The organism is Campylobacter sp. DY7, assembly GCF_057802535.1.
Window position 1 is genome coordinate 57,033 of record NZ_JBYJAU010000006.1, and the last position, 57,238, is coordinate 114,270.

The 57,238-nt window shown below is 28.6% G+C and carries 63 protein-coding genes, 1 tRNA gene, 1 other RNA gene and 1 pseudogene (2 of these 66 only partly in view); 58 read left to right on the top strand and 8 right to left on the bottom strand.

The annotated features are described in order from the left end of the window. The 9 genes in view from AC1B00_RS05295 to AC1B00_RS05335 are tightly spaced (at most 20 nt apart) and all read left to right on the top strand, a layout consistent with a single transcriptional unit that may run on beyond the window. Positions 1-321: the 3' portion of a type IV pilus twitching motility protein PilT gene (locus AC1B00_RS05295; RefSeq protein WP_336611457.1), read on the top strand. It extends 726 nt beyond the left edge of the window; only the last 321 of its 1,047 coding nucleotides appear in the window; its start codon lies off the left edge, out of view; its stop codon occupies positions 319-321. After that, positions 318-866, top strand: a complete 549-nt coding sequence (locus AC1B00_RS05300; protein ID WP_239817623.1) for a CvpA family protein — start codon at positions 318-320, stop codon at positions 864-866. Before AC1B00_RS05295 ends, AC1B00_RS05300 begins: the two co-directional genes overlap by 4 nt. An 18-nt stretch (positions 867-884) precedes the next feature. Then, positions 885-1,337: a Fur family transcriptional regulator gene (locus AC1B00_RS05305; RefSeq protein WP_239817624.1), complete on the top strand. Its 453-nt coding sequence runs from the start codon at positions 885-887 to the stop codon at positions 1,335-1,337. Between the two features lie 20 nt (positions 1,338-1,357). Continuing rightward, on the top strand, positions 1,358-2,845 hold the full coding sequence (gene lysS / locus AC1B00_RS05310) for a lysine--tRNA ligase (protein ID WP_488848580.1): 1,488 nt from the start codon (positions 1,358-1,360) through the stop codon (positions 2,843-2,845). Between the two features lie 20 nt (positions 2,846-2,865). Beyond that, the gene (glyA, locus tag AC1B00_RS05315) at positions 2,866-4,101 is read left to right on the top strand and encodes a serine hydroxymethyltransferase (RefSeq protein ID WP_488848582.1); all 1,236 of its coding nucleotides are present in this window, start codon (positions 2,866-2,868) and stop codon (positions 4,099-4,101) included. After that, on the top strand, positions 4,095-4,640 hold the full coding sequence (locus AC1B00_RS05320; protein WP_239817627.1) for a DUF1882 domain-containing protein: 546 nt from the start codon (positions 4,095-4,097) through the stop codon (positions 4,638-4,640). The genes glyA and AC1B00_RS05320 overlap by 7 nt, the downstream gene beginning before the upstream one ends. Before the next feature lie 10 nt (positions 4,641-4,650). Beyond that, positions 4,651-5,439, top strand: a complete 789-nt coding sequence (locus tag AC1B00_RS05325) for an SPOR domain-containing protein (RefSeq protein ID WP_488848584.1) — start codon at positions 4,651-4,653, stop codon at positions 5,437-5,439. Continuing rightward, positions 5,429-6,190: a shikimate dehydrogenase gene (locus AC1B00_RS05330; protein ID WP_488848586.1), complete on the top strand. Its 762-nt coding sequence runs from the start codon at positions 5,429-5,431 to the stop codon at positions 6,188-6,190. Before AC1B00_RS05325 ends, AC1B00_RS05330 begins: the two co-directional genes overlap by 11 nt. Further along, a complete protein-coding gene (locus AC1B00_RS05335) occupies positions 6,168-6,536 on the top strand; it encodes a YraN family protein (protein ID WP_488848651.1) in 369 nt (122 codons plus the stop codon). The genes AC1B00_RS05330 and AC1B00_RS05335 overlap by 23 nt, the downstream gene beginning before the upstream one ends. Before the next feature lie 57 nt (positions 6,537-6,593). Here the strand turns inward: AC1B00_RS05335 and AC1B00_RS05340 are convergent. After that, positions 6,594-6,668, bottom strand: a tRNA-Asn gene (locus tag AC1B00_RS05340). Positions 6,669-6,836: 168 nt separating this feature from the next. Between AC1B00_RS05340 and AC1B00_RS05345 the strand changes: the two genes are divergently transcribed. The 6 genes from AC1B00_RS05345 to AC1B00_RS05370 all read left to right on the top strand — a co-directional run bounded on the left by AC1B00_RS05345 (position 6,837) and on the right by AC1B00_RS05370 (position 15,431). Next, positions 6,837-9,020 carry a molybdopterin-dependent oxidoreductase gene (locus AC1B00_RS05345; RefSeq protein WP_488848587.1) on the top strand — a complete coding sequence of 728 codons (2,184 nt, stop codon included), beginning with the start codon at positions 6,837-6,839 and terminating at the stop codon, positions 9,018-9,020. A gap of 106 nt (positions 9,021-9,126) precedes the next feature. Further along, a complete protein-coding gene (gene flgE / locus AC1B00_RS05350; RefSeq protein ID WP_488848589.1) occupies positions 9,127-11,625 on the top strand; it encodes a flagellar hook protein FlgE in 2,499 nt (832 codons plus the stop codon). Between the two features lie 165 nt (positions 11,626-11,790). Continuing rightward, complete coding sequence (locus AC1B00_RS05355; RefSeq protein WP_239817633.1) at positions 11,791-12,567, top strand: complement resistance protein TraT; 777 nt, start codon at positions 11,791-11,793, stop codon at positions 12,565-12,567. A 76-nt stretch (positions 12,568-12,643) separates the two neighbouring features. Next, complete coding sequence (locus AC1B00_RS05360) at positions 12,644-14,218, top strand: TolB family protein (protein WP_488848592.1); 1,575 nt, start codon at positions 12,644-12,646, stop codon at positions 14,216-14,218. Further along, on the top strand, positions 14,215-14,961 hold the full coding sequence (locus AC1B00_RS05365) for an FAD:protein FMN transferase (protein WP_488848594.1): 747 nt from the start codon (positions 14,215-14,217) through the stop codon (positions 14,959-14,961). The genes AC1B00_RS05360 and AC1B00_RS05365 overlap by 4 nt, the downstream gene beginning before the upstream one ends. A 146-nt stretch (positions 14,962-15,107) precedes the next feature. Next, on the top strand, positions 15,108-15,431 hold the full coding sequence (locus AC1B00_RS05370; RefSeq protein WP_488848596.1) for a hypothetical protein: 324 nt from the start codon (positions 15,108-15,110) through the stop codon (positions 15,429-15,431). Between the two features lie 102 nt (positions 15,432-15,533). Here the strand turns inward: AC1B00_RS05370 and AC1B00_RS05375 are convergent, their stop codons facing one another. Both AC1B00_RS05375 and ruvC read right to left on the bottom strand, forming a co-directional pair. Continuing rightward, positions 15,534-17,195 carry an OmpP1/FadL family transporter gene (locus AC1B00_RS05375; RefSeq protein WP_488848597.1) on the bottom strand — a complete coding sequence of 554 codons (1,662 nt, stop codon included), beginning with the start codon at positions 17,193-17,195 and terminating at the stop codon, positions 15,534-15,536. Positions 17,196-17,327: 132 nt separating this feature from the next. Then, complete coding sequence (gene ruvC / locus AC1B00_RS05380) at positions 17,328-17,801, bottom strand: crossover junction endodeoxyribonuclease RuvC (RefSeq protein ID WP_488848599.1); 474 nt, start codon at positions 17,799-17,801, stop codon at positions 17,328-17,330. 333 nt (positions 17,802-18,134) lie between these two features. On the opposite strand from ruvC, the gene dnaA reads away from it, so the two are divergent. The 6 genes and pseudogenes from dnaA to AC1B00_RS05410 form a co-directional block, all read left to right on the top strand. Next, positions 18,135-19,451 (top strand): chromosomal replication initiator protein DnaA, encoded by a 1,317-nt coding sequence (dnaA, locus tag AC1B00_RS05385; protein ID WP_488848601.1) that lies wholly within the window; start codon positions 18,135-18,137, stop codon positions 19,449-19,451. A gap of 27 nt (positions 19,452-19,478) precedes the next feature. Then, positions 19,479-20,561, top strand: a complete 1,083-nt coding sequence (gene dnaN, locus AC1B00_RS05390) for a DNA polymerase III subunit beta (RefSeq protein WP_488848603.1) — start codon at positions 19,479-19,481, stop codon at positions 20,559-20,561. A gap of 9 nt (positions 20,562-20,570) precedes the next feature. After that, positions 20,571-22,883 carry a DNA topoisomerase (ATP-hydrolyzing) subunit B gene (gene gyrB, locus AC1B00_RS05395; protein ID WP_239817639.1) on the top strand — a complete coding sequence of 771 codons (2,313 nt, stop codon included), beginning with the start codon at positions 20,571-20,573 and terminating at the stop codon, positions 22,881-22,883. A gap of 56 nt (positions 22,884-22,939) precedes the next feature. Then, on the top strand, positions 22,940-24,208 hold the full coding sequence (locus AC1B00_RS05400; protein WP_488848606.1) for an EAL domain-containing protein: 1,269 nt from the start codon (positions 22,940-22,942) through the stop codon (positions 24,206-24,208). After that, on the top strand, positions 24,205-24,627 hold the full coding sequence (queF, locus tag AC1B00_RS05405) for a preQ(1) synthase (protein ID WP_214119961.1): 423 nt from the start codon (positions 24,205-24,207) through the stop codon (positions 24,625-24,627). Before AC1B00_RS05400 ends, queF begins: the two co-directional genes overlap by 4 nt. Then, positions 24,627-25,811 (top strand): annotated as a pseudogene (locus tag AC1B00_RS05410) (HD domain-containing protein); the annotation flags it as partial. The gene queF and the pseudogene AC1B00_RS05410, both read left to right, overlap by 1 nt. Before the next feature lie 6 nt (positions 25,812-25,817). Here AC1B00_RS05410 and ffs read toward each other — a convergent pair. Beyond that, positions 25,818-25,915, bottom strand: an RNA gene (ffs, locus tag AC1B00_RS05415) — signal recognition particle sRNA small type. A 43-nt stretch (positions 25,916-25,958) separates the two neighbouring features. Between ffs and AC1B00_RS05420 the strand changes: the two genes are divergently transcribed. The 4 genes from AC1B00_RS05420 to AC1B00_RS05435 all read left to right on the top strand — a co-directional run bounded on the left by AC1B00_RS05420 (position 25,959) and on the right by AC1B00_RS05435 (position 32,991). Then, positions 25,959-26,390, top strand: coding sequence for a hypothetical protein (locus AC1B00_RS05420; protein WP_488848608.1), 432 nt, complete (start codon positions 25,959-25,961; stop codon positions 26,388-26,390). A gap of 39 nt (positions 26,391-26,429) precedes the next feature. Further along, positions 26,430-28,031, top strand: coding sequence for a CTP synthase (gene pyrG, locus AC1B00_RS05425; protein ID WP_488848610.1), 1,602 nt, complete (start codon positions 26,430-26,432; stop codon positions 28,029-28,031). Continuing rightward, the gene (recJ, locus tag AC1B00_RS05430) at positions 28,019-29,596 is read left to right on the top strand and encodes a single-stranded-DNA-specific exonuclease RecJ (RefSeq protein ID WP_488848611.1); all 1,578 of its coding nucleotides are present in this window, start codon (positions 28,019-28,021) and stop codon (positions 29,594-29,596) included. Before pyrG ends, recJ begins: the two co-directional genes overlap by 13 nt. Positions 29,597-29,670: 74 nt before the next feature. After that, positions 29,671-32,991 (top strand): autotransporter outer membrane beta-barrel domain-containing protein, encoded by a 3,321-nt coding sequence (locus tag AC1B00_RS05435; protein WP_488848612.1) that lies wholly within the window; start codon positions 29,671-29,673, stop codon positions 32,989-32,991. A 274-nt stretch (positions 32,992-33,265) separates the two neighbouring features. On the opposite strand, the gene AC1B00_RS05440 is transcribed toward AC1B00_RS05435, so the two are convergent. From AC1B00_RS05440 to AC1B00_RS05455, 4 genes are all read right to left on the bottom strand, one after another. Next, positions 33,266-34,291, bottom strand: a complete 1,026-nt coding sequence (locus tag AC1B00_RS05440) for a GGDEF domain-containing protein (RefSeq protein ID WP_488848613.1) — start codon at positions 34,289-34,291, stop codon at positions 33,266-33,268. Between the two features lie 83 nt (positions 34,292-34,374). Continuing rightward, positions 34,375-34,965: a hypothetical protein gene (locus AC1B00_RS05445; RefSeq protein ID WP_488848614.1), complete on the bottom strand. Its 591-nt coding sequence runs from the start codon at positions 34,963-34,965 to the stop codon at positions 34,375-34,377. Between the two features lie 88 nt (positions 34,966-35,053). Continuing rightward, positions 35,054-36,460 (bottom strand): hypothetical protein, encoded by a 1,407-nt coding sequence (locus tag AC1B00_RS05450; protein ID WP_488848615.1) that lies wholly within the window; start codon positions 36,458-36,460, stop codon positions 35,054-35,056. A gap of 190 nt (positions 36,461-36,650) precedes the next feature. After that, positions 36,651-37,532, bottom strand: coding sequence for an RluA family pseudouridine synthase (locus tag AC1B00_RS05455; RefSeq protein ID WP_488848652.1), 882 nt, complete (start codon positions 37,530-37,532; stop codon positions 36,651-36,653). A 137-nt stretch (positions 37,533-37,669) separates the two neighbouring features. Here AC1B00_RS05455 and AC1B00_RS05460 point away from each other — a divergent pair, with 137 nt between their 5' ends. The 33 genes from AC1B00_RS05460 to AC1B00_RS05620 form a co-directional block, all read left to right on the top strand. After that, positions 37,670-40,045 (top strand): ribonucleoside-diphosphate reductase subunit alpha, encoded by a 2,376-nt coding sequence (locus AC1B00_RS05460; protein ID WP_488848617.1) that lies wholly within the window; start codon positions 37,670-37,672, stop codon positions 40,043-40,045. Beyond that, positions 40,042-41,022 (top strand): glycosyltransferase family 2 protein, encoded by a 981-nt coding sequence (locus AC1B00_RS05465; protein WP_488848619.1) that lies wholly within the window; start codon positions 40,042-40,044, stop codon positions 41,020-41,022. Before AC1B00_RS05460 ends, AC1B00_RS05465 begins: the two co-directional genes overlap by 4 nt. A gap of 23 nt (positions 41,023-41,045) precedes the next feature. Then, positions 41,046-41,699 carry a hypothetical protein gene (locus tag AC1B00_RS05470; protein ID WP_488848621.1) on the top strand — a complete coding sequence of 218 codons (654 nt, stop codon included), beginning with the start codon at positions 41,046-41,048 and terminating at the stop codon, positions 41,697-41,699. Next, positions 41,684-42,319: a hypothetical protein gene (locus AC1B00_RS05475; RefSeq protein WP_488848622.1), complete on the top strand. Its 636-nt coding sequence runs from the start codon at positions 41,684-41,686 to the stop codon at positions 42,317-42,319. Before AC1B00_RS05470 ends, AC1B00_RS05475 begins: the two co-directional genes overlap by 16 nt. Then, entirely contained in the window at positions 42,304-43,170 is an 867-nt protein-coding gene (locus AC1B00_RS05480; RefSeq protein WP_488848623.1) for a hypothetical protein, read from the top strand. Before AC1B00_RS05475 ends, AC1B00_RS05480 begins: the two co-directional genes overlap by 16 nt. Positions 43,171-43,294: 124 nt before the next feature. After that, positions 43,295-44,071, top strand: coding sequence for an RsiV family protein (locus tag AC1B00_RS05485; RefSeq protein WP_488848625.1), 777 nt, complete (start codon positions 43,295-43,297; stop codon positions 44,069-44,071). Positions 44,072-44,573: 502 nt separating this feature from the next. Further along, positions 44,574-44,885: a 30S ribosomal protein S10 gene (gene rpsJ, locus AC1B00_RS05490; protein ID WP_214116107.1), complete on the top strand. Its 312-nt coding sequence runs from the start codon at positions 44,574-44,576 to the stop codon at positions 44,883-44,885. Positions 44,886-44,894: 9 nt separating this feature from the next. Next, positions 44,895-45,470, top strand: a complete 576-nt coding sequence (rplC, locus tag AC1B00_RS05495) for a 50S ribosomal protein L3 (RefSeq protein WP_488848627.1) — start codon at positions 44,895-44,897, stop codon at positions 45,468-45,470. After that, on the top strand, positions 45,467-46,078 hold the full coding sequence (gene rplD, locus AC1B00_RS05500; protein ID WP_239817667.1) for a 50S ribosomal protein L4: 612 nt from the start codon (positions 45,467-45,469) through the stop codon (positions 46,076-46,078). The genes rplC and rplD overlap by 4 nt, the downstream gene beginning before the upstream one ends. A gap of 1 nt (position 46,079) precedes the next feature. Then, on the top strand, positions 46,080-46,361 hold the full coding sequence (locus AC1B00_RS05505; protein ID WP_239817668.1) for a 50S ribosomal protein L23: 282 nt from the start codon (positions 46,080-46,082) through the stop codon (positions 46,359-46,361). A gap of 1 nt (position 46,362) precedes the next feature. Continuing rightward, on the top strand, positions 46,363-47,193 hold the full coding sequence (rplB, locus tag AC1B00_RS05510; protein ID WP_239817669.1) for a 50S ribosomal protein L2: 831 nt from the start codon (positions 46,363-46,365) through the stop codon (positions 47,191-47,193). A gap of 1 nt (position 47,194) precedes the next feature. Continuing rightward, positions 47,195-47,476 (top strand): 30S ribosomal protein S19, encoded by a 282-nt coding sequence (gene rpsS, locus AC1B00_RS05515; RefSeq protein WP_214116097.1) that lies wholly within the window; start codon positions 47,195-47,197, stop codon positions 47,474-47,476. 10 nt (positions 47,477-47,486) lie between these two features. Further along, positions 47,487-47,825, top strand: a complete 339-nt coding sequence (gene rplV, locus AC1B00_RS05520) for a 50S ribosomal protein L22 (protein ID WP_214116095.1) — start codon at positions 47,487-47,489, stop codon at positions 47,823-47,825. 1 nt (position 47,826) lies between these two features. Further along, a complete protein-coding gene (rpsC, locus tag AC1B00_RS05525; RefSeq protein WP_214116093.1) occupies positions 47,827-48,525 on the top strand; it encodes a 30S ribosomal protein S3 in 699 nt (232 codons plus the stop codon). Between the two features lie 2 nt (positions 48,526-48,527). Next, complete coding sequence (gene rplP / locus AC1B00_RS05530) at positions 48,528-48,953, top strand: 50S ribosomal protein L16 (RefSeq protein WP_214116091.1); 426 nt, start codon at positions 48,528-48,530, stop codon at positions 48,951-48,953. Continuing rightward, on the top strand, positions 48,940-49,125 hold the full coding sequence (gene rpmC / locus AC1B00_RS05535) for a 50S ribosomal protein L29 (protein WP_239817671.1): 186 nt from the start codon (positions 48,940-48,942) through the stop codon (positions 49,123-49,125). The genes rplP and rpmC overlap by 14 nt, the downstream gene beginning before the upstream one ends. A 10-nt stretch (positions 49,126-49,135) precedes the next feature. After that, the gene (rpsQ, locus tag AC1B00_RS05540; protein ID WP_488848629.1) at positions 49,136-49,387 is read left to right on the top strand and encodes a 30S ribosomal protein S17; all 252 of its coding nucleotides are present in this window, start codon (positions 49,136-49,138) and stop codon (positions 49,385-49,387) included. Continuing rightward, positions 49,387-49,755, top strand: a complete 369-nt coding sequence (gene rplN / locus AC1B00_RS05545) for a 50S ribosomal protein L14 (protein WP_214116086.1) — start codon at positions 49,387-49,389, stop codon at positions 49,753-49,755. Before rpsQ ends, rplN begins: the two co-directional genes overlap by 1 nt. Further along, entirely contained in the window at positions 49,755-49,988 is a 234-nt protein-coding gene (gene rplX, locus AC1B00_RS05550; RefSeq protein ID WP_214116077.1) for a 50S ribosomal protein L24, read from the top strand. Before rplN ends, rplX begins: the two co-directional genes overlap by 1 nt. Position 49,989: 1 nt before the next feature. Next, complete coding sequence (gene rplE / locus AC1B00_RS05555; RefSeq protein WP_239817673.1) at positions 49,990-50,535, top strand: 50S ribosomal protein L5; 546 nt, start codon at positions 49,990-49,992, stop codon at positions 50,533-50,535. Position 50,536: 1 nt separating this feature from the next. Beyond that, positions 50,537-50,722: a type Z 30S ribosomal protein S14 gene (locus AC1B00_RS05560; protein WP_172234194.1), complete on the top strand. Its 186-nt coding sequence runs from the start codon at positions 50,537-50,539 to the stop codon at positions 50,720-50,722. Positions 50,723-50,731: 9 nt separating this feature from the next. Beyond that, on the top strand, positions 50,732-51,127 hold the full coding sequence (gene rpsH, locus AC1B00_RS05565) for a 30S ribosomal protein S8 (RefSeq protein WP_239817674.1): 396 nt from the start codon (positions 50,732-50,734) through the stop codon (positions 51,125-51,127). A gap of 62 nt (positions 51,128-51,189) precedes the next feature. Continuing rightward, positions 51,190-51,726, top strand: coding sequence for a 50S ribosomal protein L6 (gene rplF / locus AC1B00_RS05570; RefSeq protein WP_239817675.1), 537 nt, complete (start codon positions 51,190-51,192; stop codon positions 51,724-51,726). 10 nt (positions 51,727-51,736) lie between these two features. Beyond that, complete coding sequence (rplR, locus tag AC1B00_RS05575; protein ID WP_239817676.1) at positions 51,737-52,093, top strand: 50S ribosomal protein L18; 357 nt, start codon at positions 51,737-51,739, stop codon at positions 52,091-52,093. Positions 52,094-52,102: 9 nt separating this feature from the next. After that, positions 52,103-52,546 carry a 30S ribosomal protein S5 gene (gene rpsE, locus AC1B00_RS05580; protein WP_214116067.1) on the top strand — a complete coding sequence of 148 codons (444 nt, stop codon included), beginning with the start codon at positions 52,103-52,105 and terminating at the stop codon, positions 52,544-52,546. A 3-nt stretch (positions 52,547-52,549) separates the two neighbouring features. Next, entirely contained in the window at positions 52,550-52,951 is a 402-nt protein-coding gene (gene rplO / locus AC1B00_RS05585; RefSeq protein WP_488848632.1) for a 50S ribosomal protein L15, read from the top strand. Continuing rightward, positions 52,951-54,213 carry a preprotein translocase subunit SecY gene (gene secY / locus AC1B00_RS05590; RefSeq protein ID WP_239817678.1) on the top strand — a complete coding sequence of 421 codons (1,263 nt, stop codon included), beginning with the start codon at positions 52,951-52,953 and terminating at the stop codon, positions 54,211-54,213. Before rplO ends, secY begins: the two co-directional genes overlap by 1 nt. After that, positions 54,210-54,812, top strand: a complete 603-nt coding sequence (locus tag AC1B00_RS05595) for a C40 family peptidase (protein ID WP_488848633.1) — start codon at positions 54,210-54,212, stop codon at positions 54,810-54,812. The genes secY and AC1B00_RS05595 overlap by 4 nt, the downstream gene beginning before the upstream one ends. Continuing rightward, a complete protein-coding gene (locus AC1B00_RS05600; RefSeq protein WP_488848634.1) occupies positions 54,802-55,521 on the top strand; it encodes a glutamate racemase in 720 nt (239 codons plus the stop codon). Before AC1B00_RS05595 ends, AC1B00_RS05600 begins: the two co-directional genes overlap by 11 nt. After that, entirely contained in the window at positions 55,514-56,116 is a 603-nt protein-coding gene (locus AC1B00_RS05605; RefSeq protein WP_488848635.1) for an MBL fold metallo-hydrolase, read from the top strand. The genes AC1B00_RS05600 and AC1B00_RS05605 overlap by 8 nt, the downstream gene beginning before the upstream one ends. Then, a complete protein-coding gene (locus AC1B00_RS05610) occupies positions 56,110-56,394 on the top strand; it encodes a hypothetical protein (RefSeq protein ID WP_239817682.1) in 285 nt (94 codons plus the stop codon). Before AC1B00_RS05605 ends, AC1B00_RS05610 begins: the two co-directional genes overlap by 7 nt. A 2-nt stretch (positions 56,395-56,396) precedes the next feature. Next, positions 56,397-57,158 carry a type I methionyl aminopeptidase gene (gene map / locus AC1B00_RS05615; RefSeq protein WP_239817683.1) on the top strand — a complete coding sequence of 254 codons (762 nt, stop codon included), beginning with the start codon at positions 56,397-56,399 and terminating at the stop codon, positions 57,156-57,158. Between the two features lie 3 nt (positions 57,159-57,161). Beyond that, positions 57,162-57,238, top strand: partial view of a hypothetical protein gene (locus tag AC1B00_RS05620; protein WP_239817684.1) — the beginning only. 304 nt of this gene lie beyond the right edge of the window; only the first 77 of its 381 coding nucleotides appear in the window; it begins with the start codon at positions 57,162-57,164; the stop codon falls past the right edge of the window.

Below are 57,238 nucleotides of genomic sequence, written 5' to 3' on the forward strand. Positions count from 1 at the left end.
TTTAGTGGCGGAGAGCAAGACCAAATAAGAAATATGCTGTCTTTTTCATTGCAAGCTGTTATTGCACAAAGCTTGATACCTAAAAAAGGTGGTGGTCGTTTAGCAATTCACGAAATTCTTATTAACAATATGGCTATTGCTAACTTAATTCGTGAAAATAAAAACCATCAAATTTATTCTCAAATGCAGTTAAACCAACAAGGAACGGGAATGAAAACTCAAACTCAAAGCCTTGTAGAAGCTGTTCGTGCAGGTTTAATTACAAGAGAATTAGCTTTAAGATATAGCACACAATACAACGAATTAGTGAATTTGATATGAATAGTGGCTTATTACTTGATTGTATAATAATCGGCGTTACTTTAATATTAGGCCTAGGTGGAATAATCTCAGGTCTTATTAAAGAAGGTTTTGGATTAGCAGGTATTTTAGTAGGTGTTTATGTTAGCACAAGCTATTCAGAAAAAGTTGGTAATTTAATTAAACAATATGTTTATAACACCGATAACGAAATGTTATTAAACCTATTTGGTTTTGTGTTGGCGTTAGTTGTTGTTTGGGGAATATTTATAATTTTAGGAAGAATAATATCAAAATTAGCTTCTTTAAGTGGTCTTGGTATTATTGATAGAATTATGGGTTTTGTATTTGGAGCTGGAAAAATATTTGTGATTTTTTCTATAATAGCAAGCTGTATAAATGAAGTTCCTATTTTAAACAACAAAATAGGACAATTTTTTGCAAATAGTATGGTATTTCCTGTATTAATAGAAACAGGTTCAATTATTGCAAATACTAAAGCAGTTCAAAACACAATAAATACTAAAAAAGAAGCAGTAGAAAAAGAATTAAAAAAAGAAGAATAATTTTAAAAGGAGATAAAAATGGAAAATAATATGGAATATGATGCTCTGTTAGAAGAGTTTAAAAAAATCTTAAAAACAAGTGGATTAAAATATACAAAGCAAAGAGAGTGCTTACTTAAATTACTTTACAACAATGAAGAACATAGCACTCCTGATGAATTATATGAAGCTTTAAAAGCAATGGATCCAAACCAAAATATAGGGATTGCTACAATTTATAGAACACTAAATTTATTAGAAGAATCAGGAATGGTTACTTCAATTTCTTTTGGCTCAGCTGGTAAAAAATTTGAATTAGCAAACAAACCACACCATGATCACATGATTTGCAAAACTTGTGGAAAAATTATTGAATTCCAAGATGATACAATAGAACAAAGACAATTAAAAATTGCAAAAGAACATGGATTTAAATTATCAAGCCACTTAATGCAATTATATGGAACTTGCAAAGATTGTCAAAAAAAATAAATTATATAGAAAGGTAAAATATGTTTGAAAACCCACTAGAACAACAAAAAATTAAGAAAGCCGAAGAGTTAAGGTCTTTAGGAGTTAATCCTTATTCTCATTTTGTAACAAAGCCGATGAGTATTAAGGAATTTAAAGATAAATATAATTTCATAAACGAACTTGAAGAAAAGAAATCAGAAGAAGTTTGTGATTTAGTAGGTAGAATTAAATTTATGCGTGATGGTGGGAAAGCCGTTTTTGCTAATATTGAAGACTTTAGTGATAGCATTCAAATCTATTTTAATAAAAGCACAATAGATGAAGTTTGGTTTGATAATATCAAAAAATTAATTGAAGTTGGAGATATTATTAAAGTTAGTGGTTATGCGTTTGTAACCAAAAAAGGCGAATTTAGTATTCATGTTAGCAAATTAGATTTAGTAACAAAAAGCATTTGTATTTTACCTGAAAAATTTCATGGATTAGTAGATATGGAAAGTCGCTACCGCCAAAGATATCTTGATATGATAATGAACGCAGAAGTAAGACAAGATTTTATAAATAGAAGTAAGATTGTTTCTTTTGTTAGAAGATATTTTGAAAATTTAGGGTTTTTAGAAGTTGAAACTCCTATGATGCACGAAATTGCAGGCGGAGCAAACGCAAGACCATTTATAACCCATCATAATACTTTAGGTGTTGATAGATTCTTAAGAATTGCACCTGAACTTCACTTAAAACGCTTAATTGTTGGTGGATTTGAAGCGGTATTTGAGCTAAATCGTTGTTTTAGAAATGAAGGAATGGATCTTACTCACAATCCTGAATTTAGCACTATTGAGTTTTATTGGGCTTATCATAATTACAAAGATTTAATGGCTTTAACAGAAGATTTATTAAGCAAGCTAATAGAACATTTAGGATATTCTTCAAATGTCATTACTTATGATGATAAGCAAATTGATTTTAGCACTCCATTTGCAAAAATTCCTTATAAAGAAGCCTTGGTAAAAATAGGTGGAATTGATGCGAACATAGTTGAAAATAAAGAAGAAATATTAAAAAAACTAAAGGCTGATGGTTTTGAAGCTAATGAAAAACTAGATTTAGGACATTTACAGGCTGAATTGTTTGATAATTATGTTGAAGACAAGCTAATCAATCCTACATTTATTACAGATTTTCCTGTATCAATTAGTCCATTAAGCAGAAGAAGTGATGAAAATCCTGATATTGCTGAAAGATTTGAGTTATTTATAGCAGGTAAAGAATTAGCTAATGGATTTAATGAATTAAACGATCCATTAGATCAATACGAAAGATTTTTAGCACAAGTTGAAGCTAAAAAAGCAGGTAATGATGAGGCTTGTGAAATGGATGAAGATTTTGTAAATGCACTAGGTTTTGGTATGGCTCCAACTGCGGGAGAAGGAATAGGAATTGATAGGCTTGTAATGATGCTAACAAATAAAAAATCAATTAAAGATGTAATATTATTCCCTGCAATGCGTCCTAAAAAGGATTAATAAATTTAAAAGGGGTTAAAATGATATTTGATACAGAAATAAATGACATAATAAAAGAAGAATTTAAAAGACAAGATGAAAATCTTGAAATGATTGCTAGTGAGAATTTTACATTCCCTGAAGTTATGCAAGTTAGTGGAAGTATTCTTACAAACAAATACGCAGAAGGCTACCCAGCTAAAAGATATTATGGTGGTTGTGAGATAGTTGATAAAGCTGAAGTTTTAGCAATTGAGCGTTGTAAAAAATTATTTAGTTGCAATTACGCAAATGTTCAACCGCACTCAGGCTCACAAGCAAACCAAGGAGCTTATGCTGCACTTATTAATCCTGGTGATGTTATTTTAGGAATGGATTTAAGTGCTGGCGGACATTTAACGCATGGTTCTAAAGTAAATGCGAGTGGTAAAGTATATACTAGTTATAGCTATGGAGTAGATGAGAATGGCTATTTAAATTATGATGAAATTGAGCGTATTGCGTTAGAAACAAAGCCAAAATTAATAGTTTGTGGAGCAAGTGCTTATGCAAGAATTATTGATTTTGAAAGATTTCGTAAAATTGCAGATAAAGTTGGGGCATATTTATTAGCAGATATTGCACATATTGCTGGACTTGTTGTAGCTGGTCTTCATCCAAGCCCATTTCCACATGCACATATTGTAACTTCAACAACTCATAAGACTTTAAGAGGTCCAAGGGGTGGAATTATTATGACAAATGATGAAGAATTAGCTAAGAAAATTAATTCAGCAATTTTTCCTAATCTTCAAGGTGGCCCGTTAATGCATATAATAGCAGCAAAAGCTGTAGGTTTTAAATACAATCTTGATGAGAGTTGGAAAAGCTATGCAAATCAAGTTATTAAAAACTGCAAAGTTTTAGCAGATGAACTGATAAAAGCAGGTTTTAAGCTTGTTAGTGGTGGGACTGATAATCATTTATTGTTAATGGATTTTAGCGAATGTGATTTTAGTGGTAAAGATGCTCAAATTGCATTAGAAAATGCAGGAATAACTGCTAATAAAAACTCAGTTCCAAACGAAAAACGCTCACCATTTATTACAAGCGGTTTAAGATTAGGAACAGCTGCACTTAGTGCTCGTGGAATGAAAGAAGAGCAAATGGTGCAAATAGCACAAATTATTAAAGAAGTTTTAAACAATATTAATAATGAAGAAATAATTAAAGCTTCTAAATTAAAAACTTTAGAAATATCTAAACAATTTCCATTATATAAGGATTTAAAATGCTAACAAGTAATGATATAGCTCTTATTAAAATGATTAATTCACATTATTTCATTAAAAGAGATAATATAGTAAGCAAAATAGAGCATAAAGGTAGAACTTTTTATAATAAATACGAAAGAATTAATGAATTTTTATCACCAAGCCTTATGAGAGAGCATGCAGAAGGTAAAATCATAATCGCACACAATCTAGTAAATGCTCAAGATAAAGTAGAAAATATTGTATTTGATTATAATGGCTTTAATACTGAAAAGTTTTGGCACAGAGCACAATTACTATTAAGAGAAGAAGGTTTTATTAATTTTACAGCTTATAAAAGCAAAACTCCAGGACATTTACATCTTTATATTCATAAAGGTCATACAGCTTTTACTGAAGGTTGTGGATTAGCTAATAAATTAAGTGCGATGTTAGCTCAAAAAATGCCTGTTGAATGGAGAGTATTCCCTACTCTTGATATGCCAAAAGAATATAATATATTAGCACTACCTTATGAAATTTATCAAAAAGAGCGTGGAGCGTCTTGGTCAAAACATATGTAAAGGATGAAAAATGCAAGAGCACAATAAATTTGAAGATTTGGTATTAGAAAACAACAATAAGAAAAATAAACAAAAGCAAGTTTTATTTAAAATCATTATGGTAATTATTGTATTTTTAATAATACTAATAATTTTTAAAATTGTAGGAAGTAGTGACAATTCAAAACCTGCTTTACCTCCGATAGAACCTAGTGCAAAATTTGAACAAAAAAGTCAAGATAATGAAGTATTTGAGAATTTAAAAAGCGAAAACGATGGCTTTAGCGATGATTTTTCTTCATTAGAAGAAAGACTTAAAAAAGAAAATAACATAGTTGAAGCAGAACCTAAAAAATCTCAAGAAGTTCAAAACGTTGTAAAAGAATTAGCAAAAGTAACTCCTATAAAAGAAGAAGTTAAACAAGCTACCCAAGAAACAACAAAAGCTCAAGAAAGCCCAAAAGAAGTAATTCAAGTAAAACAAGAAGTTAAAAAAGAAACTAAGCCTAAGCAAGAAAGCTCAGTTTTTGATACCTTGAATATATCAAAGCCAACTAATTTAGTAAAACAAGAAACTAAAGCTCCAAGTACAAGCAATCAAGGAAGCTTTATTCAAGTTTATGCTGGTAAAAACATTGACTTAAAATCTCACGAGATTAAAAAGCTTGATACTTTAGGCTTACAATATAAAGTTGTAACAGATAATAAAGGAATGAGTAGAGTTATCGTTGGTCCATATTCAAACAGCGATAAAGCAAATGCTTTAAAATACATAAGAGATAATGTGAAAAAAGACGCATTCTATTATCATGCAAAATAATAACTTTGGAGTGATAGGAAATCCTATCGCTCACTCTAAATCTCCAATAATTCATAATTTTTGGTATGAAAAATTAAATATAAAAGCAAATTACGAAAAGATTTTAGTAACAAATACAAAAGACTTAAAAGAAAATATATTAAATTATAAAGGCGTTAATATTACATTACCTTATAAAGAAGATGTGATTAATATTGTAAATGAGCTTAGCAAAGAGGTAAAAACAATAAAAGCTGCAAATACAATTATCAATGATAATGGCTTTTTGAAAGCTTATAATACTGATATTTTTGGCTTTTTTGAACCTATAAAAAACGAAAATATAAAAAATGCTCTAATAATAGGTGCAGGTGGGGCTGCTAGGGCTGTTTATTATGCTTTAAAAGAAAATAATATAAACATTAAAGTGATTAATAGAAGTAAAAAAGAAGATTTTTTATGCGAAGTTGATACTAATTTAAAAGAATTTGAATTTGACATTTTGATTAATACAACAAGCGCAAGTTTAAATAATCTTTTGCCACTTAATGAAGATATTTTAAAAACCTTAGCAAAAAATGCAAAAATAGCTTATGATTTAGCTTATAATCACGATATATTTTTAGATTTTTGTAAAACTCATAATAAAAACATCAAAATACAAGATGGACTTGATATGCTTGTTTATCAAGCAGCACTTGCTTTTAAATATTTTTGCGGAATTTATCCTAACGAAGATTTAATAAATGATGCAAAAAAACTCATTAGCTAAAAGTATTAAGGGTCTAAAATCATATATTTTTGGTAAAGAAAGCGAAAACAAAGCTCAAAATTATTTAACGAAAAATGGCTTTAAAATAATCACAACAAATTACAAATGTAAATTTGGCGAAATTGATATAATTGCAACCAAAAAGAACATTTTGCATTTTATAGAAGTAAAATCTAGCAAAAACTACGAAAGTGAATATTATTTAACAACAAAAAAACTAGAAAAAATCATAAAAACAATATATGTTTTTAAAGAGCATTTTCAAGATTATAATAATTTTGATTTTTGTATAGATTTGATAGCTATTAATAATGATAATATTAATTTCATTGAAAATATAAATTAAAAGAATTTGAAATAGGAATTATAAAAAACAAAACCTAAAAAATGGGAATAAAAAAAGTGGCTCCGGATGTAGGATTCGAACCTACGACCAAGCGGTTAACAGCCGCCTACTCTACCGCTGAGCTAATCCGGAATAAGTAGTTATCGTTAAGTAAAAGCGTAATAATAGCCAAGAAAATTTTATTTGTCAAGTATTTTTTTAAAAATTTTAATTTTTTTGATAAAAATTAGCTATTTTTAATAAAAATTAATGATTTTGATTTGAAAATATGTTATTTTAGCTAAAAATAAAGGAGATTTTATGAAAAAACTAATCGCTAGTAGGGTAGGGGCGTTTTATTATGAAAATGATAAAATCACGCCTTTTGAATATGACGAAGCACCAACTAAGCTTATACAAAATTATAAAAGCCGTATAAATCATAGCTCAAGGATAAAAAATCCTTGCGTTAGAAAAGGCTTTTTAAATGGTGATAAAAACCGCTTTGATGATGAATATATAGAGATTAGTTGGGATGAAGCCTTTGATTTAATAGCAAAAAATCTAAAGCATTATTATGAAAAATACGGCTCAAGCAGTATTTATGCAGAAAGCTATGAATGGGGCGGAGTAGGTAAGATTGGCTGGGGTAGAATGCTAATTCATAGGCTTATAAATACTCTTGGTGGCGGGGTGTTTGAATTAGGCGATTATTCTACAGGCTCAGCAATCGCAGCTATGCCTTATGTATTTGGCACACCTATCGTATATGAAAGAGCTACTGATTTTAAAGAGATTATAAAAAATGCTGAAGTAGTGGTATTTTGGGGTGCAAATCCTTTTGTAACTAGCAAAATCGCTCATGATATTCCTATGCACGAACACGAAAAATATCTAAAAGAAATCGCTAAAAGCAAGGAAGTGATTTTTATAGATGTTAGGGTAAATGAGAGTGCAAAGGCCATGAATGCTAAAACTCTAATTCCGAATTCAAATTCCGATATGGCAATGGCTATAGCAATGTGTAATTATCTTTATGTAAATAATCTTTATGATAAAGAATTTATCGCAAATCATACAACAGGATTTGATGAGTTTAGGGACTATTTTTTAGGCAAAGTTGATGGGATTAATAAAGACTTAGCTTGGGCTAGTGATATTTGTGGAATTAGCGAAGTTGAGCTTAAAAATCTAGCTTTAAAGCTTAAAAATAATCCTAGCAATATTTTATTAGGCAGGTCAATTCAAAGGCAATTAAACGGCGAATTTAACTATCTAGCAATAATTTGCTTAGCTTGTATGTGTGGGCATATTAGCAAAGATGGCTTAGGAATTGAGTTTAATTTAAGCAGTGGTTGCAAGGGCGAGAGTGCAAAAAATACCGAAAGTTTAAAGAATATTAATTCTCTTTTAGGCGAGATAAAAGGACAAAATCATTATATTCCAAGCTCTAGGCTAAATGAGTGCTTATTAAAGCCAAACTCTACTACAACCTATAAAGATGAGCTTATAAAATATCCTGATATAAAGCTTATGATAAATGCTTGTGGGGCGTATTTTACTCATCAACCAGATTCAAACGAGAGTTTAAAGGCTTTAAATAAGCTTGATTGTATCATTACTCTTGAGCCGTTTTGGACGTCTTTGGCTAAGTTTAGCGATATTGTTTTGCCTGTTGCAATTGAAGGCGAGCGATATGATATAGAGCAAAGCACAAATAAAGAGATTTTATTTGCTTTAAAACCTATAAAAGAGCCTTTTTATAATGCTTTAAGTGATTTTACAATTTGTAAAGAAATTGCAAAAAGATTTAATAAATCTTATGAATTTTGCAAAGATTTAGATGAATTAGATCTAGTTAAAATGGCTTATTTAGACATTGCTAAAAGATACGAAGCAAAAGGGATTTATTTAAGTTCATTTGATGAGTTTTTAGAGCGTGGATATGAGAAGGTGCAAGGATTAAGCGAACTTGAGCCTTATACAAGATTTAAAAATATTTCTAAAATTAGTCTAAATATAAAAGGCAAAATCGCAAAATACGAGATAAAAGATGAATTAGCTAGTAAATATCCATTGTTTTTAACCTCAGCACATAGTCCTTATAGACTTCATTCTCAGCTACACAATAGTGATATAAGAGATAGTGAGAATAATCTTGAGCCTGTTTATTTGCATACTAATTTAGCTAAGCAAAAAGGTATTAAAACAGGCGATATAATAAGGGTTTTTAATGATAGAGGAGAATTACTCGCGGGTGCAAGAGTAATTGATGATATTAATCCTAAAAGTATTTTGATTTTTCAAGGTGCTTGGTGGGATAAGTGTGATAATATGTGTATAAATGGAAATGTAAATGTGCTAACTAGTGCAAATCCTAGCTCAAGCGTATCAAATAGCAACACAGCTCATACTTGCAAAGTAGATTTAGAAAAATTTCAAGGGAATTTGAAACAGGAAATTAGAGTTTTCAAAGAGCCTAAAATAATAAAAAAACCACTATAAAAGCAGAGTTTTTACTCTGCTAAAAAAATATTTTATTTTGTATTTTTAAAATTGGAACACCTTTTGCTAAAACCTGCTTAGATATTTTATTATAAAGGATAGAAAAATGATGAGATCACTTTGGTCTGGAGTATCAGGTCTTCAGGCACACCAAATAGCAATGGATGTAGAAGGTAATAACATAGCAAACGTTAATACAACAGGCTTTAAGCACTCTCGTGCAAATTTCAGCGATTTAATGAATCAAACAAGCAAAGTTGCAACAGCTCCACAAGGAGAGCTTGGTGGTAAAAACCCTATGCAAGTTGGACTTGGAACTCAAATTAACTCAATTACTAAGATTTTTGCTCAAGGTAGTATCCAAACAACTAAGAAAAACACAGACTTAGCTATCCAAGGAGATGGATTTTTCGTAGTAAGCCCAGATGGTGGTAAAACTTATAAATATACAAGAAACGGAGACTTTGTTCGTGACGCTTATGGTAATTTCGTTGATAATAACGGCTATATAGCACAAGGTTGGTTAAGAGATGAAGTAACAGGCGAAGTTGATACTACATCTCCTATTAGAAATATTGTAATTAAACCAGGTCTTACAACTCCTGCAAACCCTACAACTTTAGTAAGTTTAAAAGCAAACCTAAACTCAGGTAATAGCATAGGTGATAAAAAGACTCCTATCTATCAATTAGATAGCAATCACGAATGGACTAATATAAATGGCGATGGCATTAAGGTTGATGCGGGCGTTCATAAAGAAAACGATGTTTCACAAAATAGCTTTATTACTACAAAAGACGGGCAATTACGCTTAAATGAGCGTGGCGTTGATATGGGAGTATTATTTAATGCTAGCGGTGAAAGCCTTGGACTTAGAAAAGGTCAAGGGATTTGGGTTAGTTATGCAGAAGCTAGAACTCAACAATTAGTTTTAGGAACTGCAACAAATGCAATAGATAATAATGGTGCTTTTGCAACTCCTGCTACTTTAAATATAGAAATTAATGGAACTCAAATAAGTGGTAGTGTATCAAGTGTAGCTGATATGGCTGCAGCAATTAATGGAGTAAGTGGTAAAACAGGTGTAAGAGCTGATATAGTAAATGGAAATAGATTAGTATTAGTAAATGATAATAAGCAAGGCACAACAGCTGCTATGAAAAATATCATAGTAAGAGCAGGAAATGGTGCTGCTGCAGATAATACAGGTTTAATTGGTAATGCGGGAAATGGTTTTACAGATAAAGGTGATGGAAATGGTGCTAGTATTAAAGTAATTACAGCTTATCAATATACTTATGATCCAAACCCAACAAATACTCCACACGCATTAAATGCAAATACAGCAAGAAGTTTTAATACGACAGAAGATTTAAGAGAAGCTATGCAAAAAGACGCAAGACTTTATGTAAATTACGATGGAAGACAAGTAACTGATGCTGATTGGGGAACAGCAGGAACTAAAAACGACGGAGTAGAAGTAATTGTAGATGCTAAAGGACAATTCGTTATAAAAAATCCAAAAGGCGATGCATTTAACGAAGATGATGGCGATATTACTGATATGAGTACAGAAGCAATCAATGAAAGAGCAAGAATTAAATACAATGCACAAAATCCAGCACCAGCTCAACAATGGGATCAATTAACACCTTTAGCTCAAGCACAATATATAGAGCAAAACGCTGATGTTAGAACTCCAAATAATGCTAACCAAACAGAAGATGACTTCAATATGTTCTTAAGCATTAGCAACCTAACAAACCCTGCAAATAATGTTAATGAAAACGATAAATTCATGAAAACTATGCAAGGTATGCAAGGAGCACTTACAAGTGGAGATGGTATTCGCCAAACTCAAGGATTATATATGAGCGCACATAGTTCAAGTATTGATATATTTGACTCACTTGGAACAAAACACTCAATTAAATATGACTTCACAAAAATAGGCTACACAGATGATGGTGGAACAGAGTGGGGAATAGTAATTCAAGTTCCAGAACCATGCGAAATCAACATTAGTGGCGAAGGTCCAAAAAACGTTCTAACAGGAACAATTAGATTTAATAGTGATGGTTCATTACAAGGATTTAGCCCAAGCTCAGTTAGCTTTACAGCAAACAATGGTTCAACTCCAAATCAAAACATAGATTTTTATTTCGGTAATCCAAATGATTTTGATGGAATTACTAGCTATGATAGAGAGAGTAATACAAGTGGTATTTCTCAAGATGGCTTTAGTGGTGGGGACTTAAACGGAATTAGAATTGATGAAAGCGGAACAATCATCGGAAGCTTTACAAATGGTAGAAGCTTTGGTCTAGCACAAATTGCTATGGCAACATTTACAAATAACGAAGGTTTAGAGGCTGAAGGTGGTAACGTATTTACTCAAACTTCAAACTCAGGTGAGCCAGTAATCGGAGCTGCTACAACAGGTGGTCGTGGTAAAATCCAAGCATCTAGCCTTGAGATGAGTAACGTTGATTTAAGTACTTCGCTAACAAACTTAATCGTAATTCAAAGAGGTTATCAAGCAAACTCTAAAACAATCACTACAAGTGATCAAATGCTTAACACACTTTTACAATTAAAACAATAATTCTTAGGATTTAAGACTCATCTTAAATCCTTTTTTTACTTTTTAAAACTCAAATTCCTATTTCAAATTCCAATTTTTTAAATAAAGAATATAAAAAATAAATAAAAATTATAAAAAAACTAAATTTTATAGTAAAATAAAAGTTATTTTGTTTAAGGAGTTTTTATGTACAAATCAAGCATTAAATTAGCTTTAAGTTCTTTAGTTGCTATGAGCTTACTTACAGGTTGTGTTACTACTACACTTGAAACTACTGCAACAATGACTCAATCAATCTTCATTGACCCAGTTGCAAAAGAAAAAAGAATAGTATTCTTAAATATTAAAAATACAAGCGGACAAAACATTAATTTAGAAAGTAAATTAAGAATGTTGCTTGAGCAAAAAGGATATATGATTACAGATAATCCTGACAAAGCTACATTTATTCTAAGCACAAATATTTTATATTGCGATAAAAAACAAGAAAATACAGCTGCAGCTGCAGCGGGCTTAGGTGCTAGTGTTGGTGCTGGTGTTGGCGCTTACAATCACGGAACTGCAGGTGCAACAATTGGAACAGGTCTAGGCGGAGCTTTACTTGGTGGAATTATAGGAAAACTTACAGAAGATACAATCTATCAAATGCAAGTTGATATAAACATTAAACAAAAAGCAAAAGGCAAAGTTTTAAGTAGCAAAGGAGCTACACAAGGTCAAGCAAGTGTTAGTGATGGAAGAAAAAGTGGCTTTATGAATAGCTTTTCAGGTCCTGTAAGAGGAAATAAAACAGGTAGATTAAACTCAAATATTTCAAGCTCAACAGCACAAACATACGAAAGCGATTATATTGAACAAGTTACTATGATGTTTGCAGAAGCTACTAAATTAAATCTAAAAATTGAAGAAGCAATTCCTGCTTTAGAAGATAAAATGGCAAATCAAATTGCTGGATTATTTTAATAAATAATTAAAAACTTAAACTTCCTTTAAATAATAATTCTTATAATTTTTATCAAATTATTATGAAAGGAAGTTTATGAAAAAAGTTTTTTTAAGTTCTACTCTTGCGTATTTTTTAGCAAGTTCTTTAAATGCAAGTTATGTTATAAACCCTAAAGAAATTATAGATATTTATGAAGATAGTTTAAATAAAACTAGCATAAATGCAAAATTTATAAAATCAATTAATCCTGATGAAAGCTTTAAAGCACATTATCAAAATTATTTTGAAGGCAAGTCAAAAACTGATTTATATTTGCGTGACATTGATATTAAAAATAATAAAGCCCTAGCAAGTGGGAGCTATCACTCATCTATTTTATTATATGATTTAGATAATGATAAGGTTATTTATAACGATTTTTATGCGATAAAAGATGCAGACCATAAAGAATTAGGTAAAAAATATCCAGAAGCAAAACAAGATGAAGAAGAAAAGAAAAACAAAAATGATGATGAATGGAGTGGGGCTAGTGAATTATTTGTAGAACAAGCTGAATTTATTGATGATAAAACTGCATTTGTTAATACTATGCCAAAGTATTTAGGAAGAGATAATAAAGAAGCAAGACCTTATTTACACCACGCAGGAATTCATAAAATTGAGTTTAGTAAAGATAATAAAATTAAAGAATTTGCTTTTACTAAAGGTGAATATTTTTTGTTTAGAAAATTTCAAGATGGTGTAATTACTCTTGATAATAATGAAACTTTTAATATTTTTAATAAGGATTTAAAGCTAAAAAAGTCTTTTAAAATCCCAAATGTTGTAAAAGCTGATGTAAGGCTTAATAGATTATTTGTATTATTAAAAGGCGATAAAAAAGGCATATATGAATACGATTTTAAAAGTTCAAATCTCATAAAAATTGCAGATTTTAAAGAGCAATATTTTGGTCGCCCTATAAAAGCAACCACAAGCCCCTTTTTAGTAAGCCCTGATGCTAAATATATTTATTATGCAAGCCCACATAATTATAATTCTAAGCTTTGCAAAGTTGCTATAAATAATGGCAATACAAATTGCTCTAATACAGGCTTTGCACTATTTGCAGGCTCTTATGCAATAAGTCCTAATGGTAAAACTCTAGCTTATACTTTTGGAGATAGATTAGGGCAAACTCATATTTTTAATATAGAAGATAAGCCATATTTAGCAGGAAGTATAAAAGGCGGAAATGTAAGCTATGCAGCGGCTTTTAAAGATGATGATACTTTAGTAGTTTCTAATAATCGTAGAATTTTAGATATTTATAAACTACAAAAAGGCGAAATTATTGATATTAATCAAAAATTTGAAAACCTAAAAGAAAATATCTTTTCTTTTATAGCTGCAGATATGGAAAATATCGTAATAAAAGTAAAAGAAAGTGGCGGTAAGAAAAAAATAAAATCAGATATTATTTTTCCACAGCACATAGATGGAATAAATATATCGTATTTATTGCCTGATGAATTTGAAGAATTTGTAGATAAAAATGGCAAAATTTTTGATATTCCTAAAAATGATTTAAGCGGAGAATTAAGTGTGATTTTAAAACTTAGTAAAGATGGAAAAATTATTCGTGAAGAAGCACTGAGTTCATATTTTAAAATAAAAGTTAAAAAATGAAAGAATACGCATTTGCTTGTTTTAGCACAAAATGTGTAATTAAGCTAGATGCTAAAGAAGAATTAGCATCTAGCTTAGCTAATAAATGCTTTGAAATTTGCAAAAATTTACACCTAAAATATAATTATTTTGATAAAAATTCTTTAGTTTCAAAAATAAATCAAAGAGATAAAAATCGCATAAAATTAGACAAAGAAAGCCAAAAAATATTAGAAATTACCATAAAATTAAGCAAAATTACTGATTATGCTTTTGATATAACTTTAATTAATAAAAAGCTTGAAAATAACGCTATTTATGGAAAAAATGCCTTTATTTTAGATAAAAGATTTATTGAATTTAGTGATTTAAAAACTCAAATTGATTTAGGCGGAGTGATTAAAGAATACGCCGTTGATGAGTGTGCTAAAATATGTGAAAATTATCCTTTCATAATCAATTTTGGCGGAGATTTAAAGACAAATAAAAATATTTTTGTAAATCTTAAAAACCCAAAAAATCCAAGCGAAGCAATTAAAAAAGTGAATATAAATAATCTTGCACTCACTACTTCAGGACTTTACGAAAGAGCAAATCATATAATAAATACTCAAGATTTTAAATATAATCAAGTTAGCGTAATAGGAGAAAGTGCTTTAAATTGCGGGGTATTTTCTACTGCCTTATGTTTTAAAGATTTTGAATTACCAAAAGAATATCAAGCAATTTTGATTGATTTTAATAATTTAATTTATGAAAAATAATAAAACTCTAATTCCTATTTTAAATTCCAAACAATATTAACTTTTAATCAATCTTAAAATATTTTTTAAAATTTTAAAAATATTTACAAAGCGTTGTTTTTTTTATATTTTTTACATTTTAAAAATTAAATTAAAAGGAGACAATTATGTCAAATAATGAAAAAACGATGGTATGTCCTTTTTGCGATGAGCAATTAAGATTTGGTGTAAAAGTATGCAGGGGTTGTCAAGCTGAGATTACTTATGATTATGGTAAAAGTGGAGATGGTTTAGCTTTTCTTATTGTTTTAGCATTAATTTATGTGATGTTTTTTACTAGTGTTTTAGGTGATAGTTTTTTTGATAGATTAACTAATTTTTGGTTTTTTGTGGGTCTTTTAACGAATGTTATATTGATTATAGGTTTGGTTAAATCAATGAACGAAAAAAAAGAACCTCAAGCAAAATTTGAAAGAAGGCAATTTAGATAATTAAAAAGGCTATAAAAAGCCTTTAATTTAGATATTTAAAATATTCGAAATTCCTGTTTTAAATTTCAGAATTTAAAATAGGAATTTCACGAAGTTTTTTGATTAAAAATTATAGCTTATCCCTAAGTTTATAATCTGATTTGATTGTTTTTTAAACTCGCCAACAGTTGGCAAAAAATTACTCGTAACATGATTTAGATTATTAGTTTTTACATCGGCGTATTTTTGATACATTCCTGAAAGATTAAAAATTAAATTTTTATTATATCTATATTCAGCTCCCAAAGAATACATATACATCCTACTATCCTTTGCTAAAAAGCTAATTTCCTCACGCCTAATAGGACTATCTTCGGTAGCAAAACCAGCCATAAAAGACCAGTTTTTATCATAATTATATCTATAACCAATGCTTAGAAGAGTCGTATTTTTCCAATTTTGTTCAAGAGAATCATCTAATAATGCAGCTAGCATATATTCTTGCATTTGTTCTTTATCAGTATCGCTAAAATCAATCATTTGCATAGCTTGTTTAATAATTTCTTGAAGCGTACCTGAATTAGCACAGCCATTTTCTAAACAAAGCTGAGCTGTTGCTTGTATTAACTGCACTGTTTTTTCAGGCATTTGTGGAGCATTTATATCTACTTTTAGTTTTTTAAATTTATCCCAAAAAGTCCTTCCTACATTTAGCATAAATTCGTGCTTTCCTAATTCATAAGCAATACCTAAATTTATACTAGCAGGATATAAAAATTCAGTCCTAAAATTTCCACTAAAATTAATCTTATCATCTTGCGAACTAAGAGAATTTAAAATACCACCATTTGAATCAAAATTATAAACATCAAGCAATACAGCAGCCACTGTAGTATTAAATCCAAAAAGATTATTAAAATATTCATCATAAAAAGCATAATCGCCGTATTCTTGCAAAATATTATCAATAAACATTGCAGCTTCATTACCGCCAATGCCACCTGATTTAAAATAAAAATCAGTCATTTCAAATTTTGATATTTTAAAATCTAAAGAACCATAAAATTTACTCAAATATTTAGAATTATAAACAGCAGAAAATCTTAATTTTTCATCAAAATATTTAGGTGCATAAGTTAAAGCTAATTTATATCCATAATTTATATCGCTTTTTGTATCGATTTTGCCACTATAAGCCCAATATGTATCATTTGTGGGATTAAAATAATTTATGCTTTTAGCATTGTCCTTTTCTAAATCAAACTCAAGCTTAGAAAAATTTGCACTAACACTTGCACCAAAGCTAAGTTCAGGGGTAATTTTGCTTGAAATTGATAAAGCCGCAGTTCCGCCACGAATATCCATATTTTTTGTTAAAGACTTTGCAAAATAATCATTCCAACCATAAAGCCCTGCAAAATCAGTATAAGCTGCAAAGCCTAAGCTAGTATCATCGCTAAGTTTATATAAATATGCAAAAGTAGGTAAAGCTACTGTGTAGCTTTTGCCTTTTGCATTATTTTTGGCATAAAAATCATAATTATTATTTTTATTTTGATTTGTAAATTCTGGTCCCTTTATATGGTAATAATTAGTGCTAAAATGTAATTGGGAATTATTAAAAAAGCTCATATTAGCAGGATTTATAAATACTGCATCAGCGTTAAAACTCTTTGCTAAATTAGCCCCTGCTAAAGCAACTCCATGCGAACTTAATGGCACTAATTTATAATTAGAAGCTAATAAATTACTAGCAAAGAAAAACAATATCCCAAACTTTTTCATAATAATCCTTAAAGCGCTTTAGATTGATTTTAATTAATTTGATTTAAAAATCAAAATATTTAATTTTGAAATTCCTGTTTTAAATTCCTTGAAATTATTTGGAATTTGAAATAGGAATTTGGCTTAATAATTTTAAATACTTTTAGTATAAAAGCTATGAGTGAGTGCAACTGCCATTGCGTCGGTTATATCAAGTGGTTTTATTTCTTTATTTATTTTTAAAAGTTTTTTCACCATGAAGGCTACTTGTTCTTTTTCTGCTTTGGCTTTACCTGTGATTGTCTTTTTTACTTGAAGGGCTGTGTATTCACTAAAATTTCCATAAGTTTGCAAGATTTTAAGCAACATCGCCCCACGAAACTGCGCTAATTTTAAAACACTTTGAGGATTGTATGCAAAAAAGATGTTTTCAACTGCTACGCTTGCACTAGGAACTTTCTTAAAAATCATTTCAAACGCTTCATTTAATTCTAAAATATTGTCAATTAATTCCTTGCTTTTAAACTTGATAAGCCCTGCTTCTAAAAGAATATTTGAACTTCCGTTTTTTTCAAGCAAACAATAACCGCAATATTTTGTCCCTGGGTCAAATCCTAAAATTTTCATATGTGAAATCCTTGTGAAATTTTAAATTATATTTTTCTAAAAAGCCTATTTTTACGATAAATTTCTTAATGAAATATAATTTCACATAATAAGTTTTTCATAAAAAATCTTATGAAATTTCACAAAATTTTCATTTTTAAAAATTTAAAGCCTTAAAAATTTCACTAATTACTATAAATTTAAAAGGCAAAATGTGAAATTTATTAAGAAAAATTGTAAATTGTTTGTATATTTTTGGTATATTTTTTTCAAGTTAAAAGTATTGTTATATAGGTGTTTTAAATAAAAAAAATTAATAAAAAATGAATTTCACATCATCAAAGGTAAAAATAAATGTTAAATAAAATTCTAGAATCATTAAAAACAGAAATAGGAGAAAATCAATACAAAAATTATTTTGACATTTTACAAATAAACGAAAATAAAAATAACGAAATTACCTTAAATGCACCAAATCAATTTATAGCAAGACATATTCAAACAAAATATCAAAACCTATTAGAAAAAATAGCTGAAAAAATCAATGGTAAAAAAATAAAAATAATCATATCAGTAAACAATGAAAAAATTAATAAAACCAAAGAAAACAAATTAGTTCAAATAAAACAGCAAATTTCAGTATTAAATCAAAGTTTAACTTTTGATAATTTCATTGTAGGTGAAAGCAATGAATTTGCTTATAAAGTTTGTAAATCAATAACAGATGAAAATAAATTCGGAACTTTATTTAACCCTATTTTTATCTATTCAAATACAGGTTTAGGTAAAACTCATCTTTTACAAGCAAGTGGCCATGAATGTCTTGAAATAGGCAAAAAAGTAATTTATAAAACTTCAAAAGGTTTTATGAAAGATTATCAAAATGCAATATTAGCAAATAAATTTGATAGCTTTAATAGTGAATATAAAGATTGTGATTTATTATTAATTGATGATATTCAATTCTTAGGAACAACTGATAAAATCCAAGAAGAATTCTTCCATATTTTTAATGATATAGTAGAGCGTAAAGGTCAAATAATAATGACTTCTGATGTAGCTCCTAAGAATTTAAATGGAATTGAAGATAGATTAAAATCAAGATTTAATAAAGGAATAATTGCAAATATAAGCGTACCTGATATAGAAACTAAAAAAGCAATTATTAAGAAAAAAAGTTTAGTTTATGAAATAGACTTAAACGATGAAATGATAAATACAATAGCAAGTTATATAGGCGAAAATGTAAGAGATTTAGAAGGTATAATAAATTATATTTACGCATTTCAAAATATTAGAAATCAAAAAATAAGCTTAGAAGATTTAAAAAATCAAATAAAAGAATATATAAATGAAAATAAATCAAATATTGAAATTGAAGATATTTTTGATGTTGTAAGCCAAGAATTAGGAATAAAAATCAATGAAATAAAATCAAGTTCTAAAAAACAAGAAATAGTAAAAGCAAAAAGAATTGTTATATTTTTAGCTAAAGAACTGATTTCAAATTCTGTAAGCGAAATTGCAACTAATTTTCAAATGAAAGACCATAGTGCTATTTCAAAGCATATTAAAAAAACTAATGAAATGATATGTAATGATGATGATTTTAGAACTTTAGTAGAGCATTTAAAAAATAAAATAATAAACTCAAAAAATAAGGATTATTAATTATAATAAAATCAAAAAAGGAAGAAAATGGAAATTTTAATAGATAAAAAAAGATTAGAAAATATAGCTTTAATTGTTAGCAATTATGTTGAGAAAAAAGATAATACAAGCCTTAATTCAAATATTTTATTATTAGCTAGTAATAATGAATTAATCTTAAGAGCAAGTGATAGTGAAATAGGGATTGAATATAAAATTCCTGATTGTAATATTATTAGTGAAGGAACAATATTTTTAAATGCTAAGAAATTAATTGATATTTTAAAAAGCCTAAATAATGATAATATTAAAATAAAAAAATTAGAAAAATCTATAAAAATTACTCAAAATAAAACTAATTTTTCATTACCTATTGCAAATGAAAATAATTTTTCTTTTTTAGAAGATGAAAATAGCAAAACACCTATTTTAATTAGTTCAAAAGAACTAAATATAGGCTTTAAAATGATTTTACCTGCTATTGATAATAATGGAATATCTTTTCAATTTAACTGCTGTTATATAGATATTTTAAGAGATAGCATTGTATTTGTTGGAAGTGATTCAAAAAGAATTCACAGATATTCATTCATAGCACAAAATGAAAACGAACAAAGAATAATAATTACTAAAAAATCAGCTCAAGAGCTTCAAAAATTATTAAATGAAGAAGTAAGAGTTTATAAAACAAATAATTATTTAATTATTGAAAATGATAATTTCAAATTCTTTACAAAATTAGTAACAATAGATTTCTTAAAATATGTAGAAGTAATGCCACATAAATTACCTACAAATGAAGTTATTATTAAAACTGAAGAATTTTTAAATGAGATTAAGAAATTAAGCTCAGTTTGCACAAAATGTCAAATAGAATTTGAAACAGGAAAAATAACATTTAAAAACAATATTATAAGCGATGATATAAACGAAACTAACGCTACAAGCGAATTAGAAGCAAATATCGTTGTAGATGAAAAATTTGAAATAAATCTTACAAATAGACATATAATGGACTTTTTACATTTAAATGAGAATGAAGATTTTACATTCAAATTTTATTCATCATCAGCTCCTGTGATTTTAGAAAGTAAAAATTTCTTATCACTAATATCAGCAAATAAAAACTAAGGATATATAATGCAAGAAAATTATGCAGAAAGTAAAATTAAAGTATTAAAAGGACTAGAAGCCGTTAGAAAACGCCCAGGAATGTATATTGGCGATACTAATATCAATGGTCTTCATCATATGGTTTATGAAGTTGTGGATAACTCTATTGATGAAGCTATGGCTGGGTTTTGTAATACTATTGATATTGAAATTACAAAAGAAGGTTCTTGTATAGTTACTGATAATGGTCGTGGTATTCCTGTTGGACTTCATCCTACTGAAAATATTTCAACTTTAACCGTTGTTTTAACTGTTCTTCACGCTGGTGGAAAATTTGATAAAGATACTTATAAGGTTAGTGGTGGTTTGCACGGCGTTGGTGTATCGGTTGTAAATGCACTTTCAACTAAATTAATCGCAACAGTTAAAAGAGATGGAAATACTCATAGACAAGAGTTTTCTAAAGGTATTCCAGCAACAGAACTAGAAGTTATTAAAACAACAAATCGCACAGGAACTAGCATTGAGTTCTTCCCTGATCCTGAGATTTTTGAAGTTGTGGAATTTGATTATGATATTTTAGCTAAGAGATTTAGAGAATTAGCGTATTTAAATCCACAAATAACAATTAATTTTAAAGACCATAGAAGTGGCAAAAGTGAAACATATCACTATGATGGTGGTATTTCTCAATTTGTTAGCGATTTAAATAAAAAAGAAGCTCTAACTAATGTGATTGCATTTAGTGATGAGGCTGAAGATGTTATTGTAGATATTGCTTTAATGTATAATGAAACTTATAGTGAAACATTATTTTCATTCGTAAATAACATTAAAACTGCAGATGGTGGAACACACGAAGCAGGCTTTAGAATGGGACTTACTAAAGTTATTACAAATTATATTGAAGCAAACGCAGCTGCAAGAGAAAAAGATATAAAAATAACAGGCGAAGATACTAAAGAAGGTCTTATTGCTATTGTTAGTGTAAAAGTTCCAGAACCACAATTTGAAGGACAAACTAAAGGAAAATTAGGAAGTTCTTATGTTCGTGGTATAGTAAATAAGATTACAAATGATGCTTTAACTAAGTTTTTTGAAGAAAATCCAAACGATGCTCGTGCTATTATGAATAAAGCTTTAATGGCTGCAAGAGGTCGTGAAGCTGCAAAAAAAGCTAGAGAATTAACTCGCAAAAAAGAAAGTATAAGTGTAGGAACACTACCAGGAAAATTAGCTGATTGTTCTTCAAAAGACCCTGAAATTAGAGAAATTTATTTAGTTGAGGGAGATAGTGCGGGTGGTTCTGCAAAACAAGGAAGAAATAGAGAATTCCAAGCGATACTTCCATTAAAAGGTAAAATCCTAAACGTAGAAAAATCACATTTAGATAAAATTTTAAAATCAGATGAAATCAAAAATATGATTACAGCGTTTGGATGTGGAATAGGTGAAGATTTTGATATAGAAAAATTAAGATATCATAAAATTATTATTATGACGGATGCTGATGTTGATGGTTCGCATATTCAGACTTTAATTCTTACATTTTTCTTTAGATTTATGAAAGAATTAATTGAAAGAGGTCATGTATATTTAGCTCAGCCACCATTATTCCGCTACCAAAAAGGTCAAAGAAAAGAAATATATTTAAAAGATGAAAAAGCATTAAATGATTATTTGATTGAAACAGGAATTGAAAATTATGAGTTTAGTGGAATTGGAACGAATGATTTAAAAGATTTCTTGAAAATAGTAGCTGCTTATAGAAGTATTTTAAATGAACTTAAAAAGCGTTTTAATGTTATTGAATTAGTTAGATATTATGTAGAAAATCCTGATATTTTAGCGTTAAATATAAGTGAAATTTATGAAAAATCAAAGCAATTTTTAGAGGAAAAAGGCTTTAATATATTAAATCACTATTTAAGCGAAGAAGAAGTAAGAATTTATGTTCAAACTCAAAGTGGTTTAGAAGAAATAGTTGTTAATAATGATTTATTTTATAATCCTTATTTTGAAGAGGCTAGTTATATTTACAAAAAAATTGAAGAAAGAAATATATTTACAGATAAAGATTTCTTAGATGTTTTAAATGATGTTGAAAAGAATGCTAAGAAAAATACAAATATCCAACGCTATAAAGGTCTAGGAGAGATGAACCCTGAGCAATTATGGGAAACTACAATGGACCCTGAAAATAGAAGATTAATACAAATTGGGGTTGAAGACTTTGATAGAGCTAGTGGAGTATTTAATTTATTTATGGGTGATGAAGTTGAGCCTCGCCGTGAATATATACAAGCTCATGCTAAAGATGTAAAACACTTAGATATATGATAATTAGTAAAAAAATTGAAAGAAAAAATAGGCAAAATGCAGCTATTAAGCTCATTATGCCTTTATTATTATTAGTTTTTGCTTTTGTTTATTTACCAGAATTTGACGATACTAATTTTAAACCATTAGATATATTAATGGTTTTATGCTTTATATTTTTATATTTTTATTATTTTGTTTTTGTAATTTATAAATCAGTCAAACATAATGTAATTGATGAAAAAACAGGGACATTATTACAAAGTGAATTTGTAAAGTATTTAAATAATGATGATTTTGTTATATTTTTTACTATTTCAAATATAAATGAATTAAAACTTAGACTTGGATTTGATAAAAGTGATAAATTACTTAAAAAATTAATTGATAAATTTTATGCTTGGGATGAAAATTTAATAATAGGCAGAATTACAACTGCTGATTTTATGATTTTAAGTAATGCAAAACATAAAGTTTTACAACATGAAATAAAAAAGATATTTTTAGAAATAAAAAGAGAAAGAATAGATGGCGTTGATTTTAAATGCGATTATTCAATAATAAAAGCTGATACTAATTTTAATAAACTTTATTTAGAGGCTCAAAATAGATTAAAAGATGATGTTGATATTGATACAGAAAATATCATTACAAATAGTATTATAAGTGCTATAAATAAGAACGATTATTGTTTAAAAATACAAAGATTAGAAGGCGATGAAGAGATATATTATTTAAATTATAGGATTAATTCAGATTATCCAGAGAAATTATCTCAAGCAAAATTAGAAGATATAATTATTAAAAATAATTTAGAATTTAATTTTTATAAAAATCTTTTAGAACTTTTATCAAGAGAATATAATTTTGATAATAGAATTATGATTAAAATATCGCCTGATTTTTTAAGAAATTTAAATTTTTTATTTTATTTAGGTGAGTTTTTTATAAAAAGACCACATACAAAAGGCAAAATAATTTTTGAATTTTTTGAAAACGATGTTTATTATGATATGCCAAGATTTGAAGAAATTATAAGAGAATATAGAGATATTAATGTAAGTTTTGCATTAAATAGAATAGGAAGTCCAAGCTCGTTAGAATACTTAAAACGATTGGAATTTGAATTCGGAATCTTTGATATTGAATTTAACAAAAATATTAGAAATGAAAAGTATTTTGTAATTTATGAAAATTTATATCAAATATGTAAAAGTTTAAATATTAAAACAATTATGAGATTTATTGATAATAAATCTTTACTTGATTTGACAAAAGATATTAAATTTGATTATTATCAAGGCTTTTTATTTTATAAGGACAAAAATCTTAAGGAGATGAAATGAAAGAAAAATTAAAATACGGACAAAAAGAAATAAAAAAAATAAAAGGTAAAAAATTAGAGCGTTGGGAAAACAAACAAAAAAATGATTATGTTATAAAAATCACTTTACCTGAGTTTGCATGCCTTTGCCCTAGAAGCGGTTATCCTGATTTTGCAACATTATATTTAGAATATATTCCTAATAAATGGGTTGTAGAATTAAAGGCTATTAAGCTTTATGTTAATTCATTTTATAATAAAAATATAAGCCATGAAGATAGTATAAATAAGATTTATAACACTCTTAAAAAGCGTTTAAAACCAAAATATATTAAATTAGTTGGAGATTTCAATCCTCGTGGTAATGTTCATACGGTGATTGAGTGTTGCTCTGATACTGAGATTAAAAAAGAAAAGAAAAAAGATAAAAAGGATAAATAATGATTAGCCCTGAGCTTGTTTTACATATTTTTAAGGCTGCTTCAATTTCAAGATGGAATGATTTTCCTAGAATTTGTAATTTAGTTGAACTTGATAAACAAGCTCATAAGGCAATAATTGCTTATTTTTTAGCAAAAAGTGAAAAAGACATTGATATGAGATTTTTACTTGATGCTATTGTTGTTGAGTTTATTTCTCGTGTAATTGTTACTGATATTCGCCCAGATGTTTTAAATGAAATCAAAAAAACAAAACAAAAAGAATTAGATGAATGGATACAAAAGCAATTTAGTGTAATTAACAAAAATGAAGATTTTTTAAAAATTTTTAACGATTATTATAATGATAAAACCCATGAAAAAGAAAAATTTATTTTAAAAGCTGCAGGGTATTTATCAACTAGATATGAGTTTTCATTTATATATCCAAATGTTAGTAATTATGAAGAAATTAAGTCTAAATTAGATGAAGAATTAGAAGATTATTTAGATATTTTAGCGGTTCAAAAAATATCACTAAATCAAAAATTAGCAAAGGTTATTGATTTAAGTGGGCGTTTAAGATTTCAAAAGCGTTGGGCTCAAACACCTAGAATTCCAGAAACAAGTGTTTTAGGTCATATGTTAGTGGTTGCAGTTTTAAGTTATTTTTATTGTTTAAATATTAAAGCTTGTGATACTAGATTTATTAATAACTTCTTTTGTGCTTTATTTCACGATTTACCAGAGAGTTTAACAAGAGATATTATTACGCCTGTTAAGTATGGAATTGATGGTTTAAGTGAAATTATAAGTGATTATGAACTTAAATTAATTGATGAAAAGATTTTACCTTATGTTCCAAATAATATTAGAAGTGAATTTGCTTATTTGTTAGGAATATATAATGAAGATGGTAAGATTAAAAAAGATGAATTTAAAAATAGAATTAATAAAGATTTTGTTAAATTAATCCAAAATCCAAACGATTATAACGAAGATTGTTTTAATACTATTGATGGAAAAATGCTTAAAGCTTGTGATAAAACAGGAGCATTTTTAGAAGCTATTATTTCTAATTATTATGGCGTTAAATCAAAGGATTTAATGAATGGTTCTTTAAAGATTTTAAATGATTTTAAAGAAAATCCTAAAATTGGTGAAGTTGATTTTTATAAAATGTTAAAAGAGTTTGAAGTATTTTTTATAAACCCAAGCCAAGACACTTGCGGCACACACTCATAAAAAGTGCTCTGCTATGTTCCCATCCTGAAGCTCTGCTCTTTAAAAGCATTGCACAAGGCTTGACTTGAGAAATGGCATTTTATGATAAAATGATTTAATAGAGGGTAAATGAAACTAGATTTGATTTATATTTTTTTAGCAAATATGAGAATAACTTTTTTAGGTGTTAATAATTCTTTTGATTTTAAAGCAAAATTAATTGCATGTGTTATAGGCGTTGTAAAAGAAGAAAGACAAGATTTAAAAAGAACATTAGAAAAACTAACTAAAGAAATTTATAAAAAAGAATTTAGAAGAAGATTATTTCTAGCTACTATTTATCAATATGTTAAACTTATTAAACAAGATACTTTAGGTGTTGATAAGATTTTAAAAGGTATTAAAAAACTAACTAAACAAAATCCTAAATTAAAAAGAAAAATAAATTTTGTTCAACTTGATAGATTAGTATTAAAAAAATCTATAAAAGAAGGCGAGAGTGAAATTGAAGATTACGCTCAAATTAGGGTTTTAGAATTTTTAAAAAACGAAGTTATTTAATTAGATAATATAAAATAAAAAAAACTAATAGGAAAAAATATGGCTAAATTTATATTTGTAACAGGTGGAGTTTTAAGCTCACTTGGTAAAGGAATTGCAGCTGCTAGTATTGCTAGCTTATTAAAACAAAGCGGACTTAAGGTAAGTATTTTAAAGGCTGACCCATATATTAATATAGACCCAGGAACTATGAGCCCACTTGAGCATGGAGAAGTTTTTGTTACTAAAGATGGTGCAGAAACTGACCTTGATTTAGGACATTATGAAAGATTTTTAGATGAAGACTTAACTCATCTTAATAACTTCACAACAGGTAAAGTTTATCAAAGTGTAATAGAAAAAGAACGCCGTGGAGAATATCTAGGTAAAACTATTCAAGTAATTCCACATATTGTAGGTGAGATTGCTAGTAGAATGGAAGCAGCAGCGGCTGATAAAGATGTATTAGTTGTAGAAATCGGTGGAACGGTAGGAGATATTGAAGGCTTACCATTCCTTGAAGCAATTCGCTCATTAGGACTTAAACACGGAAGGTCTAATGTATTTTACGCACATTTAACCTTAGTTCCTTTTATAAAAGTTGCAGGCGAATTAAAAACAAAACCAACCCAACACTCGGTTGGAGAACTAAGACGCATAGGAATTAGTCCTGATATGATAATTGCTCGTAGTGAAATACCATTAGGCGATGAAATAAAAGAAAAAATCGCAAGAAGTTGTGGTGTAGAAATTGATTGTGTAATAGAAAGCATTGATGCTAAAAGCATATATCAAATTCCACTTAAATTTTTAGAGCAAAATATACTTTTACCTATTGCAAAACATTTAAATCTAAAACTAAAAACTCCTAATTTAAAAGATTATGAAAACTTAGTAGAAAAGATTATAAATCCTAGCAAAAAAACAAAAATCGCATTTGTAGGAAAATATATAGATTTAAAAGAAAGTTATAAATCTTTAACCGAAGCATTAATTCATGCAGGTGCAAATCTTGATACAAAAGTAGAAATTAATTGGATAGATAGCGAAGAAATAAAAGATGAAAATGATTTAGCTGGAAATGATGGAATATTAGTAGCTGGTGGATTTGGACAGCGTGGAGTTGAAGGCAAAATAAAAGCTATTAAATATGCAAGAGAAAACAATATTCCATTTTTAGGAATTTGTTTGGGAATGCAACTTAGCTTAATTGAGTTTGCTAGAAATGTTTTAAAGCTAGAAGATGCTAATTCAACTGAATTTGATGAGAATACAAAAAATCCTATTATTTATTTAATTGATGAATTTATTAATCAATCAGGTTCAAAAGAAATAAGAACAATTAAAACTCCATTAGGTGGGACTTTAAGACTTGGTGAGTATGTTTGTAATATCAAAGAAGGTTCGCTTTTAAGTAAATTATATAATTCTAATACTGCATTAGAAAGACATCGCCACCGCTATGAAGCTAATTCAAAATATCGCAAATTATATGAAGAAAATGGGCTTTGCATTAGTGGAGAATCAAATGGACTTATTGAAGCTATTGAAAATACAAATAATGATTTCTTCGTAGCAGTTCAATATCATCCTGAATTTACTTCAAGATTAACTAAGGCAAATCCTGTGATTTTAGGTTTTATTAAACAATGCTTAAATTAAATAAAACCAAAATTAAGCAGATTTTAGACGATAGATTTAAAGATGATTTACATAAAAACCTTAGCACAATTCCAAAGCCACATATTTTTAAGGATATGAATAAAGCGGCTATTAGAATAGCTAAGGCAATCAAAAATAAAGAAAAAATAGCAGTAGTTGGAGATTATGATGTAGATGGCATAGTATCTTCAACTATTATGAGTGAGTTTTTTGTTAATTTAGGTGTTGATATTAAAATCAAAATCCCAAATCGTTTTAGTGATGGTTATGGAATTAGCGAAGAAATAGTAAAAAATTTAGATGCTGATTTAATAATAACCGTAGATAATGGAATAGTAGCTTACGAGGCTGCTAATAAATGTAAAGAATTAGGCATAGATTTAATAATAAGCGATCATCATACCCCAAGCGATACTTTACCAAATGCTTATGCTGTGATTAATCCTAAAAGAGATGATTGTGAATTTTCAAAGCATATTAATTGTGAAATTTGTGGAGCTCAAGTTGCTTGGTGGCTTTGTGGAGCTATTAAAAAAGAATTAGGTATAGAATACAATATGGCTAGTTTTTTAGATTTATTATGCATAGCAATTGTTGCTGATATGATGAATTTAAACGATTTAAATCATATTTTAGTTCGTTGTGGCTTAAAAGAATTAAATAAATTAAATCGTCCAGCTTTTGTGGTTTTAAAAGAAAAATATAAAAAGAAATTCTTTGATTATGAGAGTATTCCTTTTTTAATCGCACCTTTACTTAATGCAAGTGGTAGAATGGATGATGCTAGTATTTCATATAGATTTTTAAGGGCAAAAACTCTTGATGAAGCAAGAAAAATTTTAGAAGTAATTGAAAAACTTAATCAAGATAGAAAAGAACAAGAGCGACAAAGCTTTGAAGAAAGTATAGAATTTGTTAGCGAAAACGATAGTGTTATAATAGCGTATTCAAAGAACTGGCATAAAGGTATTTTAGGCATTGTTGCAGGGCGTTTGGCTAAGCAATTTAACAAACCAAGCTTTGTATTTAATATAGAAGAAAATATCGCAAAAGGAAGTGCTAGAAGTGTTGCAGAGCTTGATATTTTAGAAGTTTTAAATAATGTTAATGATTTGCTTATTAATTTTGGCGGGCACAAAGGAGCTGCAGGACTTTCTTTAGATATTAGTAATTTAGAAGAATTTAAAAGAAGATTAAATAAGCTTAATTTTGATGAAAATATTCTTGATTTTTGTGATACTACAAATACTTTAGGTGAGCTTGAATTTAGTGAAATTGATATGGAATTATTAGATATTTTAGGCGATTTTGAACCTTTTGGGCAAGGTAATGAAAAGCCATTTTTTATAAGTAAAAATGTAGTTATTAATAATCTTGTTTTGCTAAATGATAAACATTTAAAATGTTGCTTTACTCAAAATAATATTACTTTAGAAGCGATTTGTTTTAATTGTGATTTTATTCCTTTTGAAGGAGATAATGTTAATATTCATTTTAGTTTGCAAAAGAACTATTTTAAACCAAGCCCTACAATTCAACTAAATATTTCTAATATTTATATTTAAGAATTTGAAATAGGAATTTAACTTACGATATAATTTATAATAATGAAATATATTTTAATTTTTAAGGTGTTTAAATGAAAAATGTTTTAAGATTAAGTATAGCTTTAACTAGTGCTTTATATTCATATACAGTTACAAATATAACAGGTGATTTGACTCAAAAGATAGAGATTAAACAAAGTGGAATTTCAAGCATTACAGCTAATCAAGTAGATGATAAGATAAATGCGTTTTTTGTAATAGGTGGAAATCTAACTACTAAAAGCGATGAAACAAATAAGCTAATATTTGACTATGAAAATGCAGGAATTGATAATAAAGATTATTTAATATTAGTTTCAGGCGGTAATTTTACAGATTCAGCTTCTATTTTTAAAGCTCAAGGTTATAGTGTATTTAGTAATAATATACAAGCTATAAAAATTGAAAAAAATGGCGTAGTAACTTTAAATAATTCTAGTGTTTTTGCAGGTAATGCAGACCATTCAACTTTTCAAAATTCTCCTGCTATTTTAGTTGATTATGGAACGCTTAATTTAAATAATTCTTTAGTAGAAGGTGGCAATCAGCGTGGCAATAGCTATCAAGCTATAAATGCTATTGGTTTTGGGACTGATAAGGTAAGCGTAAATATAAGTGGTTCAATTATTAAAGCAGGTAAAACCGAATTAGGAGAGTATGATAAAAGTTCTCAATCAATTAATGGTGGAAAAACAAGTATAATAACAATAGATGATACAAAAAGCACTCAAGGTTCAAAGTTTATAGGTAGAATTAATACTTTAGGAGATTTTACTCTAAAGGGTATTTATAAAAATCAAGCTACATTTAATGCTAAAGATATATTAAGTAATATAAATATTACTAATAATAATATTTTTGATACAACTATTAATGCAAGTGTTAAAACAAATCTTGAAAAAAATGCAAATATTGATAAAGCTTACATAGATGGTGGTCTTGATTTAAACAAAAGTGCTACTTCTTTAGGGATTTTTAATATCACAAATAGCTATATTGCAGGAGATATCATAAATGCTCATGATATTACTATTGTAAATAATTTAATACCAGTTGGAAAATCTAGCATAGTTTTAGATAATGTTTATTTAGAAGGATTTTTGACTAATTATGCAGGAGATATTAAAAGCTCTAATTCAGTATTTAACAAAGCAATTACAAGTAAATATGTAAGTAAAATTGATGATACTAATTCAATCTTTAAAGGTGGTTTTAGTGCTGATGAAATACTTTTAAATGGAAGTATTTTAGAAGGTATCAAATTACCTACTATGAATGGAGCTATTTATCAAGCAAATAATTTTACCTTAACTAATACTAAAGTAGGCAAAGATTTAGATAATACTAAAGGCTATTTAGAATTAATGGGGGGGGGCGTTTTAAAAGCTACAAATTCAGCTCTTAATTATGATATTAGAAGTAATAGCCCTATTAATATTGATTTAACGGGAAGTTCTTTAGTAGGTAGTTTTAAAGATTTAACAGGAAATAAAATATCAGCAAATAAAGTAAGTTTAAATAATTCTACAAGTTTAGGTGCATTTAGCACAAATGAATTAGTCGCAAATAATTCTACATTCTTTTTAGGTGGCACGAGTGCTACTTATAATGGAGCAATAATTTCTAAAACTAGCACAAGTGGAGCGAATAATAGCTTTGGAATTTTAGGTGTAGTAAGTAAAGCTAGTGATGGACAATTAATCGCTAGTGGATTAAGTGCTAATATGCCTTTAGCTATTTTAAAAGGAGCTAATAGTGATTTTGCTAATTCGCTTAAATTTTATTCAGGAATTAGTGAATATGCCTTAGCAAACTCATATTTAAAAACCGAAAAAGTAGGGGATTATCAAGTATATGTTTTAGCTAAAGATAATAAGCAAAACTTTAATGATTTAACTTATAAAAATAATTCTAAATTAGATATAAATAAAATAAATGAAATAATCGCTGATAACAATAAATTAAGCGATTTAGTAGATTTTGGTAAAGATTTATTAGCTAGTAACGAAGCAAAGGAACTAATTAATCAAAATGCTAATGCAAGTTTAGAAAACAAAGGAACTATGGTAAATGATTTAGACAAAATCACAACTCCAGAAAATCCAGACACTAAACCAAATCCTGATATTCCTTGGACTGACTTAGAGCCATCAACTCCGATTATTCCAACACCAGATCCAAAACCTGAAGTGCCAGAAGAAAAACCAAACCCAGATATTCCTTGGACAGACTTAGAACCATCAAAACCTATTGAGCCTAGCACACCTGAAGAAAAACCTGAAGAAAAGCCAGAAAATCCAGACACTAAACCAAATCCTGATATTCCTTGGACTGATTTAACTCCTGCAAATCCAATTACTCCAACACCAGAACCAAAACCTGAAAATCCAAGCGATGAAGAAAAGTTTGAAATTGCAGTAGAAGAACAAAAAGAAGCTATAAAATTAATGGTTACAGGCAAAAATGAAAAAGCCTTAGAATCAGCGAAGCTTATGACAAATCAATTTTATTTTTCTCAAGTGTTTGAATACAACAATTTAAACAAGCGTTTAGGTGAATTAAGAGGATTTGCTAAGAATAATGCAGGTGTTTGGATTCGTGGATATGTTAATAAAGGAAGTATTAAAAACACATCTTTAAAAGCAAATGAGGTTCAAATGGGTGTGGATAAAATATCAAGTTTTACAGATTTTGATACTTATGCAGGATTTATGCTAAATATAGGAATAACAACTACAAGTAATACAACTAATTCAAAAATAAATAACTATGGCTTAGGAGTGTATTTTAGTAGCGTTTATAACAATGGCTTTTTTATAGATACAACACTTAAAGCAAATCATTATAAAAGCGAGTTTAAAAATGATAATTTCTTAGGTAATTCTACAAGCAAAGGAACAGGTGTGATTGCTAGTTTTGAGTTAGGTAAGAGATTTGGAGATGATTTTTACATAGAGCCTAGCACTGAAATGATTTTAAACTATATTCCAAAAACAGACATTAAAGGCGAAAAAGAAATAAATATCGGAGCATTACATCAAAAATCATTCGTAAATATAACAGCTCCTTCAAAGCTTTTAGTAGTTAATAAAACAGCAATTTATACAGGAATAAATGTTAATGATAGTTTAAATGTTAGAGCAGGGCTTGGTGCGATAATTGATTTAACTAATAATCCAGATTTTCTAGTAAGCGATGGAATTAGTTCATATTCGTTTAAAGGTGCTAGTAAAGATAAAAGAGGCTTTGCAAGTTTAGCAATTAACAAAAACTTTAATAAGAAGTTTAGCTTTAGTTTAGAAGCAGAAAAGACCTTTAGTGGAAATCTAAATATTGATTATAATATTAATACAAATCTAAGATACGAGTTTTAATTCTTATTTCCTATTTTAAATTCTTTGGAATTTGAAATAGGAATTTCAAAATATTTTTAAGACCCTGCGCGAATTTTAAAAACTAATTTTAATCATAAAAAACTTTTAAAATAACATATCCGAATTTTAAAAAATAAAACAAAAAGAAATCTTTAAATTTCACTCACATTATTTTAGACTTGCAATTTTGTTAGTTTTTAAATTCGTGCAGGGTTTTATAATTCCTATTTCAAATTCTAAAAATTATCAAAAGAATTTGAATTCGGAATTAGGATTATTCAAAAACTACTTTATTTCTTCCTGTTAATTTAGCTTGATAAAGTCTATTATCAGCCATTTCAAAGGCACCAAATTTTGAATTAGTAACAAGGCAAAGACCTATGCTAATAGTAAGTTTTAGATTGTGATTTTTAGCATTAAATGTAAAATCTTCAACTTCTTTTCTAAGCTTTTCTAACTCAGCAACACATTTAAAATAATCATAATCTTTAAAAACTAAGCAAAATTCTTCTCCGCCATAGCGATAAGTTTTTGCATATTTTTTCAAAATACCTGCAAGAGATCTTAAAATAATATCTCCTATATCATGTCCATAAGTATCATTAATTTTTTTGAAAAAATCTATATCAACCACTGCTATTACATCTTTATTTTTAAGTTCAAGCGTATCATAAGCTCTTCTATTATAAACATTAGTTAAAGAATCATAAAAAGCTAATTTGTATCCTTGATAGCCGATAGCTGCTAAGAATATAAATGAGCCTAATTCAAAATAACTTAAATTATAGCTTTGTAACTTGTGATAGAATAAAAATTGAAAATAAGAAGCTACATAAGCACCTTGCAAAAAGCATTCAAAATTGTTAATTTTTCTAAGTATTACAACATAAAGCATTAAAACCAAAAATAAGCAAAAAGAAAAATCCGAATAAACATAAGTTTGATTTATAAACTTTAAACTATGTAAATATGAAATAAAAGTCGAATCTTTAGTAAAAATTCCTAATAAAATATAAGAAATCACAACCAAACAGGCAGGTATTAATCTCTTTGTTGATAAATAATCTTTCTTAAGGCTTACTAATATTGCAAAAACAATAGGTGAAAATAAGGCAATATAAGCATGAGCTTGAGAAAAATTTAAAAATAAAAATAAAATCCTACTAGATAAAAATAATAAAACTAAAAAAGTTATATTATGTTTTCTAAAATAAATTGAGCCTAAAAATACTAAAAGCTCAAAGCCAAGCGTTGCAGCTGGCATAGGTAAAATTATTTCTTGTAAGAGTGATTGCTGCATATTTAATTACCTCTATGTTTTGCATTTAATTATACTAACATATCGGTAATTAAGCTAGATTATTAATAAATATTTATATTATATTAATATCCAAGAGCTTTTAAAAAGTCATCTTTTAAGTAATCTTTCATATCAGTAAAGCTAATTTCGCTACTTTTTTTATAATCATTACTTAAAAATACAAATCCGTAAGAATTAATATAAAATTTTTCTAATTTCTCATCTGAAAAATCTTGATTTTTTGAATTTAAATAAACTCTAAAAATATCAAAATCTTTTAAAATATCTTTTAATAAATATTCTTTTTTACTTTTTTCGTTATATGTTTTTATTTCAATTTTTGAGCTTGATTTGTTATCTTTTGTTTCTTTATTTTCTTTTATATAAGAAATCACTTCATTGCTTTGAAAATAACTTGCATAATTTGAATTTGATTTATAATGATTAAATTCATCATGCATTTGCTTATAAAGACTATTCATAGCTTTTATGTGTTGCTCGTTTATTTTGTCAAAGTCTTTAAAAAAATTATCCATAGGATTAATCATTTTATTTTCAATTGCATCAAGTCTTTGTTTTAAAATCTCGTTTTCAAGCTTTAATTTATCAATCTCGCTAAGAGAATTAGCACCTAAACTTGCTACACAAAATATAGAAATTAATAATTTTTTCATATCTTTCTCCTTTTTAAAAATCCATATTTTAATATTTTTTTCATAATACTTTAAAAACATTTTTTAAGCTTATTTATGATATGTAGTTTTAAGGCTTAAAAACATTTTTTAAAGCTTCTTCATATACTTTTTTATCATTTATGATAGGGTAGTTTTTCAAAAAGTCTAAGGCTTCTGGCACATTTTTTTGAAATTCAAATAATTCAATTTTAAGCTTAAAATCGCCTGTTTTATTAATAAAATCTGTAATGCAATCTTGCATAGAGCCTTTATGCAATAATTTTAAATAATAATCTATACTAACTTTATCATCTATCCTAAAATCAATACTTATTCTACATAAGTTTTCAGGCCAGTGAAGTCCTTGATTGCTTATTCTAAATCTAATTGAATTTATAGGCTCATTTAGTAACTTTTTGGTCTTGCTTTTTAGTTTTAGTGATTTTATAAATTTTGGATTGAATTTTACATCAAAAATCAAAAATTCATAATATTCATGATTTAAAACTTCTCTTGCACTTGCTAAAATCTCACCATCTTTTATAAGGCGGACATTTTTAAGCTTGCAAATCTTAATGCAAGTTCTTTCATCATAAACTAAATCAATGCCTAACTCTTTAAATCTTTTTATACTCTCATTTAGCATAAAATCTTCACGCCATACCATACCATTAGTATAACCTGTGCTATCTATTTCTAATTTTTTTATTATTTCAAAATAGCGTATATTTGTAGCAAAGGCTTTACCTTCTTTTATTTCTTTGATTATTCTATATAGACTATTGCCGAGGCTATATTTATAAGCTATAGTAATTGATGGTCTTTCTAGCTCTTTAAATTCTTCTAAATCTTTTTTTAAAATTATTCTATCTTTTCTATATAAAGTTCCTTCTTTAAAATTACTCAGAAACTTTTCAAGTACTTTATCAACATCTAATTTACCTAAATAATATCTGCTTAAAGATACATAAATTTCACCTGCGCCCACCCAAAGATATTTTATATTTTCATCACCATAAATAGGAATCCTTTTGTCATTTTTAATTTTGTATCCTTCGGTTAGCGTATGATATATATCAAATGTAACTTTTACTGTGATATTATCAGGCTTTTGAAGAGTTACATAAAATTTTTTCTCTTTTAAAGATAGTCCGACATGAATCTCAGTAATATTGTCTAAAATCGGCTTTTTAAAATCTTTTATCTTTATATATATTGAATCTTTTGATATAACTTCTGCTGTTAGCTTAGCATCTTCTAAGAAATTTTTTCCATCTCTATCCGTTAGTTTTAAATCTGTTGCCTTGCAATAGCTTCCTACATCATCATAGCTTTCATTGTAATAATTTTCACATTTAAGATTTTTATATTCTATTTTATACTCAAATGTATCGCCTAATTGATTTAAAAAATTTTTTAAGTTCTTTAAATTTGCTTGATTATTTAAAGCATGTAAATTAAATACTAAAACAATGATTAAAAATAATTTTTTCATACAACCCTCTCTTTTGTTTTAAAATTAGAATTTAAAATAGGAATTTGATTTTTTGTTTCACGTGAAACATTTTGAAATTCCTAATTCAAATTCTATTTTTTCTTTTCATTTAAAATAACTACTATTATACCAACTACTCCACAAACACAAACAGCACCCATAAATATATATTGAAATAAATCTAATCCACTCATTTAATCGCTCCTAAAAATTCATTTTCTATATCATTATTTATAAAATCATAATTTTGATTTTTATAAGTAAATTTAAGTCTTGCCGAGTGAAGACAAAGCCTACTTGCTCCACAAAGCTCTTTTATATTTATTATTTTTTTGTCTAAAATATTTCTTGCTTCTTCGTTACTTAGTCCATAAAGAGTATCACCTGCAATTTTATGTCCTGAGTAATGCAGATGAAGTCTTAATTGATGTTGTCTTCCTGTTAGTGGAATTGCTTTTAAAAGTGTATGTTTAGGATAATTTTTAATAACACAAAATTGTGATTTTGATATTTTTCCATCTTTTGATACTAGCATTTTGTTTTTTAAATCTTCATCGTTTTTAAGTCTTGCACTAACACAAAAATCATATTCAATATTTCCACAAACTAAAGCTAAATATTCTTTATAAACTTCTTGTTTTGCAAAGAGTTCTTTTAATTCTTTGTTAGCGATTTTATTTTTTGCAACGAGTATAAGCCCGCTTGTAGCTGCATCTAGCCTATGAGCTACGCTAGCATTTTCTCCATATTTTTGCCAGATTTCATCATTTAAAGAATACTCACAATTTCTTCCATTTGGATGAGATAAAACCCCGCTTGGTTTGTTAAAAACAGCAAAATCTTCATTTTCAAAAATAGGTTTTAAATCCAAACTAAAACATTCATAAACTAATAAATAAAATTCACCATTAATAACGCTATTTTTTTTACATATTTCAATATCATTTAAATTTATTTCATCTATATTTAAAGTATTTAAAAGATTTTTGCTAACATTATTTTTAAAAATAATAACACGATTTTTATCACAAAATCTTTGTGCTTTTTTTAAATCATAATTTAAATTTTGCATTACTAATTGATAAGCTTTTTTATTTTCGCTAGTAAAAAATTTTTTGTATAAATATCCCACTTTTTTTAACCTATATTTTATCTCTACTTATTATAATACATTCTTTTTTAAAATTCACAAAGGACAAACAATCAATCATGAAGGTAGTAAAAAGAACAGGAAGAGTAGAAGAATTAGATATTTCTAAAATTAAAAAATACACAACTTTAGCAACAGAAGGCTTAGAAAATGTGAGCCAAAGTGAGCTTGAAGTTGATGCGAAAATCCAGTTTAGAGATATGATAACTTCTGAAGAAATCCAAAATACTTTAATAAAAACAGCAGTAGATAAAATAGATATTGATAGACCAAATTGGACTTTTGTTGCTGCAAGATTATTTTTGTATGATCTATATCATAAAGTAAATCCACAAAAAGAATATGTTCATTTAAGAGAATACTTTGAGCGTGGAGAAAAAGCTGGAAGATTATTTTTAGGTCTTAAAGAAAAGTATGATTTAGATGATTTAAATGCTTATATAAAACCTGAGCGTGATTTACAATTTACCTATTTAGGTATAAAAACCCTTTATGATAGATATTTAATAAAAGATAATAAAGGTAATCCTATTGAATTACCACAACATATGTTTATGGCTATTGCTATGTTTTTAGCTCAAAACGAGTTAAATAGGCAAGAATGGGCTAAGAAATTTTATGATTTAATTTCTAAATTTGAAGTAATGTGTGCAACTCCAACACTAAGTAATGCAAGAACTACAAGACATCAGCTTTCAAGTTGTTATATAGGTTCAACTCCTGATAATATAGAAGGTATTTTTGATTCTTACAAAGAAATGGCGTTATTGTCAAAATTTGGTGGTGGAATAGGCTGGGATTGGAGTATGGTTCGTGCTATGGGTGGTAGTATAGACGGACACAAAAACGCAGCGGGTGGAATTATTCCATTTTTAAAAATTACAAATGATATTGCAGTTGCAGTTGATCAGTTAGGAACTAGAAAAGGTGCTATTTCTGTTTATATTGAGCCTTGGCATATGGATGTTTGTGATTTTATTGACCTTAGAAAAAATAGTGGAGAAGAAAGAAGAAGAGCTCATGAACTATTCCCTGCTTTATGGATAAATGATTTATTTATGAAGAGGGTTAAAGATAATGCAAAATGGACTTTATTTGATCCATTTGATACTCCACAATTATGTAATTTATATGGAAAAGAATTTGAATTAGAGTATGAAAGACTTGAAAAAGATGAGAGCATAGTAAAAGAAGTAATGGATGCAAAAGAACTTTGGAAAAAGATTTTAACAAATTACTTTGAAAGCGGTATGCCATTTTTATGTTTTAAAGATAACGCTAACAAAGCTAACCCAAATTCTCACACAGGTCTTATCAGAAGTTCAAACCTATGCACCGAGATTTTTCAAAATACTGATCCAAATCATTATAAAATTAAAGCAACATTTGAAGATGGTAGCGTAAGTGTATATGAAGAAAATGAAATCTTAAAGCTTGATAATTCTCAAATCAAAACTGCTAAGAAATTAAGTAGCTTAGATACTTTAAATGGTAAAAAAGTTTATATTGTAGAAAAAGAATATGATGAAGGTAGAACTGCTGTTTGTAACCTTGCTAGTATAAATCTAAGCAAAATAAACACAGAAGAAGATATTAAAAGAGTTGTTTCTATTGCAATAAGAATGTTAGATAATGTTATTGAGCTTAATTTCTATCCACACGCAAAAGTAAAAAATACTAACTTAAAATCTCGTGCGATAGGCTTAGGTGTTATGGGCGAAGCACAAATGTTAGCAGAAAAAGGCGTTATGTTTGGAACTAACGAACACTTTGAGTTAATTGACAAAATTATGGAAAGCATTTCTTATGAAGCTATTAGTGCAAGTAGTGATTTAGCAGTAGAAAAGGGCATTTATCCTGAGTATGAAGGAAGTAACTGGAGTAAAGGAATTTTCCCTATTGATGTAGCTAACGAAAATGCAAAAATGCTAACAATGGGTGATAATTTATTCAATCAATCAAACTGCGATTGGAATGAATTAAGAAAGAAAGTTAATAAACAAGGTATGAGAAATGGTTATTTAATGGCTATTGCTCCAACTTCTAGCATTTCAATTCTAGTAGGGACTACTCAGACAATTGAGCCTGTTTATAAAAGAAAATGGTTCGAACAAAACCTAAGTGGAATGATACCAACCGTAGTTCCAAATCTAAGCCTTGATACTTGGCAATATTATGTAACGGCTTATGAGCTTGATCAAAGAGATTTAGTTCGTGCAGCAGCAATTCGCCAAAAATGGATAGATCAAGGACAAAGCTTAAATATATTTGTTAGCCTTGATAAAGCTAGTGGTGGCTATTTAAATAGTATTTATACCTTAGCACATTCTCTAGGACTTAAGTCTTGTTATTATTTAAGAAGCGAAAGCCCTGCAAGCGAGCATTTAGATAATAAACCAGTTGATAGAAGTATTGAATGTGAAGGTTGCCAATGAAAATAAGTGTTTGCATTATCGCTAAAAACGAAGAAAAAAATTTAAAGCGTTGTTTAAATGCTTTGCTAGATTTTGATGAAGTCGTGTTAGTAGATAATGAAAGCACTGATAACAGCGTTAATATTGCAAAAGAATTTAAAAATGTAAAAGTTTTTAGCTCACCATTCATAGGATTTGGCAAATTAAAACAATTTGCCGTTAATAATGCTAGTAATGATTGGGTTTTTTGCATTGATGCTGATGAAGTAATAGATTTTAATAGTTTAGAGCTTTTAAAAAATCTTGATTTTAGTGATACTACAAAAATCTATGCTATAAATAGAAAAAATTATTACAAAAATGAATGGATAAAAACTTGTGGATTTTATCCTGATTATATAGTTAGAATTTTTAATAAAACTCATACTAACTATAATGATGCTAATGTTCATGAAAATATTGTTATCAAAGATAATTCACAATTAATAAAAACCAATATTCATCTTCATCATTATTCATTTTATAATTTATCTCAATTTATAAATAAATTAGACAAATATACAGAAATTTATGCAAATACAACTAATAAAAAGCCTAATTCTTTCTCATGTTTTACCCATGGAATATTTTCATTTTTTAAATTCTATGTATTAAGAAAAGGTTTTTTAGATGGTTTTAAAGGTTTTGTTATTAGTGTTTATGGTGGATTAAATTCTTTTTATAAATATGCAAAAGTTTATGAAAAAAATTTAAAAGATTTTAATCTACACTTATTTGGAAGTGATGATAACATAAAAGAATGTTTAATAAGTTTGTATGAAAGTAAAATTTTACCTAATAAAATTTTTATATATTCAGATAACTCAGACTTACAAAAATATTCAATAATAGATATCGAAATTTGTGGTAACAAGGATTTTCAAATATTAAACAATCATGATGTTTTCATAAAAGCAAAAAAATTAAATAAAAATGAGTTAAAACATTTAATTAGTTAGTATTTTTATAGTAAGGAGGATTTGTGAAAAGAATTTTTCTTATTCTTACTCTTTTTGTTATTTCTTTAAGTTTTTCATCTTGTAGAGGAACGTCTTATTTAGGTTTGCTTAGTGGTTTTGGTGGTTATTACTTTCAAGGAGTTAAAAGCTATACACCTCCTTTTTATGACCTTAAAACTTTAGATAAGCTTTGTAAAGATTTTGATGATAGAGCTGATGCATGTTTTAGAGCAGCTCAAAATTTTCAAATTATGAAAAATCCTAAAATGTACGAATATTATGAATTAGCTATCAAAAAGGGTCTTAAAACAAAATTAAGCCCAGAAGAGTTGGCTAAATACTATGATGATAAATATACAAAAATTATAAATAATAAAGATTTTAATAACTTAGATTGCAATTCTTTAACGAAGGATGTTTTAGAATGTTATTATTATAATAGATATTCTCAAAATTATCTTAGATGTCAAAAAGTAGAAAAGACTATTTCAACATATTATGCAAAATACGAAAAATTAAAAGCTAAATATGAAGAACTAACTAACCCAAACAATCCTTGTAATCAAAAAAATGCTGATAAAAAGGATTGCTTTAGTAAAACTTATATACAATCGCTAAAAAATGATTATAAAAAATGTGAGAATTATTTGAGAAAATACGGATGGTTTTTAGATTAATTGTAAGTTTTATAATTTTGTTAGTTTTATCGTCTTGCACTAGAGTGGTATATTTAGGATATACACTTGGCGTTGGAGTTAAATATGGGCTAGAAGGTAAATATTATAAGCCACCTGAGTTTGGTTTTAAAACTTTAGATTATCTTTGCAAAAATGAAGACGATAGGGCTGATTTATGTTTTAAAATTGCTCAGACTTTTCAAACTATGAAAAATCCTAAAATGTATAAATATTATGACTTAGCTATCAAAAAGGGTTATAGAACAAAATTAAGCCCAGAAGAATTAGTTAAATATTATGATGATAAATATGCAAACATTAAGGAAGCCGAGCTTGATTGCAACTCTACGACAAGATATGTTTTTGATTGTTATTATTACAATATATATTATTGTTCAAATTGTCTGTGTAAAAAAGAAGAGCCTACCATATCAACATATTTTGCCAAATACGAAATACTAAAAGCCAAATACGAAGAGATAAGCAACCCGAGTAAATCTTGTAATAAAAATAACCCCGATAAAAGAAATTGTTATAACAGTTATTCAATAAAATCACAAAAAGATGAGTATAAAAGATGTGAAAGATATTTAAGGAAATACGGATGGTTTTTAGATTAATTATAGGTTTTGTAATTTTGTTAGTTTTATCAGCTTGTACTTCAATGTATGTTATTCATAAAGAGCTTAAAAGTGAAATGGAAATGGCTTATTATAAAAAACATCCATCATTTGTTTTATATGATGAAAATAATTTAAAAATATGTGAAGATTATTTACAAAAAAATATTGGCAGACCTTTTTTTGCAGGTGCTTGTGAATATCTTGATACGGCTAATTATTTGTTTAATATAGATTACATAAAACCACCACAAAATTTTTATTATAAAAGAATTAAAGATGGCAGATTTTTAAGCATAGGTAGTGTTGAAGAATATAGCAAATTTGTTAAAACTTTAGATAAAAAAAGCTTAGAAGATGATTGTTATAGTTTTAAAAATAATATTGCTTGTTATCATTATGAGTTAGCAAATCCTTTAAAAAATGTTAGCGAATATTGTGATGAGATTAAGGCAAATAAAAACTCTAAAAAAAGCACTTTTAGACTAGGTTCGTGCTATGCAAAACTAACACTTGCTATTAAAGAAAATGATGAGAAATTACAAAAATTTTATGCTAACAAAATATGTGAAGGCGGTGTTAGTAAATATTGTGATTTAAAGTTAGCATTAAAAAATGATGATGAATTACTAAAATCATATAACAAAAAAGCCTTTGAATTATGTCTAAATACAGGTAAGAATTGTGAGTTTATAAAAGATACAAATAAAAAGCTAAAAGACCTTGAAGGTAGCTTAGTAATCAAACAAAGGTGTAATAATATAATAAGTAAATTAAGACATATTGATGCTTTTTATAAGGATTTAAGATTAGGTGTTATTAAAGAATTTGAAGAATTTTGTGAAAAATAAAATCTAAATTCCTATTTCAAATTCCAAAATTATTTCAATTAATATTCATCATAAATTTTTGTTTCACGTGAAACAATCGTTATAGAATTTTGATAAAATTATATTTTATTAAAAGGAGTTTAGAATGAAAAAGATATTAATTTCAAGTGTAGTTGCTCTGAGCTTAAATGCTGCAGGTTTTTTGATGATAGATGATAATAAGAGCGCTTATTTTACTATGAACGAGCATAAAGATAAGGTTGAGTTTATTAGCGCTATGAATATTATGAAAGATGATGTTTGTTTTGCTTGTAATGATTTAATAAATGATGAGATTAATTTTAATGCAAACAAAGCAATAGGGGTTAAATACGATAGTATTAGCTTAAGCACTAAAGATGAAGCTTTTAAGATTCGTTACTTAAGCGGTGCAAATAAGGAAGAATTAAATTTAAATGATTTTTTCGCACAAAGCTTAAATCATTTTGGAACATTACAAATTACAGAAGATATTGTATATGCTAAAAATGATTTAACAAGCGTTCGTTTTCAGCTTATTGAAGACAATAAAGGTGCTCATCCTATGCACTTTGTAAAATTTGCGATTTTAGATAAAGATAGCAAAGTAATTACTTCAAAAAACGCATTTAAAGATATAGATAAATTAAAAGAAAAAATCACTAAAAAAATAAGAGATTTTCAAAATAAAACAAATCACGCAGAGAAAAATAATCAATTTTTTAGCCCTTTAGAAGTGGATAATTTTTATTTTGATAATTTAGGTATTGTGTTTTCATATAGCCCTTATGAATTATTTTCATACGCAAGTGGTTATATAAAAGTTCGCTTGAGTTTTGATGAAATTAAACCATTTTTAAAAGATGATTTTTTAAAACTTCTAAAAGATAATAAAATAATTTAAATTTAAATTCCGAATTCAAATTCTTTTTGAATTCGGAAAATATTTATTAGTAGTATTTATAAAAACAATTTTTTATAATACTAGTAAGTTCTAAAATTATTTAACAAATAAAAGAATAATTTTTTCTTATTATGAATTTATTATTTTCTTTATATATGTTTTAAAAAAATAATATGTTTTATTATCATATATTTTAAATACCATATATATATATAAACAATATTATATAAGCACTCAAAATTAAATATTTTTACAAATAATCCTTTAATATATTATAGTAATTTTGTGAAAATTACTTAATTAATATAAATAATTTAAATTATTATAAAAATAAATATTATCTTTTTTAAAGAGATAAAAATAAGTAAAAATTCATTTTTTTCTTGACAAGTAAACTTATATTAAATACACTTGCGAACCTATTTTAGTTTTTGTGATACTTATCACATGTTCTTTAATGGGTTGGCTTAAATGCCAACGAGTTCTTTTAAAAGGAAAAAAAATGGAAAGAATTAGGTTAAAGTTAAAAGCTTATGACCACAGGGTTCTAGATCGTACAGTTGCGGCAATTGTTGAAGCCGTTAAGAGAACTGGTGCTGAAATTAGAGGTCCAGTACCAATGCCTACAAAAATAAAGCGTTATACCGTTTTAAGATCTCCGCACATCAATAAAGATTCAAGAGAACAATTTGAAATGAGAATTCACGCTCGTATGATTGATATTTTGGCTGCTACTACTGATACCGTTGATAGCTTAACAAAGCTTGATTTGGCACCAGAAGTTAATGTTGAAGTTCGTGCAATGGGCAAGTAAGGATAGAGTATGGAATATATTGTTGAAAAAATCGGAATGAGTAGAACAATTAACACCTCTAGCACTCCTGTAACACTACTTAAGTTAGTTCAAACTAAAGTTTGCGAACTTAAAGATGGTAAAGCTATCGTTGCATACGCACAAGGTAAACACCAAAACAAGTGCATCGCAGGTCAGCAAAAAAAATACAGCCTAAGTGCAGAGTTTAACAAATTTGCTAGTTTAGAAGTAGCAAATACAGAAACAGGTGACATTGATACTACACCTTTAGCTGAAGCAAAAGTTTTAAAAGTAAGCTTCAACTCAAAAGGTAGAGGTTATGCTGGTGTTGTTAAAAGACACGGATTTGCAGGTGGTCCAGCAAGTCATGGTAGCCGTTTTCACAGACGCTCAGGTTCAATAGGTAACCGCGAGTGGCCAGGTCGTGTTCAAAAAGGACGCAAAATGGCAGGTCATTTTGGTAATGAATTAGTTACTGTTAAAAATGAAGTTGTTTCATTTGATGCTGAAAATGGTATTTTAGTATTAAAAGGAAGCGTTGCAGGTTATAATGGTGCAATGGGTAAAGTAAGGATTGTAAAATGAAAGTATGCGTATTAAACGATAAATTTGAAAAAGCTAGCGAGCTTGATTTACCAGCAAGATACGCTGAAGTAAATCCTCATAACCTTTATTTATATGTTAAGTCATACCAAGCTAGCATGAGAGCAAATACAGCTCATACCAAAGGTAGAAGCGAAGTTAGCGGTGGTGGTAAAAAACCATGGAGACAAAAAGGTCGCGGTGGTGCTCGTGCAGGTTCAACAAGAACTAACGTATGGGTAGGTGGTGCAGTTGCATTTGGTCCAACAAACAATAGAAACTATTTTCAAAAAGTAAATAAAAAGCAAAAAAGATTAGCATTTGAAAGAGCTTTAGCAGACAAAGCTAATGCAAACGCTTTATTTGCAGTAGATAATATAGTTATTGAAAGTGGTAAAACAAAAGATGCAAGAGCTATGATTAATAAAATAGGTGTTAAAGATGCTTTAATTGTTAAGTCATTATTAGATGAAAAAACATTATTAGCATTTAGAAATCTTGCTAATTGTTATGTTGTTGATATTACTGAAGTAAATGCTTATTTATTAAGTATATTTAATTCTGTAATTATTGAAAAAGATGCTTTAGCATCAATTACGAAAGAGGGCTAAGATGGCTGATATCACAGATATAAAAAATATAGTTTATACAGAAAAAACTTTAGGCCTTCAAGAAGGTGGCGTGGTAGTTATCCAAGCTAGTCCTAAAATGACTAAAAATGGTCTAAAGCAAGTGTTAAGAGAATATTTTGGCATAGTTCCTTTAAAAATCAATTCATTAAGAATGGATGGAAAAGTAAAGAGATTTAGAGGACTAGAAGGTCAAAGAAGTGACTTTAAAAAGTTTTATGTAAAGCTACCTGAGGGTGCTAGTTTAGAAAATAAGGAAGGCTAAGATGGCTATTAAAACTTATAAACCATATACCCCAAGCAGACGTTATATTACAGGTGTAAGTAGCGATGATATTACAGCAAAAGCTAGCGTTCGCTCATTACTTGTAAAACTTCCAGCTGCAGCAGGTAGAAATAATAACGGAAGAATCACAAGCCGCCATAAAGAAGCAGGTGCAAAAAAACTATATCGTATTATTGATTTCAAAAGAAATAAATTTGGAATTGAAGGTCGTGTAGAGGCTATTGAATATGATCCATACAGAAATTGCCGTATTGCATTAATCGCTTATAAAGATGGTGAAAAAAGATATATTATCCAACCTCGTGGTTTAACAGTAGGCGATATTGTATGTTCAGCAGATGAAGGTTTAGATATTAAGCCAGGAAATGCTATGAAATTAAAATCAATTCCTGTTGGTACAATCATTCACAACCTAGAATTAAAACCAGGTAAAGGTGGTCAAATGATTCGTTCTGCAGGTTCTTTTGCTCAATTAATGGGTAAAGAAGAAAAATACGTAATCGTTCGTCTTCAATCAGGTGAAATGAGAAGAGTATTAGCAGAATGTATGGCTAGTATTGGTGAAGTTGGTAACGAAGATTGGGCTAACGTTACAATAGGTAAAGCAGGTCGCAATAGACATAGAGGTATTCGCCCACAAACTCGTGGTAGCGCAATGAACCCAGTAGATCACCCACATGGTGGTGGTGAGGGTAAGAAAAACTCAGGTCGTCACCCAGTTACACCTTGGGGTAAACCAACTAAAGGTGCTAAGACTCGCCGTAAAAAGGCTAGCGATAAGCTAATAATATCAAGAAGAAAAGGAAAGTAAGATGGCTAGATCATTAAAAAAAGGTCCTTTTGTTGATTCTCATGTTATGAAAAAAGTTATCGCAGCAAAAAAAGCTAACGATAATAAACCAATTAAAACTTGGTCAAGAAGAAGCACTATTACTCCTGATATGATCGGTCTTACATTTAACGTTCATAATGGTAAAAGCTTTATTCCTGTGTATGTAACTGAAAATCACATAGGTTATAAATTAGGTGAATTTGCACCAACTCGCACATTCAAAGGCCACAAAGGCTCAGTGCAAAAGAAAATTGGAAAGTAAGGGGTAGTAAATGAGTAAAGCATTAATTAAATTCATAAGACTATCACCAACTAAAGCAAGATTATTAGCAAGAGAAGTTCAAGGAATGAATGCTGAATTAGCAATGGCAAGTTTAAAATTCATGCCAAATAAAGCAGCAAAATACATTTCTAATGCAATTTCAAGTGCTGTTGCAAATGGTGGATATGAGCCAAGCGAAGTAGTAGTAAGTTCATGCCGTGTTGATGCTGGTGCTGTGCTTAAGAGAATTAGACCAAGAGCTAGAGGAAGTGCAAGTCGCATTAGAAAACCAACTGCTCATATTATGGTTGAAGTAAGTAGAGCAAAAACTGAAAGTAAGGAAAGCTAAAATGGGACAAAAAGTAAATCCGATAGGTCTTAGACTAGGAATTAATAGAAATTGGGAATCAAGATGGTTTCCAGCTAAAGCTAGTTTAGCACAAAGCATAGGCGAAGATTATAAAATCCGTGCTTTTCTTAAAAAAGAGCTATACTATGCAGGAGTTAGTCAAATTATAATTGAAAGAACTGCTAAGAAATTAAGAGTTACTGTAGTTGCAGCTCGTCCTGGAATTATTATTGGTAAAAAAGGTAGCGATGTTGAAGTAATTAAAACAAAACTACAAAAAATTATCAATAAAGAAGTAAATCTTAACATTAAAGAAGAGCGTCGTGCTAACGCATCAGCTCAATTAGCAGCTGAAAGTGTTGCAACTCAACTTGAAAAGCGTGTTGCATTCCGCCGTGCGATGAAAAAAGTTATTCAAAATGCACAAAAAGCAGGAGCAAAAGGTATTAAAGTTAGTGTTGCAGGTCGTTTAGGTGGTGCTGAAATGGCTAGAACTGAGTGGTATCTTGAAGGTCGTGTGCCTTTACATACTTTAAGAGCAAAAATTGATTATGGTTTTGCAGAAGCTCATACAACTTATGGAAATATAGGTATTAAAGTATGGATTTTCAAAGGTGAGGTATTACATAAAGGTGTTCAAGCTGATAAAACTGAAGAGCCAGCAGCAAAGAAGACAAGAAGAACCAGAAGAGGTAAATAATTATGTTGATGCCAAAGAGAACAAAATTTAGAAAAATGATGAAAGGCCGCAATCGTGGCTATGCTTGCCGTGGCACAAAACTTGCTCTTGGTGATTATGCTTTAAAAGCTACTGAGGGTGGTAGAGTTAATTCACGCCAAATTGAAGCAGCACGTATTGCTCTAACTCGTCATGTTAAAAGACAAGGTAAATCATGGATAAGAGTATTCCCAGATAAACCTTTAACTAAAAAACCATTAGAAACGAGAATGGGTAAAGGTAAAGGTAGTGTTGAAGAATGGGTAATGAATATTCAACCAGGCAGAATTCTTTTTGAAATGACAGGCGTTAGTGAAGATATGGCTAGAGAAGCTCTTGCACTTGCTATGAGTAAATTACCATTTAAAACTAAGTTCGTTACAAGAGAGAGTGAAAATGAAATATACTGAGCTAAAAGATAAAACAGCAGAAGAATTAAATGCTATGTTAAAAGAAAAAAAGTTGCTTTTATTTACACTAAAACAAAAGCTTAAAACGATGCAGCTTACAAATACAAATGAGCTTCGTGTAGTTAAAAAGGATATTGCAAGAATTAACACAGCAATATCAGCTATGAAATAAGGGGCTAATAATGAGTTTTAAAAGAGAAATACAAGGCGTAATCGTTTCAAAATCAGGAGATAAAACAGTTAGCGTTTTAGTAGAACGCAAAGTTGTTCATCCTAGATATAGAAAAATCGTAAAACGCTTTAAAAAATATTTAGTTCATGATGAAAAAAATACTGCTAACATTGGTGATACAGTTGTTGCGATTGAATGCAGACCAATGTCAAAACGCAAGTCTTTTCGTCTTAAAACAATTTTAGCAGCAGGAGTTGAGTAATGATACAAAGTTTTACAAGGCTTGTAGTTGCTGACAATAGCGGCGCAAAAGAAATTATGTGTATAAAAGTATTAGGTGGTAGTAAAAGAAGATATGCTACCGTAGGTGATGTAATCGTTGCATCTGTTAAAAAAGCTTTACCAAATGGTAAAATTAAAAAAGGTCAAGTAGTTAAGGCTGTAATCGTAAGAACTAAAAAAGAAGTTCAAAGAGAAAACGGCTCATTAATTCGTTTTGATGAAAATGCGGCAGTTATTTTAGATGCTAAGAGAGAGCCAGTTGGAACTCGTATTTTTGGGCCAGTTGGTAGAGAAGTAAGATATGGTGGCTTTATGAAAATTGTTTCACTAGCTCCGGAGGTTTTATAATGGCTGTTAAATTTAAAATTAAAAAAGGTGATAATGTAAAAATTATCGCAGGTGATGATAAAGGTAAAACAGGTGTTGTAAAGGCAGTTTTTCCTAAGAAAAATCAAGTAATCGTTGAAGGTTGCAAAATTGCTAAAAAAGCAGTAAAACCTAGCGAGCAAAACCCACAAGGTGGTTTTGTAAATAAGGAAATGCCTATGGATATTTCAAATGTAGCTAAGGTGGAGGCATAATATGAGATTAAAAGAAAAATATGTTAATAGCATTAAGCCTGCAATTGCTAAGGAATTTGATATTAAAAATCCTATGCTAATTCCTGCTATTGAAAAAATTGTTATTAGCGTTGGTTTAAGTGCAGAATTTACAAAAGACCAAAAAGTTTTACAAAGCATTGTTGATACAATTAGTTTAATTTCAGGTCAAAAAGCAGTTGTTACTAAAGCTAAAAAATCAGTTGCTGGTTTTAAAGTAAGAGATGGCTTTCCTGTTGGTGTAATGGTAACTTTAAGAAAAGACAATATGTATGCATTCTTAGATAAGTTAATTTCTATTGCATTACCAAGAGTTAAAGACTTTAGAGGTTTAAGCCGTGATGGTTTTGATGGTCGTGGAAATTATAGCTTTGGTTTAAATGAACAATTAATGTTCCCAGAAGTTGTTTATGATCAAATTTTAAGAACTCATGGTATGAATATCAATGTTGTTACAACAGCAAATAGCGATAAAGAGGCACTAAGATTATTAGAATTATTTGGTGTGCCTTTCACAAAAGGAAAGTAATATGGCAAAAAAATCAATGATAGCAAAAGCTGCTCGTCCAGCTAAATTTAAAGTTAGAGCTTATACAAGATGCCAAATTTGTGGTCGTCCACACTCTGTGTATAGAGATTTTGGAATTTGCCGTGTGTGCCTAAGAAAAATGGCTAATGAAGGATTAATTCCTGGTCTTAAGAAAGCTAGCTGGTAAGGAGAAGTTATGATTAATGATTTAATTTCAGATTCACTAACTCGTATTAGAAATGCAGCTCTTCGCAGATTAGATACAACAAAACTTTTACACTCAAGAGTTGTAGAGTCAATTGTTGATATTTTTAAAGCTAAGGGTTATATTGAAGATTATAGCGTTGTAGAAGAAGATAAGAAAAAATTCATCAATGTAGTTTTAAAATATGATGAAAAAGGCAGAAGCGTTATTAATGAAATTAAGCGTGTTAGCAAACCTGGTCGTAGAGTTTACCGTGGAAAAGATGAAATCAAAAGATTTAAAAACGGTTATGGAACAATAGTTGTAAGTACTAGCAAGGGTGTTTTAAGCAATGAAGTTGCTTATAAAGAAGGCATCGGTGGCGAAGTACTTTGTACTATTTGGTAATTAATGCTTTTTATGGCATTCGGAAAGCTTAAGCTTTCCCTAGACAAATAAAAAGGAAAAATATGTCAAGAATAGGAAAACAACCAATTGAAATTCCAGCTGGAATTTCTGCTAAAGTAGATGGCAATGTTCTTACATTCACAAAAGGTAATGTAAAAAAAGAACTTGATTTTAAAGGACATGTAAATGTTGAAGTAAAAGATAATCAAGTTGTATTTACACCAAAAAGTGATGATAGAAGCTCAAGAGCTTATTGGGGAACATATAGAGCTTTAGCAAACAATATCGTAATAGGCCTTACACAAGGATTTAAAAAAGTATTAGAAATCAACGGTGTTGGTTATAAAGCTGCTATGAAAGGTAAAACTTTAGAAATGGCTTTAGGTTTTTCACACCCAGTAATTTTTGATGCTCCAGAAGGTATTGAAATAGCAGTTGAGAAAAATACTATTGTTATTACAGGTGCTGATAAGCAAGTAGTAGGTCAAGTTGCAGCTAAAATTCGTGAATTCAGACCACCAGAGCCTTATAAAGGTAAAGGTATTAAGTATTCAGATGAGCGTATTATTCGCAAAGCTGGTAAAACATCTAAGAAGTAAGGGATAAGTAATGAGAGCAAATATCTTAAAAAGAAAATTATCTCTTAGAATTAAGAGAAAAAAGAGAATTCGTGCAAAAATTAATGGTTGCGCAACTTTACCAAGAGTATCTATTTTTAAATCAAATAGAACACTTTATGTTCAAGCTATTGATGATGTTAAAGCACATACAATTGCTAGTGCAAATGGTAAAAAATTAGGTATTAAAGCAAATATTGAAGGTGCTAAAAAATTAGCAGCTGAATTTGCTAAGAACTTAAAAGCAATCAAAGTTGAAGAAGCGGTTTTTGATAGAAATGGTTATTTATACCATGGTGTTGTAGCAGCTTTTGCTGATGCTTTAAGAGAAAACGGTATCAAACTATAAGGATAAATTATGGAAAAATATAATAGAGAAGAATTTGAAGAAGTAATTGTTGATATCGGTAGAGTTACAAAGGTTGTTAAAGGTGGTCGCCGCTTTAGATTTACAGCACTTGTAATTGTTGGTAATAAAAATGGTCTTGTAGGTGTTGGCTATGGTAAAGCTAAAGAAGTTCCTGATGCTATTAAAAAAGCAGTTGATGATGCGTTTAAAAACATTATCTCAGTTAAACTTCGTGGCCAAACAATTCCACACGATATTGAAGTAAAATACAATGCAAGCCGTATTTTATTAAAGCCTGCTAGCGAAGGTACAGGAGTTATCGCAGGTGGCTCTAGCCGTCCTATCATTGAACTTGCAGGTATTAAAGATATTCTTACAAAATCACTTGGTTCATCAAATCCAGGCAACGTTGTAAGAGCTACAATCAAAGCTTTAAGTATGTTGAAAGGATAAAAAATGGGACTTGAAAATTTACAAAAAGCAGCTGGCTCTACTCATAAAACAAAAAGAATAGGCCGTGGTCAAGGTTCAGGCTGGGGAAAAACTGCTACAAAAGGTGGTAAAGGTCAAACAGCTAGAAAAGGTTATAATGAAAAAAGAGGTTTTGAAGGTGGTCAACAACCATTACAAAGAAGATTACCAAAAGTTGGTTTTACTTCTAAGTTTGAAAAACCTTATGTAATTAATGTTGAAAAAATTGTAGCTATTAAAGAACTTAAAGAAATTACATTTGAGAGCATTAAAAGTGTTCACAGATTTTCTTCAAGTGTTAAGAAAATTAAATTAATAGGTGCAAGTGCTAATTTATTAGCATCAAAAATTAAAGACGAAAACATTAAAACTAGCGGAAGTAAATAATGAATAAAAATCTTGCCAATAAAATTTTTATAACATTGGCGCTTTTATTTGCTTACAGGATACTGGCATACGTGCCAGTTCCTGGTGTGAATGTAGATGTAATTAAAGAATTTTTTGAATCAAATACAAACAATGCCTTAGGTATGTTTAATATGTTTAGCGGTAAAGCTGCTGAAAGACTTTCAATCATATCTTTAGGCATAATGCCTTACATAACTTCATCAATTATTATGGAATTACTTGCAGCAACATTCCCAAATATCGGTCGTATGAAAAAAGAGCGTGATGGAATGGTGAAGTATATGCAAATTATTCGTGTAGCAACTATTGTTATCACTCTAATTCAAAGTGTTGGGGTTTCAGTAGGGCTTCAAAGCTTACACTCAAGAACAGGTGAAGCAGCTATTATGATTGATTTTAATACATTTATAGCTTTAAGCGCTGCTAGTATGTTAGCTGGAACTATGTTGCTTATGTGGTTAGGTGAGCAAATTACTCAAAGAGGTATAGGCAATGGTATTTCATTAATTATTTTTGCTGGTATTGTTTCTGGAATTCCAAGTGCAATTTCTAGCACAATAAATCTTGTAAATACAGGCGAGTTAAACTTCTTAGTAGTAATCGGAATTGCTTTAGTTATTATTGCAGCAATTGGTGCTATTATTTATGTTGAATTAGGTGAAAGAAGAATTCCTATTTCATACAGCAGAAAAGTTTTAATGCAAAATCAAAACAAAAGAATTATGAACTATATTCCTATAAAGCTAAATCTTAGTGGTGTTATCCCTCCGATTTTTGCTAGTGCTATTTTGACATTTCCTGCAACGGTTTTACAATCAAGCACAAATGAATATATTATGAAATTTAATGATATTTTCAATCCAAATGGCTATGTATTTCATATATTTACATTCTTTTTTGTTATCTTTTTTGCTTATTTTTATGCATCAATTGCATTTAATGCAAAAGATATTTCAGAAAACCTAAAAAAACAAGGTGGTTTTATTCCTGGTATTCGCCCAGGCGAGGGAACAGCTCTTTATTTAAACGAAATTGCAAGTCGTTTGACATTAAGCGGTTCAATTTATTTAGCAATTATTGCTACTTTACCTTGGCTTTTAGCTAAATTTATGGGAGTTCCATTTTATTTTGGTGGAACATCAGTTTTAATTGTTGTTCAAGTAGCACTTGATACTATGAGAAAAATTGAAGCTCAAATGTATGTGAATAAATACCAAACCTTAAGTGCAGTAGGCTTATGATAATTAATAGGCAAATATTTTTGCCGATTTTTTTGGCTATATTTTTTGCGTCTTGTTCGCAAAATATAGCCGATTTAGAATATGAAGAAATTGATAGCTTTAAACAAGATAATATAATTTTAATAGATGAAATTTATGCAAATTATCCAGCTCAAATGTTTGAGCCAAATGCAATTTATGATTCTAAATTAAACTTAGAACTTACAAAAAATCCAAATAAAATGATTGAAAAAATATTAATAGCAGCTCATTCTTGGCGTTACACTCCATATAAATTAGGCGGAACAAACAAGAATAAAGGTGCAGATTGTTCTTCTTTTACACAAGATATTTATAAAAATGTTTATGGCATTAATTTAGAAAGAACTACAAAATATCAAAGATTAGGCGGAGAAAAAGTTTCAAAATCTAAGCTAAAAGTAGGAGATTTATTGTTTTTTAAAACTGATGGTCCTTTTGGTTTACATGTTGGAATATATCTTGAAAATAATAATTTTATACACTTATCTTCAAAAGGCGGAACAAGAATTCAAAGCCTTAATGTAAGATATTGGAATACTAGATACATAGAAGCAAGAAGGTATGCAAATGCTAAATAAAATAGCCATATTTGATAGTGGAGTAGGTGGTCTTGGAACTTTAGATTTATTAGTAAAAAATAAAATTGCAAAAGAAATAATCTATTATGCTGATAATAAAAATGTCCCTTTTGGAACTAAAAGCAAAGAAGAGATTTTAATAATAGGTCAAAACGCTATTGATTATCTAACAAGCTTAAATGTAGATTTAATAATACTAGCTTGTAATACAGTTAGTTCAATTTTAAACGAACTTAATGTAAATACAAAGGTTTTGCCTATTAGTGATTATGGTATTTTAGGACTTAGTAAAATATCAAATAATCAAAACACCTTAGTAGTTGCAACAAAGGCTACTATTAATTCAGGTATATATCAAAGAGCTTGTGAAAAATACAATATAAAAGCAGATTTTATAAGCCCAATTTCTTTTGTCCCAATAGTAGAAAGTATGCAATATTCAAAATCAAGCGAATATTTTGCAGAGTATTTTCAAAAAAATGATTATGAAAATATACTTTATGCTTGCACTCATTATCCGTTTTTAGAAAAAGAGTTTAAAGCTTATTTTCCTAAAGCAAATTTATTAGACCCTGCAAAAATCCTAGCAACTACGATGAAAAATGAATATTGCAAAGAAGAATTTGAATTCGGAATTAAGATTGACTTTAAAGCAAGTAAAGACATTAAAATACTTCAAGATTTTTATGAAAGGATTAAAAATGTATGATATTTTAGTTAAACCTTGTGGCGAATACGCTACAAATTGCTATATAGTAAAGCATGAATTAGGCGATATTGTAATTGATCCAGGTAAAGGAGCATTAGAATTTATAAAAGCAAAATCTAAAAAAGTTGTAGCTATTTTAAATACTCACGGACATTACGATCATATATGGGATAATAAATTAGTAGCAAATGAATTTCAAGCTCCTATTTATACTCCAAAAGATGATATTTTTATGCTTGAAGATGATGGCAGTGGCTATTTAAGTAGTAATGATATTGCAATTGCTGTTGGCGATAAAGAAGAATTAGTTTTTAATGGTTTAAAATTTACCTTTCATCATTTTGCAGGACACACGCCGGGTTGTTCTATGATAGAATTTGATAATCTTTATTTTAGTGGTGATTTTTTATTTGAAAGAAGCATAGGAAGATGGGATTTTGAGTTCTCAAATGCTGATGATATGGTAAAAAGCCTAGAAAAAGCAAAATCTTTAAAAGATGATTTTTATTTACTTCCAGGTCATGGAAATCAAACAAAAGTTAGTTTAGAAAAACCGCATTTTGATTCTTGGATAAGATATATTAAACAATGCTAATTTTTATTTATATACTTATATTTTTTGGTTCAATGGCATGGTTTTTTCAAAAAAATTCTCCAAAAAATGAAACAATAGCAAAAATCGGCAGAAGATGCCCTTGCACAAGACTTGCAAAAAGTGGATTTTTAAGCAAATTATTGATTTATACTAGCATTGCAGTATTCGTAATTAATGGATTAATGTTAGACTATGTAGGATTTAATAAAGATAATGCCTTTCAATTATTCTTAGCATTAGTGCTTGTATTTTTAGGTTATAAAGTTAAAAAGGAATAAAAATGATAGAAATAAAAAAACCAATAGAAATAGAAAAATTAAGAGTTGCAAATAAAATGGTTGCAAAAACGCTAGATTATTTGCAAACTATAATAAAACCAGGAATTTCTTTAAAAGAAATAGATAAAGCAGCTGAAAATTATATTTTAAGCCTTGGTGCAAAACCAGCATTTAAAGGTCTTTACGGCTTTCCAGGTGCAATTTGCGTAAGCCTTAACGAAACTTGCATTCATGGAATTCCTGATGATAGGATTTTAAAAGAAGGCGATATTGTAGGTTGCGATGTTGGGACTTTTATAGATGGATACTATGGCGATGCTGCTAGAACTTATGCGGTTGGAAAAATCTCAAAAAAAGATGAAGAATTAATTGCTTGCAGTAAAGATTGTTTATTAAATGCAATTAGCCAGATTAAAGAAGGCATGAGATTTAAAGAGCTTAGTAAGATTTTAGAAGATTTTATTCGCTCTCGTGGATTTGTTCCATTAGAAGGATTTTGCGGACATGGAATCGGTAGAAAACCACACGCTGAGCCTGAAATCCCAAACTATTTGCACCCAAACGATAGTATAAAAAATGGTCCAAAGATTAAAAACGGCATGGTATTTTGCATAGAGCCTATGATTTGTCAAAAAGACGGAAGACCAAAAAATCTAAAAGGAATGTGGGAAACAGCCTCAATGGACGGTTTAAACACAGCTCATTACGAGCATTGCGTAGCTATTGTAAATGGAAGAGCTGAGATTTTATCAATTGATGAGTAATTTATGGATATAAAAACAATTAAGCCTAAATTAGATTTTAGCAATGTTTTATATTTTGTATTTATTGCTTTGATTATTGC

Excerpts from the sequence above, each read along its gene's own strand:
- AC1B00_RS05300 (WP_239817623.1), top strand. The coding sequence starts at position 318 with ATGAATAGTGGCTTATTACTTGATTGTATAATAATCGGCGTTACTTTA.
- AC1B00_RS05305 (WP_239817624.1), top strand. The coding sequence starts at position 885 with ATGGAAAATAATATGGAATATGATGCTCTGTTAGAAGAGTTTAAAAAA.
- lysS (WP_488848580.1), top strand. The coding sequence starts at position 1,358 with ATGTTTGAAAACCCACTAGAACAACAAAAAATTAAGAAAGCCGAAGAG.
- glyA (WP_488848582.1), top strand. The coding sequence starts at position 2,866 with ATGATATTTGATACAGAAATAAATGACATAATAAAAGAAGAATTTAAA.
- AC1B00_RS05320 (WP_239817627.1), top strand. The coding sequence starts at position 4,095 with ATGCTAACAAGTAATGATATAGCTCTTATTAAAATGATTAATTCACAT.
- AC1B00_RS05325 (WP_488848584.1), top strand. The coding sequence starts at position 4,651 with ATGCAAGAGCACAATAAATTTGAAGATTTGGTATTAGAAAACAACAAT.
- AC1B00_RS05330 (WP_488848586.1), top strand. The coding sequence starts at position 5,429 with ATGCAAAATAATAACTTTGGAGTGATAGGAAATCCTATCGCTCACTCT.
- AC1B00_RS05335 (WP_488848651.1), top strand. The coding sequence starts at position 6,168 with ATGCAAAAAAACTCATTAGCTAAAAGTATTAAGGGTCTAAAATCATAT.
- AC1B00_RS05345 (WP_488848587.1), top strand. The coding sequence starts at position 6,837 with ATGAAAAAACTAATCGCTAGTAGGGTAGGGGCGTTTTATTATGAAAAT.
- flgE (WP_488848589.1), top strand. The coding sequence starts at position 9,127 with ATGATGAGATCACTTTGGTCTGGAGTATCAGGTCTTCAGGCACACCAA.
- AC1B00_RS05355 (WP_239817633.1), top strand. The coding sequence starts at position 11,791 with ATGTACAAATCAAGCATTAAATTAGCTTTAAGTTCTTTAGTTGCTATG.
- AC1B00_RS05360 (WP_488848592.1), top strand. The coding sequence starts at position 12,644 with ATGAAAAAAGTTTTTTTAAGTTCTACTCTTGCGTATTTTTTAGCAAGT.
- AC1B00_RS05365 (WP_488848594.1), top strand. The coding sequence starts at position 14,215 with ATGAAAGAATACGCATTTGCTTGTTTTAGCACAAAATGTGTAATTAAG.
- AC1B00_RS05370 (WP_488848596.1), top strand. The coding sequence starts at position 15,108 with ATGTCAAATAATGAAAAAACGATGGTATGTCCTTTTTGCGATGAGCAA.
- AC1B00_RS05375 (WP_488848597.1), bottom strand. The coding sequence starts at position 17,195 with ATGAAAAAGTTTGGGATATTGTTTTTCTTTGCTAGTAATTTATTAGCT.
- ruvC (WP_488848599.1), bottom strand. The coding sequence starts at position 17,801 with ATGAAAATTTTAGGATTTGACCCAGGGACAAAATATTGCGGTTATTGT.
- dnaA (WP_488848601.1), top strand. The coding sequence starts at position 18,135 with ATGTTAAATAAAATTCTAGAATCATTAAAAACAGAAATAGGAGAAAAT.
- dnaN (WP_488848603.1), top strand. The coding sequence starts at position 19,479 with ATGGAAATTTTAATAGATAAAAAAAGATTAGAAAATATAGCTTTAATT.
- gyrB (WP_239817639.1), top strand. The coding sequence starts at position 20,571 with ATGCAAGAAAATTATGCAGAAAGTAAAATTAAAGTATTAAAAGGACTA.
- AC1B00_RS05400 (WP_488848606.1), top strand. The coding sequence starts at position 22,940 with ATGCCTTTATTATTATTAGTTTTTGCTTTTGTTTATTTACCAGAATTT.
- queF (WP_214119961.1), top strand. The coding sequence starts at position 24,205 with ATGAAAGAAAAATTAAAATACGGACAAAAAGAAATAAAAAAAATAAAA.
- AC1B00_RS05420 (WP_488848608.1), top strand. The coding sequence starts at position 25,959 with ATGAAACTAGATTTGATTTATATTTTTTTAGCAAATATGAGAATAACT.
- pyrG (WP_488848610.1), top strand. The coding sequence starts at position 26,430 with ATGGCTAAATTTATATTTGTAACAGGTGGAGTTTTAAGCTCACTTGGT.
- recJ (WP_488848611.1), top strand. The coding sequence starts at position 28,019 with ATGCTTAAATTAAATAAAACCAAAATTAAGCAGATTTTAGACGATAGA.
- AC1B00_RS05435 (WP_488848612.1), top strand. The coding sequence starts at position 29,671 with ATGAAAAATGTTTTAAGATTAAGTATAGCTTTAACTAGTGCTTTATAT.
- AC1B00_RS05440 (WP_488848613.1), bottom strand. The coding sequence starts at position 34,291 with ATGCAGCAATCACTCTTACAAGAAATAATTTTACCTATGCCAGCTGCA.
- AC1B00_RS05445 (WP_488848614.1), bottom strand. The coding sequence starts at position 34,965 with ATGAAAAAATTATTAATTTCTATATTTTGTGTAGCAAGTTTAGGTGCT.
- AC1B00_RS05450 (WP_488848615.1), bottom strand. The coding sequence starts at position 36,460 with ATGAAAAAATTATTTTTAATCATTGTTTTAGTATTTAATTTACATGCT.
- AC1B00_RS05455 (WP_488848652.1), bottom strand. The coding sequence starts at position 37,532 with ATGCAAAATTTAAATTATGATTTAAAAAAAGCACAAAGATTTTGTGAT.
- AC1B00_RS05460 (WP_488848617.1), top strand. The coding sequence starts at position 37,670 with ATGAAGGTAGTAAAAAGAACAGGAAGAGTAGAAGAATTAGATATTTCT.
- AC1B00_RS05465 (WP_488848619.1), top strand. The coding sequence starts at position 40,042 with ATGAAAATAAGTGTTTGCATTATCGCTAAAAACGAAGAAAAAAATTTA.
- AC1B00_RS05475 (WP_488848622.1), top strand. The coding sequence starts at position 41,684 with ATGGTTTTTAGATTAATTGTAAGTTTTATAATTTTGTTAGTTTTATCG.
- AC1B00_RS05480 (WP_488848623.1), top strand. The coding sequence starts at position 42,304 with ATGGTTTTTAGATTAATTATAGGTTTTGTAATTTTGTTAGTTTTATCA.
- AC1B00_RS05485 (WP_488848625.1), top strand. The coding sequence starts at position 43,295 with ATGAAAAAGATATTAATTTCAAGTGTAGTTGCTCTGAGCTTAAATGCT.
- rpsJ (WP_214116107.1), top strand. The coding sequence starts at position 44,574 with ATGGAAAGAATTAGGTTAAAGTTAAAAGCTTATGACCACAGGGTTCTA.
- rplC (WP_488848627.1), top strand. The coding sequence starts at position 44,895 with ATGGAATATATTGTTGAAAAAATCGGAATGAGTAGAACAATTAACACC.
- rplD (WP_239817667.1), top strand. The coding sequence starts at position 45,467 with ATGAAAGTATGCGTATTAAACGATAAATTTGAAAAAGCTAGCGAGCTT.
- AC1B00_RS05505 (WP_239817668.1), top strand. The coding sequence starts at position 46,080 with ATGGCTGATATCACAGATATAAAAAATATAGTTTATACAGAAAAAACT.
- rplB (WP_239817669.1), top strand. The coding sequence starts at position 46,363 with ATGGCTATTAAAACTTATAAACCATATACCCCAAGCAGACGTTATATT.
- rpsS (WP_214116097.1), top strand. The coding sequence starts at position 47,195 with ATGGCTAGATCATTAAAAAAAGGTCCTTTTGTTGATTCTCATGTTATG.
- rplV (WP_214116095.1), top strand. The coding sequence starts at position 47,487 with ATGAGTAAAGCATTAATTAAATTCATAAGACTATCACCAACTAAAGCA.
- rpsC (WP_214116093.1), top strand. The coding sequence starts at position 47,827 with ATGGGACAAAAAGTAAATCCGATAGGTCTTAGACTAGGAATTAATAGA.
- rplP (WP_214116091.1), top strand. The coding sequence starts at position 48,528 with ATGTTGATGCCAAAGAGAACAAAATTTAGAAAAATGATGAAAGGCCGC.
- rpmC (WP_239817671.1), top strand. The coding sequence starts at position 48,940 with ATGAAATATACTGAGCTAAAAGATAAAACAGCAGAAGAATTAAATGCT.
- rpsQ (WP_488848629.1), top strand. The coding sequence starts at position 49,136 with ATGAGTTTTAAAAGAGAAATACAAGGCGTAATCGTTTCAAAATCAGGA.
- rplN (WP_214116086.1), top strand. The coding sequence starts at position 49,387 with ATGATACAAAGTTTTACAAGGCTTGTAGTTGCTGACAATAGCGGCGCA.
- rplX (WP_214116077.1), top strand. The coding sequence starts at position 49,755 with ATGGCTGTTAAATTTAAAATTAAAAAAGGTGATAATGTAAAAATTATC.
- rplE (WP_239817673.1), top strand. The coding sequence starts at position 49,990 with ATGAGATTAAAAGAAAAATATGTTAATAGCATTAAGCCTGCAATTGCT.
- AC1B00_RS05560 (WP_172234194.1), top strand. The coding sequence starts at position 50,537 with ATGGCAAAAAAATCAATGATAGCAAAAGCTGCTCGTCCAGCTAAATTT.
- rpsH (WP_239817674.1), top strand. The coding sequence starts at position 50,732 with ATGATTAATGATTTAATTTCAGATTCACTAACTCGTATTAGAAATGCA.
- rplF (WP_239817675.1), top strand. The coding sequence starts at position 51,190 with ATGTCAAGAATAGGAAAACAACCAATTGAAATTCCAGCTGGAATTTCT.
- rplR (WP_239817676.1), top strand. The coding sequence starts at position 51,737 with ATGAGAGCAAATATCTTAAAAAGAAAATTATCTCTTAGAATTAAGAGA.
- rpsE (WP_214116067.1), top strand. The coding sequence starts at position 52,103 with ATGGAAAAATATAATAGAGAAGAATTTGAAGAAGTAATTGTTGATATC.
- rplO (WP_488848632.1), top strand. The coding sequence starts at position 52,550 with ATGGGACTTGAAAATTTACAAAAAGCAGCTGGCTCTACTCATAAAACA.
- secY (WP_239817678.1), top strand. The coding sequence starts at position 52,951 with ATGAATAAAAATCTTGCCAATAAAATTTTTATAACATTGGCGCTTTTA.
- AC1B00_RS05595 (WP_488848633.1), top strand. The coding sequence starts at position 54,210 with ATGATAATTAATAGGCAAATATTTTTGCCGATTTTTTTGGCTATATTT.
- AC1B00_RS05600 (WP_488848634.1), top strand. The coding sequence starts at position 54,802 with ATGCTAAATAAAATAGCCATATTTGATAGTGGAGTAGGTGGTCTTGGA.
- AC1B00_RS05605 (WP_488848635.1), top strand. The coding sequence starts at position 55,514 with ATGTATGATATTTTAGTTAAACCTTGTGGCGAATACGCTACAAATTGC.
- AC1B00_RS05610 (WP_239817682.1), top strand. The coding sequence starts at position 56,110 with ATGCTAATTTTTATTTATATACTTATATTTTTTGGTTCAATGGCATGG.
- map (WP_239817683.1), top strand. The coding sequence starts at position 56,397 with ATGATAGAAATAAAAAAACCAATAGAAATAGAAAAATTAAGAGTTGCA.